This window comes from Roseateles sp., assembly GCF_046300915.1.
GTDB lineage: Bacteria > Pseudomonadota > Gammaproteobacteria > Burkholderiales > Burkholderiaceae_C > Kinneretia.
The window spans coordinates 1-55,991 of sequence record NZ_JBKCLH010000140.1 but is presented as its reverse complement, the minus strand read 5'-3'; the positions used below and the strand labels follow the sequence as shown (position 1 = coordinate 55,991).

Genomic DNA, 55,991 nt, shown 5'->3' with positions numbered 1-55,991 from the left:
TTCGCCATGGTGGTGCTGGGCGGCACCGTGATGCTGGCCCTGATGACCAAATACCGGGTCTGGGGCCCGCTGTGGCGTGACTGGCTGACCAGCATCGACCACAAGAAGATCGGCATCATGTACATCGTGCTGGGCCTGGTGATGCTGCTGCGCGGCTTTGCCGACGCCATCATGATGCGTGCCCAGCAGGCCATCGCCTTCGGCGACCAGGCCGGCTTCCTGCCGCCGCACCACTACGACCAGATCTTCACCGCCCACGGCGTGATCATGATCTTCTTCGTGGCCATGCCCCTGGTGACCGGCTTCATGAACTACGTCGTGCCGCTGCAGATCGGCGCGCGCGACGTGGCCTTCCCCTTCCTGAACAACTTCAGCTTCTGGATGACGGCTGGCGGCGCGGTGCTGATCATGGCCTCGCTGTTCGTGGGTGAATTCGCCCGCACCGGCTGGCTGGCCTTCCCGCCGCTGTCGGGCATCCTGGCGAGTCCGGGGGTGGGGGTGGACTACTACATCTGGGCGCTACAGGTGGCCGGTGTAGGGACAACGCTATCGGGCATCAACTTGATCGTGACCATCATCAAGATGCGCGCGCCCGGCATGACCCTGATGAAGATGCCCGTCTTCACCTGGACCTCGCTGTGCACCAACATCCTGATCGTGGTGAGCTTCCCCGTGCTGACCGCCACGCTGGTGCTGCTGTCCCTGGACCGCTATCTGGGCACCAACTTCTTCACGGCAGACCTGGGCGGCAACGCCATGCTCTACGTGAACCTGATCTGGATCTGGGGCCACCCTGAGGTCTACATCCTGATCCTGCCCGCCTTCGGCATCTTCTCCGAGGTGGTGGCCACCTTCTGCCGCAAGCGCCTGTTCGGCTATGCCTCGATGGTGTACGCGACGGTGGTGATCACCATCCTGTCCTACATCGTCTGGCTGCACCACTTCTTCACCATGGGCTCCGGAGCCAGCGTGAATGCCTTCTTCGGCATCACGACCATGATCATCTCCATCCCCACGGGGGCGAAGATCTTCAACTGGCTGTTCACCATGTACCGTGGCCGCATCCAGTTCGAGCTGCCCATGATGTGGACCATCGCCTTCATGGTCACCTTCGTGATCGGCGGCATGACCGGCGTGCTGCTGGCCGTGCCCCCGGCAGACTTCGTGCTGCACAACTCCCTGTTCCTGATCGCGCACTTCCACAACGTGATCATCGGCGGCGTGCTGTTCGGTCTGTTCGCCGGCATCTACTTCTGGTTCCCCAAGGCCTTCGGCTTCCGCCTCGACCCCTTCTGGGGCAAGGTCTCCTTCTGGTTCTGGGTGATCGGCTTCTACTTCGCCTTTATGCCCCTGTATGTGCTGGGCCTGATGGGCGTGACCCGTCGCATGAGCCACTTCGAAGACCCCTCGCTGCAGATCTGGTTCCAGGTCGCCGCCTTTGGCGCCGTGCTGATCGCGGTGGGTGTGGCGGCCATGCTGATCCAGTTCGTCGTCAGCTTCATGCGTCGCGAGCAGCTGCGCGACGTGAGCGGCGACCCCTGGGATGGCCGCACCCTGGAATGGTCGACCTCCTCGCCCCCGCCGGCTTACAACTTCGCCTTCACCCCGGTGGTGCATGACCTGGACGCCTGGACCGACATGAAGAAGCGTGGCGCGGTGCGTCCGACCCGCGGCTTCGTGGACATCCACATGCCCAAGAACACCGCCGCCGGCATCGTGCTGTCCGCCCTGGCCACGCTCTTCGGCTTTGCCATGATCTGGCATATGTGGCTGGTCGGTGGCATCACCTTCCTGGTGCTGGTGGTGGCGTCCATCGTGCACACCTTCAACTACAACCGCGACTACTACATCAAGGCCGATGAAGTGACGCGCACCGAAGACGAACGCACCCGACAGCTGGCGGCCCTGCCGAGCCAGGCCTGAGGAGGCGAGCAAACCATGCAAGCAACGCAAACCCTGAACGCGGACGGCACGATCCGCTTCTACGACGACGGTAGCCACCACCCTCAGCAGGGCACCCTGCTGGGTTTCTGGATCTACCTGATGAGCGACCTGCTCATCTTCGCAGCCCTGTTCGCCACCTTCGCGGTGCTGGGCAAGAGCTATGCGGCCGGCCCCTCGGGCGCCGACCTGTTCGACCTGAAGCTGATCGCGATCAACACCGCGCTGCTGCTGTTCTCGTCGATCACCTACGGCTTCGCCCTGATCGGGGCGCAGCAGGGCAGCAAGAAGCTGGTGCTGGGCTGGCTGGCCGTCACCGGTGTGCTGGGTGCGGCCTTCGTGGGCGTCGAGCTCTATGAGTTCTCGCACCTGATCCATCAGGGCGCGGACTGGCAGCGCAGCGCCTTCCTCTCGTCCTTCTTTGCCCTGGTCTCCACCCACGGCCTGCACGTGACTTTCGGCATCATCTGGCTGGTGGTGCTGATGGTGCAGGTCAACAAGCTGGGCCTGACCGTGGCCAACAAGCGCCGCCTGATGTGCCTGTCCATGTTCTGGCACTTCCTGGACCTGGTCTGGATCGGCGTGTTCACCTTTGTTTACCTGATGGGGGTGCTGTGATGGGCGCTCAACACCACGACAAGCACGATCACCACGGCCACGACGATCATGGCCACCACGAGGACCCGCTGGCCGAGTACCACGTCTCGTACAAGGGCTACTTCATCGGCTTCCTGCTGTCCGTCATCCTGACCGTCATCCCCTTCTGGCTGGTGATGGCCAAGGTCCTGCCGGCTGACATGACCAAGCTGATCATCCTGGCCTTCGCCGCGGTGCAGATCGTGGTCCACATGGTCTACTTCCTGCACATGAACGCCAAGGTGGAGAGCGGCTGGTCCATGCTTTCGCTCATCTTCACCGTGGTCTTCGTGGGCATCATCCTGGCCGGTACGGTCTGGGTCATGTATCACATGAACACCAATATGATGCCGATGCACGATATGAGCAATATGGTGTCGTGAAGCAGGATCAAACCCCTGATGGGCCGCGCTCTCGCGGTCCCGCCCGCTGGGTGGGGCTGCTGGGCGCGGCCCTTTTGCTTGTGGCGGCCCTGGGCTTCACGGCCCTGGGTCTTTGGCAACTGCAGCGCCTGGAGTGGAAGCAGGCCCTGATCGCCCGCGTGCAGCAGGGCTTGGCCCAGGCACCGGTGCTGCTTGATCCGCGCGATGGCGCTGCGCAGGAGTACCAGCGCGTCTGGCTGGAGGGCGAGTTCGACCACGCCCGCGAGACGCTGGTGGGCGCCAGCACGGTGCTGGGCAGCGGCTACTGGCTGATGACGCCCCTGCGCCGTGCTGGCGGTGATTGGATATGGGTCAATCGCGGCTTCGTGCCGCGCCGCGATACCGAACGCCAACGCCCTGCAGGGCCGCAACGCATCGAGGGCCTGCTGCGTCTGAGCGAACCCGGCGGCAGGCTGCTGCAGCGCAACGAGGCGCAGTCCGGGCGCTGGTACTCGCGTGATGTACAGGCCCTGTCGCAGGCGGCCGGGCTGCCGGCAAGCGCTGTGGCCTCCTCCTTCATTGATGTCTGGCCGGAGCCGCCGGGCTCGGCCTATGCCCAGCTGGCGAGCTCAGGCGATGCCGTGCTGAAGCCACCCTCGGTCTGGCCGCACCCCGGCCTCACGGTACTGCGCTTCAGCAACAATCACCGCAGCTACGCCCTGACATGGTTTGCGCTGGCGGCCATGTCCTTGGGTGCCGCCTTCTTCCTGCTGCGCCAGAGCCGGCAGCTCCGCCATCCCGAATGAGCCTCGCCCCCGCCGCCATGCCCCGCAGTGCCGACAACGCGCAGACGCCGGACCGGCAGGCCGGGCGCAGCAATCTGCAGCAGCTGGTGCAGCTGCGCTGGCTGGCCGCGGCCGGTCAGCTCGCCACCATCACCACGGTGCAATGGGTGCTGGACATCCAGCTGCCGCTGCGCGAAATGCTGGGCCTGCTGGCGGCCCTGGTGCTCTACAACCTCATGTGCTGGCTGCGCAGCCGCAATCTGCGGGGCGAGCTGGTCGGCCAGGCCGAGCTCTTTGCCGGCTTGCTGGTGGATGTGGGCCTGCTGGCCGGCCAACTCTATTACGCGGGCGGCATCAGCAACCCCTTCATCTTCCTCTTCCTGCTGCAGGTGGCCGTGGGCGCCGTGCTGCTGGAGCCGCGCTATATCTGGGCCATGGTGGCGGCCACCACCTCGGCCTTCATCGCCCTGACCCAGTGGCACCGCCCCCTGCTCTTCCCGGACAGTGTGAGCACCGAGCTCTCCAGCCACTACATCGGCGGCCTGCTGATCTGCTTTGTGCTCAATGCCGCGCTGCTGGTCTTCTTCATTCAGCGCATCGTGCTCAATCTGCGCCAGCGGGATGCCCGCCTGGCCAGCCTGCGCCAGCGTGCTGCCGAGGAAGAGCACATCGTGCGCATGGGTCTGCTGGCCTCGGGTGCGGCGCATGAGCTGGGCACGCCCCTGGCCACGCTGTCGGTCATCCTGGGCGATTGGGCCCATATGGCCCCCTTTGCCGGCGACCCCGAGCTGCGCGAGGAGATCGAGGAGATGCAACTGCAGCTGCGCCGCTGCAAGAACATCGTCAGCGGCATCCTGATGTCGGCCGGCGAGACCCGTGCCGAAGCGCCGGAGCTGACCCGGCTGCACGCCTTCCTGGACGGGTTGGTGGCCAACTGGCGCCGCACCCGGCCGGTTGGGGACTTCCACTACGAACGCCAGAGCCTGGCCGACCGCACCATCTTCTCGGACACCGCGCTCAAGCAGATGATCGACAACGTGCTGGACAATGCCCTGGAGGCAGCCCCCGGCGCTCCCCTGACCCTGATCGCCAGCTGCGACGAGGCGCGTGGCCTGCTGGAAATCTCGGTGCGCGACGAGGGGCCGGGCTTCAGCGAAGAAATGCTGGAACGCTTTGGCAAGCCCTACCAGTCGAGCAAGGGCAAGCCCGGCGGCGGCCTCGGACTGTTTCTCTCGGTCAATGTGGCCCGCACCCTGGGCGGACGCATAGTGCCTCGCAACCGACCCGAGGGCGGGGCCGAGGTGCTGATGCAGCTGCCCCTGGCCGCCCTGAGCCCCGCAAGCAATTTGGAAGTACAAGATGGAGATTGACCCTGACGCCGAGCGAGTGCTGCTGGTCGTGGAGGACGACGAGGCCTTCGCCCGCACCCTCACCCGCTCCTTCGAGCGCCGCGGTTACCAGGTGCTGCGCGCCAGCCAGCTGTCCGAAGTGCAGCTGCTGCTCGAGACGCACAGTCCCAGCCATGCCGTGGTGGATCTCAAACTGGCCGGCGGCGCCTCGGGCCTGAGTTGCGTGCAGGCCCTGCACACCTTCGACGACGAGATGCAGATCGTGGTGCTGACCGGCTCTGCCAGCATCGCCACCGCGGTGGAGGCCATCAAGCTGGGCGCGCGCCACTACCTGGCCAAACCGGCCAACACCGACGATATCGAAGCCGCCTTCGAGCGCGGGCAAGGTGACGCCGAGGTGGAGGTCACGGGGCGGGTCACCACCTCGATCAAGACCCTGGAGTGGGAGCACATCCACGAGACCCTGGCGGCCGTGGACTTCAATATCTCCGAGGCCGCGCGCCGCCTGGGCATGCACCGCCGCACCCTGGCGCGCAAGCTGGAGAAGCAGCGGGTCAAGTAGCGCGCGCGGCGCCCTGCAAAGAGCGCTCCATCCAGCGCGCCTCGACCCCGAAGCTTCCGAGCTTCTTCGCCAGCCCGGCGGCCAGCATCACCGGCTCGGCAAAGCCTTGCGCCTGCCAATAGGGCACAGATCCCTGCACCGCCACCAGCCCCAGCCGTATCAGTCCCAGGGCCTGAGCACTCTCCAGCACCTGGGCCACCAGGCGCCGCCCAAGCCCCAGCGAACGCCCGGCCGGGGCCACCGCCAGATCATGCAGATAGAGCAGCTGCGGCACAGCCGGCAGACTCACGCTCGGCGCGTCCAGAGCCGGCAGGCTCTGCTCGCACACCGGCAGGCTCACCAGATAGGCCAGGGGCTCGCTGCCGCGCCAGGCCATCCAGCTGCAGCGGTGCGGGGCCGAGGCCTCCAGCTTGGCACGAAAAGCCTGGGCCCCCTCCAGGAACTCGGGGCCATAGCACTGGGCCTGCAAGGCCAGCACGGCGGGCACATCGGCGGCGGTCAGGAGCCGCAGCTCGGGGGCATTCATCTCAGAGCACATAGGCGTGGAGCAGCTTGCTGCCCAGCGGGGTGAAGATCAGCACAAAGCCCAGCACATTGAGCATCACGCTGAGCCAGAACAGGCGGCGAAACGAGGCCTTGGCGCTCTTGTGGCGCAGCAGCTGCTGGGCCAGCAGGGCGCCGGGCCAGCCACAGGCAAGAGCCAGGGCGTGCAAGGTAGCCTCGGACACCCGCCACTGCTGCAAGCGCGCGGCGCGCTTGTCGCCGGCATAGACGATGAAGGTGGCCAGGCTCATGGCCAGATAGCCGCCCCACAGCCAGTGCGGCAGGCCGAAACCCAGATGCACCACCAGCACCAGCAGGGCGAAGCCCGGGATCAGCCAGAGGCTGCTGCCGCGCAGTGCCTCCTGGCGCCGGGCCCGGCGCTGCACCGCGGGCGGCGGCTCGGCCGGGCGGCGCGGCTCCAGGCTGCGCACGGCCTGGGCACGCGGCTTGCCCTGGGCGTCCTGCCCGGCCTCATAGCTCAGGCGCTCGCCCACAAAGGGGCGGTGCGGCCTCAGGCCGAAAGCCTTGGCATGCACGAAGAGCTTGGGGCCGCCCGCTTCGGGCGCGATAAAGCCATAGCCTTTGGCGGCGTCCCACTGGATCAGAGTACCTTGCTGTCGCCTTGTCATCGCGGGCCGCACTGTGCCACAGGAAAAAGAAAAGGCCCGCTTGCGCGGGCCTTGCGAGGCTCAGACCCGGTGCAGCGGGTTCAGGGCCGATCAGCGGCCGAAGCCGCCGCGGCGCGGGCCGCCGGCCGGCGGGCCATTGCGCTTGGCACCAGGGCCGCCGGGGCCGCGGCGCTCGCCACCGCCAAAGCCGCGACCTTCGCCGCCGCCGACATTGCCGCCTTCACGGTTGCCGTGGAAGGACGGCTTGCCACCGAAGGAAGGCTTGCCACCAAAGCTGGGCTTGCCTTCGCCGAAACCGGGGCGGTCGCCACGCGGGGCGAAACCACGGTTCTCGAAGCCGCGGTTCTCAAAACCACGCTCACCACCGGCGCTGCGGTCAAAGGGCTTGCGGTCGTTGAAGCCTTGCTGGCGCGGCTCGAAACCACGGCCCTCGCCACGCGGGGCGAAGTCACGCGGGGCGCCTTCACCGGCGGGGCGGCCGAAAGGCTTGCCACCGCCGTGAAAGGGCTTGCCGCCACCTTCACGCTGGAAGGGCTTGCTGCCGAAGCGCTTGTCGCCCTTGAAGGCGAAACCGGGCTGGCGCTCACCGAAACGGTCGCCGAAACGGCCGCCGCGCTCGCCCTCGGGGCGGGGCGGGAAGATGCGCGGCTCTTGCGTCTTGGGCTCCAGGCCCTCGATGCGCGAGACCGGGATCTGCTGGGTGGTGAACTGCTGGATGCGGCGGATCATGGACACATCGTCACGCACGGCAATCGTCACGGCCAGGCCGGAGCGACCGGCGCGGCCGGTACGGCCGATGCGGTGCACATAGTCCTCGGCCTTCATGGGCAGGCCGTAGTTGATCACATGGCTGATCGTGGGCACGTCAATGCCACGGGCCGCCACATCGGTGGCCACCAGCACGCGCAGCTCGCGACGGCGCAGGGCCATCAGGGTGCGGTTGCGGCGGCCTTGGGGCATGCCGCCGTGCAGCGGGGCCACGGCATGGCCGATCTCCGAGAGGCGCTCGGCCAGCCAGTCAGCATCGCGCTGGGTGGAGGTGAAGACCACGGCCTGGTCCAGATCACGCTCGGCCAGGATGTGCTCCAGCAGCTGGTCGCGGTGGTTGTTGTTGTCGGCCCAGTGCAGGCGCTGCTCGATGTTCTCGTGGGTCTCGGTGTGCGAGGCCACGTCCACACGCTCGGGCTCGTTGAGCAGGTCATGCGCCAGACGGCCCACATGACCGGCGAAGGTGGCGCTGAACATCACGGTCTGGCGCTTGGCCGGCGTGGCCTCGGCCACCAGCTTGATGTCATCGATGAAGCCCATGTCCAGCATGCGGTCGGCCTCGTCCAGCACCAGCATCTCGACGTTCTCCAGCACGCACTTGCCCGAAGACAGATGGTCCAGCAGACGGCCGGGGGTGGCGATCAGGATGTCCAGCGGGCCGGTCAGCTGACGGATCTGCAGGGCGTAGGGCATGCCGCCCAGCACGGTGGCGACCTTCAGGCCCTGGATGTGGCGGCCATAGGTCTGAGCGGCCTTGGAGACCTGCATGGCCAGCTCGCGGGTGGGCGCCAGCACCAGCACGCGCGGGCCATAGATCTTGCCCTTCTCGCGCTTGGGGAAACCCTGGCCGTTGTTGCCGCGGGCTTCCAGCACCTTTTGCAGGGCGGGCAGGATGAAGGAGGCGGTCTTGCCCGAGCCGGTGCGCGAGCTGACCATCAGGTCCTTGCCCGCCAGGGCGCGCGGAATGGCCTCGGCCTGGACTTCCGTGGCGTTCTCATAGCCGGAGTCCTTGACGGCGCGCAGCAGGGATTCGTGCAGGCCCAGATTCTCGAAACTCATATCACTTCTTTCGTCAACAAAGCCCTGCCCCGCCGGACACAGCCGGACATAGGAGGGCGCTGGTCAGGCCACAAATCAAAGGCCGACCAGTAGGGTCAAGTCGCTGGGAGAAAGCTCGCGTCGCACACCAGATCTCAGCTGCGTGAGTGCGCTTGGTGCGGCGCCGGGGAACAGTCAAAGCGACGGCATCGCCGCCGACCGTACCCGGGGGTCTTCAGTGCTGAGCGCTTCGGCCCGCGTGCAGCAGCGCTGCGGCGGGTGCGTCGGCCTGAAAGTGGTCAGAGGAGACGTACGAATTGCTCCGATCTCTGTCGAAGCAAGCCGCGCAGTGTAGCACGCTAGGGTTTTCACCAGCAAGCCCCTTCGCAAGCATTCTTTGCGTCGCCAAGGACTCACCCCGGGGCCGTGAAGCCCCAGGGCAGGGTTGGCGCGCGGGGCGCACGCCGGTTTTAGAGCGCGCTCAGCAGGGCCTGCAGCGGCGGCATCAGCGCGGCCAGCTGCGGCTCGTCCAGCCAGGTCGGCATCTGCTGATCCAGCCAGTCCGGGAAGGCCATGCCGCTGCGCTGCTGGACCAGCAGGGCGCGGTCCACCGGACCCTCCACCAGCAGCTGGGCCACCGGCACGCCGCGCGGCTCGGGGCCGCAGGCCAGGGCCAGGCGCTGCTGCAGCAGACCCATCCCCCAGGGCAGATCGGCATGGACCAGTCCCAGACGGGCCTCACCCAGGACTTCGCCCGAGGCCTGGGCGACCAGGGCCGCATCGCTGGCCAGCAGCACGGCGGCCGGCTCGGCGCGCCAGGCCTGCAGGCTGGCGGCCTGTTCCTCGGGACTCTGGCCCTGGCGCAGACGCTGCACCAGCAGCTTGCGTACCTTCAGGGCCTGGGCCAGGCTGTCCAGCAGGGTCTCGGACTGGGCGCAGACCAGCAGCCGGGCCGCCGCGGCGCCCTGCCCTTCCAGCCATTCCTGCTTGAGGGCCAGCAAGGCCTCGACCTTGGCGCTGAGCACATGGCGCGAGCCGGCCGGCAGCAGGCTCAGGGCCTGCAGCAGCTGGCGCTGCTCCTCGGCGCCGAGGTAGTTCAGCTGCTGCCAGCGCGCCACCAGGGCGCGCAGCTGGGGCAGCGGGCCGCCGGCCTGCGGCGCGCCACCGGGCTGCAGCCAGCGCTGCTGCACCAGGGCGGCCGGCAGCTGATGGGCCTGCAGCTCGCGCTTGCGGCGCGAGAGCAGCACGCTTTCCAGCGCCTCGCGCTGGGCGCGCTTGCCGGCTTCGGGTGCCAGGGCGCGCAGGACCGCCAGCGGGCCGCGGCGGGCATCGTCCAGCCAGTCCACCCAGGCCGTCAGGCGCTCGTCGCCCAGGGGCTCGCGCGCCGCGATCAGCAGCAGATGGGGCAGGCTCAACTCACGCAGCGTAGCCAGCTGTTCGGCGTCCAGCTGGTCCACACCATCCACGATCAACAGCTCGGGGCGCTGGCGGCCGTTCAGGGCCTGGGCCGGCACGCTCTCGGCCAGCACCAGGCCGGCCGGGGCCTCGCCCAGCAGGCGCTCCAGATCACGGCGCCAGGCCGCATGGCTGGCGGCCGGGGCGATCAGCAGGGCACGCTCCAGGCCGAAGCGCTGCTGCCACCGGCGCAGGGCCGCCAGCGCGGCCTCGCGCTGGCCCAGGCCCAGGTCATCGGCCAGCATGGCGCGACCGGCGCAGACGGCAAACAGGGCCGCCTCCCACTGATAGGCGGGAATGGCTTCCTTGAGCAGGCCGCTCAGGCCCGTGGGCTCAGCCAGCAAGGGCTCCAGGCGGGCCACGCGGCCCTGGGCGTCGCGCGCCCAGGCCAGCTGGGGCCAGACCGCCGGCTCCACCCGCAGCGGCAAGCCCTGGGCGCGAGCTGCGTCCAGCACTGCCTGCAGCCAGGCATGCGCGCGCTCGGCGGGCAGGCGCAGCAGTTCGTTGAGACCCTGGCGGGCCAGCTCGCTCACGGCCGCGGGCACGCCCTGGCCGGCCACCCATTGCAGCCAGCGCTGGCCGTCCTGCTCCACCAGCCAGACCTCGGCCTCGCGGGCCGGCCAGCCGGCGTCCAGCTGGGCCACGCGCTCCAGGGGCAGCAGGCTCAGCAAAGCCTCGCCATGCTCGCAGTCGGCCTGCAAGCGGTGGGCGGCGCAGTCGCAGCGCCAGGCCAGGGAGCCCATCAGGCTCAGGCGCATCATGGCGCCGGTCTCGCGGTCCAGCAGCTCGTAGTCACCGAATACGCTGCTGTCGTCCTCGCGCGGGGCCAGGCTGTAGCGCGGCGGCTCGGCCGGCAGCTCGGGCTGGACCTCGGCGGCCTTGGGCTTGCCGGGCTTTTTGCGGGCGGGCTTCTTGGGCGCCTCGACAGACATGTCGACCGGCGCTTCAGCTTGCTCGATAGCCGGCGCCTCAGCGGCCGGCTCGGCCGCCTTCTTGCGGCGGGCGCTGCTGGCACGCTTGGCGGGAGTGGGTTCGGGTTCGGGTTCGGGCGCGACTTCCGATGCGGGCTCGATCACGAGCTCGGCCACAGGCTCAGCCACCGCTTCAGCCGGCTTGCTGGCACGCTTGCGGGCCGGGGCTTTCTTCTTGCTCTCGGTGGCCGGCACCGCAGCCGGCTCGGCCACAGGCTGGACCGGAGTCTCGATCTGGACTTCCGCCACGATCTCGACAACGGGCTCGGCCGGCTTGCGGCTGCGCTTGGCGGCCGGGCTCGGGGCCGCAGCCTTCTTGGCGGGCGCTTTCGACGCGGTCTTTGCCGGCGCTTTCGACACGGCCTTTGTCGGCGCTTTCGTCGCCGCTTTCGTCGGTGTCTTGGGGGCAGTCTTCTTGCTGGTGGTGCTCATGATGTGTCGGGGTGGGCGGCGTCGGCCGGGGCCGGCGCCGCTGGAAATGGGGTGTCTGGTGCGCGGCCTCAGCGGGGCAGGAGTTCGGCGTCCAGCAAGCCGCGCAGGCTGTTGAAGAAGGCGAGCCGGCTGGCGCGGGCCAGGTCCTCGCGGCTCAGGTGGGCTTCGCGGATGCGGCCCTCGGCCAGCAGCTGCTCACGCATCACGCCCGGCAGCAGGCCCGCCTGGGCGCGCGGCGTGAGCCACTGGCCCTCGATTTCAAGGGCGATATTGCCGAAGCTGCCCTCGGTCAGCTCGCCGGCCTCGTTCCAGAGGATGAGGTCGAAGGCTTGCGCCGGCTTGTCCGCGGCCAGGGCCTCGTAGAGCTCACGCCGGGTGGTCTTGTGCTGGATGAATTCGGCCGCCGCGCCCTGGCTGGCGATGGGACGCGGCGCCAGGGCCAGGTGCACCGGCTCGGGCGTGGGGGCCAGGGGCAGAACCTGGCTGTCCAGCCTGCCGGCGCGCGAGAGGGTCAGGCGCACGCGCCACAGCCCCTCGCCATGTTCGCGAGCCAGCTTGTCCAGATAGGCCCGCACGCAGTCGCCGCACCAGCGCAGGCCGAAATGGCGGGCGCAGCGCTGCAGGCGCGCCAGGTGCAGTTCCAGGCGCGCATAGGTACCCTGCTCCAGGCGCAGGGTTTCGAGCGCCGCCACCGGGGCCGCGGCGCGGCTCAGGAAACGGCGCTTGGCCTGCCACTCGGCCAGCTCGGGCGCGGGTTCGGCATCGAGCGTGATGCCCGAGCCGATGCCGCAGCGCAGCGCGCCGTCCGGCCCCTGCTCCACGGTGCGTATGGGCACATTGAAGGTGGCCGTGCCGCCGGGCTGCAGCAGACCCAGGGCGCCGCAGTACCAGCCGCGCGGCGCGGCGGCTTCCAGCTCGCGGATGATCTGCATGGCGCGGCGCTTGGGCGCGCCGGTGACCGAGCCGCAGGGAAAGAGCGCCGCGAAGAGCTGGGCCAGGCTCAAGCCCGGCCGGCTCACCGCGGTGACGGTGGAGGTCATCTGCCAGACGGTGGACAGGGCGTGCAGCTCGAAGAGCCTCGGCACCCGCACCGAGCCGGTCAGCGCCACGCGCGAGAGGTCGTTGCGCAGCAGGTCCACGATCATCAGGTTCTCGGCCCGCTCCTTCTCGCTGGTGCGCAGATGGGCCTGGGCGGCCTCGTCGCCCGCCCGGTCGGCGCCGCGCGGGGCCGTGCCCTTCATGGGCTGGGCGGCCAGCAGCCAGGTGCCGGGCTCGCCGCGGCCGGTGTGCTCGTTCTGCGGCAGCGGGCGCCAGTCGAAGAAAAGCTCGGGCGAGACGCTGGCCACGCCGCCCTGCCCGCCCTCGCCGCGCATGAAGAGCGCAAAGCCGCCGGGCTGGGCCTCGTGCAGGGCCAGGAAGTAGGCGGCCAGCTCGAAGCCGAGCCCGGCCTCGGCCTGCAGCCGGGTGGTGAGATTGACCTGGTAGCAGTCGCCCGCGCGTATCCACTCGCGCACCCGCTCGATGGCGGCCGTCTGGGCGCTGGGCTCGCCCAGATCGCGCCAGTCCGACAAAGGCTGCGGAGCCGGCTCGGCCTCGGGCCAGGCCTGGGGCTCGACCTGCCAGACCTGGAACTCGGCCAGCGGTCCGTCAGGCGCCTCGGTCTCCAGACTCGGGTCCAGGGCCGCGGCGGCCTCGTAGCGCAGGCCACCCAGCACCCAGGCGCCGGCCCGCGCGGCCCCCAGGGGGGGCCCAAAAACCCCCCGCAGCGCGGCCGCGGGGTGCGCCCCCAGGCGCTGCGCGGGTGGCGCGCAGAAAACGCCGCGCAGGCCCGCGCCCTCCGCGCGAGACAGCGGGTGCCGGGGAAAGTCGAAAGCCGCCCAGAGCGCTGCGGGGCGGCGGGTACTGCTCATCGCCAGGACAGCGGGCCGTGAGGGATCAGAGGCTCAGGAAGTGCTCGCGGTAGTAGGCGAGCTCATCGATGGACTCGTGGATATCGGCCAGGGCGGTGTGCTTCTGGGCCTTCTTGAAGCCGTCGATGATGCCGGGCTTCCAGCGCCGCGCCAGTTCCTTGAGCGTGGAGACGTCGAGGTTGCGGTAGTGGAAGAAGTCTTCCAGCTGGGGCATGTAGTTGGCCAGGAAGCGGCGGTCCTGGCAGATGCTGTTGCCGCACATGGGCGACTTGCCCTTGGGCACATAAGCCTTGAGGAACTCGATGACCTGGGCGCTGGCCTGCTCCTCCGTGATGGTGGAAGCCTTGACGCGGTCGATCAGGCCGCTCTTGCCGTGCGTGCCCTTGTTCCAGTTGTCCATGGCGTCCAGCGTGGCATCGCTCTGGTGGATGGCGAACACCGGACCCTCGACGCGCACGGTCAGATGCGGGTCGGTCACCACCACGGCCACCTCGATGATGCGGTCGCGGTCGGGGAACAGGCCGGTCATCTCCAGGTCGATCCAGATCAGGTTCTGGTCGCTGCTGGCCAGCAGGGGGTTCTCGCTCATGGCTTGACTCTCTTTTGAATCCTTGTCTTCAGACGGCGCATTGTCGCAGCCCTACACTCCCGTCCATGCCGTCCGCGAATTTTCTTGTGCTGAATCCCACCGTCCTGAGCTATGTCTTCGCCGCGGCCCTGCTGCTGAGCCTTTTGACCAAGTTCTGGCTCAACGCCCGCCAGGTGCGCCATGTGATGCGCCACCGTGGCGCAGTGCCCGCGGCCTTTGCCGCCACCGTGCCGCTGGCCGCCCACCAGAAGGCGGCCGACTACACCGTGGCCCGCGCCCGCTTCGGCCTGCTGAGCCTGGCCTTCAATGCCGCCGTGCTGCTGGGCTGGACCCTGCTGGGCGGCCTGGACCTGCTCAACAGCGCCCTGCACGGCCTGGGCTGGTCGCCCATGGCTTATCAGCTGAGCCTGCTGGCGGCCTTCGCCCTGATCGGTGGCCTGCTGGACCTGCCCTTCGAGCTCTACAGCACCTTCCGCATCGAGCAGCGCTTCGGCTTCAACCGCATGACGTGGAAGCTCTACCTGGCCGACGCGCTCAAGGGTCTGGCCGTGGGCGCCCTGATCGGCCTACCCATTGCCGCCCTGATCCTGTGGCTGATGGGCGCGGCCGGCCCCTACTGGTGGGCCTGGGCCTGGGGCGCCTGGATGGGCTTCAATCTGCTGATCCTGGTGCTCTATCCCACGGTGATCGCGCCCCTGTTCAACAAGTTCGAACCCCTGGCCGACGAGAACTTGCGGCAGCGGGTGCAAGGCCTGATGGCGCGCTGCGGCTTTGCGGCCAAGGGCCTGTTCGTGATGGACGGCAGCCGCCGTTCGGCCCATGGCAATGCCTATTTCACCGGCATCGGCGCGGCCAAGCGCGTGGTCTTCTTTGACACCCTGCTTTCGCGCCTGAACGGCGCCGAGGTGGAGGCGGTGCTGGCCCATGAGCTGGGCCACTTCAAGCACAAGCATGTGCTCAAGCGCATGCTCAACATGTTCGCCCTGAGCCTGGCGGCCTTTGCCCTGCTGGGCTGGCTCTCGGCCCAGCCGGGCTTCTATCTGGGTTTTGGCGTGCAGCCCAATCTGGACGGCCGCCTGCCCAACGACGCGCTGGCCCTGCTGCTCTTCCTGCTGGTGCTGCCGGTGTTCGGCTTCTTCTTCACGCCCCTGGGCAGCCTGCTCTCGCGCCGCGACGAGTTCCAGGCCGATGCCTATGCCTGCGCCCAGGCCAGCGGCGCCGACCTGGCCTCGGCCCTGCTCAAGCTGCACGAGGACAATGCCGGCACCCTGACGCCGGACCCGGTGTATGCGCGCTTTTACTACTCGCATCCGCCGGCCAGCGAACGCCTGGCCGCCATCGCCGCCCACTGAACACGCCGAACGAGCCCCGCCATGAATCTCCTGCTTGCCCAATGCACGCCCCAGCGTGAACCCATCGCCGCCGAACAGCTGCCCACCTGGCTGGGCCAGGTGCCCGGCTGGCAGCCGGACGCCGAGAACAAGCTAATCGCCCGTGCCTTCCGCTTCGAGAACTACTACCAGACCATGGCCTTTGTGAACGCCGTGGCCGAGCTGGCCCATGCCCAGGACCATCACCCCGATCTGATGGTGAGCTACGGCGCCTGCACCGTGAGCTTCAGCACCCACAGCGCCAAGGGGCTGACGAGCAATGACTTCATCTGCGCGGCCCAGGTCTCGGCCCTGCCGGAAGCCGAATCCGCTCAATGAGCAGCAAGCACGCCCATCTGGATCTGGGCCTGGTGGTGCGCGGCCATGGCCGCCACTACATCGTGGAGGACGCGCAGGGGCAGCGCCATGTCTGCCACCCGCGCGGCAAGAAGAGTGACTGCGTGGTGGGCGACCAGGTGCGCTGGGCCCCCAGCGGCGACGAGGGCGTGATCGAGGCCGTGGAGCCGCGCCGCAATCTGCTGTTCCGCCAGGACGAGTGGAAGACCAAGAGCTTTGCCGCCAATCTGGACCAGCTGCTGGTGCTGGTGGCGGTGGAGCCGGTGTTCAGCGAAAGCCAGCTGGCACGCGCCCTGATCGCCGCGGAGAGCGCCGGTATCAGCGCCCGCATCGCCCTGAACAAGACCGACCTGCCCGGCGCGGCCGCGGCGCGCGAGCGCCTGCAGCCCTACCGCGATATGGGCATGGAGGTGATGGAGGTGGCGCTCAAGGCCGATCCCGAGGGCTCGCGCGCCTTGCTCACGCCCTGGCTGCAGGGCAAGCGGACCTTTGTGCTGGGCCCCAGCGGCACGGGCAAGAGCACCCTGATCAATCTGCTGGTGCCCGATGCCCAGGCTCAGGTGGGCGATATTTCCCAGGCCCTGAACTCGGGCCGCCACACCACCACCACCACCCAGTGGTACTGGATGGACGAGGCCCAGCCGCGCACGGCCCTGATCGATTCACCAGGTTTTCAGGAGTTCGGCCTCAAGCAGATCGAGCCGGCCCAGCTGCCCCTGCTGATGCCGGATCTGCGCGCCCATGCGGGCGACTGCCGTTTCTACAACTGCACGCACCAGCACGAGCCGGGCTGCGGCGTGATCGCCGCGCTGCAGGCCGGGCAGATCAGCGCCTCGCGCTACCGCATCTACGGCGAGATCCTGGAAGAGCTGAGCCGCCAGCGCTGGTAAGGCCCGGCTCCGTCCTGGCCCGGGTTCAGGGCTCCAGCCGCGCCGGCTCGGGCTTGACCTCGCGCACTTCCACATCCACGACCTCACCGGCGGGCGCGCGGCGGCCGAAAGCACCGCCACCGCCCATGCCCGTGCCCGCCCGGAACTGACGCGCCCGGGCAAAGCCCGAGAGGTCCAGCACCGGCTTGCGGCCGCGGATCAGGCTCCAGATCGTGAGGCCCAGCAAGGTCAGCAGGGCCACGCCCATCAGCGCCAGCACCAGCAGCACGGTGGCGACCGCCAGCAGCAGGCGCAGGGCAAACGAAGCGAGAGCAGAGAGCATCGGTGGTTTCTTCCTTGGCCGCTCAGCCGCGACCGACAAAAGGCATAGATGTGGCCATCACCGTCATATTCAAGACATTGGCCGAAAGCGGCAGGGACGCCATGTGCAGCAGGGCCTCGGCCACATGCCGCACGTCCATGGTGGGTTCCACGGCAATCTGGCCATTGGCCTGGCGCACGCCCTGGGTCATGGGGCGGGCCATCTCGGTCAGGGCATTGCCGATATCGAGCTGGCCCACGGCGATGTCGAAGGCCCGGCCGTCCAGGGCCAGGGCCTTGGTCAGGCCGCTGATGGCGTGCTTGGTGGCTGTGTAGGGGGCGGAGTTGGGGCGCGGCGCGTAGGCCGAGATCGAGCCGTTGTTGATGATGCGGCCGCCGCGCGGGCTCTGGCGCTTCATCAGGGCGAAGGCGGCTTGCGCGCAGAGAAAGCTGCCGGTGAGGTTCACATCCACCACGGCCTGCCACCGCTCGAAGCTGAGCTCGTCCACCGGCACGGCCGGGGCCGAGAGCCCGGCGTTGTTGAAGAGCAGATCCAGGCGGCCGAAGCGCTGCTCCACAACCGCGAAGATCTCGCGCACCGCTTCGGGCCGGCTCACATCGCCGGCCAGCACCAGGGCACGCTCGGGCGCCGCCGCAGCGGTCTCGGTCAGCGCCGCTTCGCGCCGCCCCACCAGGGCCACGGTCCAGCCCGCGTGCATCAGGGCCTGGGCGCAGGCCCGGCCGATGCCGCTACCGGCACCGGTGATCAGGGCGTAGCGAGGCGAGGAGGAAGCAGGGGAACTCGGGGCGGCAGCGCTCATGGTGTGCTGGGGCAATGAGAGGGGGTCAGCGGCACCGCGGGAGCACCGGAGCCCGCATCATGCACCAACTCACTCGGCGAGCGGGGCGGTGGCCTGGCGGCGACCCTCGATCAGCACGCGCGGCAGCTGCTGCACGGTCTGACTCTTTCCCACGATGAGCACCGCGGGCAGCTGCTGCACGCCCTGGGGCTGCGGACGGGGCTGGGCCGAGGCCTGCAGGGCAGCACCCAGGCTGGCCACCACCACGGCCGCCAGGCCCAGGGAGGCCAGGCCACGCAGGCCGGCGCGGCGGTCGTAGCCGGCCAGGGCGCGCTCGGCGCTGGAGGGGGTGGCGATCAGCGAGTTCTTGCGGTTCATGACGGGCTCCTTTGGGGCTGGGTGACCGCGTCTTGGCGGCCTGCGATGGACGCAGTGTCGCGAGCCCCCTGCCCCGCCTCAACAGGCCTGCGACGAAGTGCAGGCCGGCCCGATGAAACGTCGCCCGCGGCGACGAATGCGCGGGTTAACCCCGAGCGAGAATCGCCCCCAGGCCCTGGGCAGTGCGCAGCAGCTCATGGCCGGGCGGCACCAGGCGGGGCTGGCCCACCACATCGGCCAGGGGCCGGAACTCACAGCCCTGGCCCTGCCAGCTCAGCAGCTGGCCAAAGCGCCGCGCCACCACGGCCTCGGCCCCCATTACGCCCAGGCGGCTGCCCAGCACCCGGTCAAAGGGCGTAGGCTCGCCGCCGCGCTGCAGATGCCCCAGTACCAGGGTGCGCAGCTCCACGCCCTCGCCCAGGCCAGCCTGCAGGCGCGGGCGCAAGGCCTCCACCGAGGCCGCGCCTTCGGCCACGCAGACCACCGCATGGCCCTGGCGGGCCAGCAAGGCCTGGCAGCGCTGCAGCAGCTCGGCTTCCTCAAAGCCCAGCTCGGGCAGCACGATCAAATCGGCCCCACCGGCCAGGCCGCCCTCCAGGGCCAGCCAGCCGGCGGTACGGCCCATGGCTTCCAGCAGCAGCACCCGGCCATGGCTGGCGGCCGTGGTCTTGAGCCGGCGCAGGGCCTGGGACACCACCTCCACCGCGCTGTCAAAGCCCAGGCTGCGCTCGTTGTGCATCAGGTCGTTGTCGATGGTCTTGGGCAGGCCCAGCACCGGCAGACCCAGGCGGTGGATGCGCTCGGCAATGCCCATGGTGCCGTCGCCACCCACCACCACCAGGGCGTCCAGGCCGTGGCGCTCGGCGCAGGCCAGCACGCGCTCGGAACAGTCCGCCCCGCCGGCCCCGAAATAGGCAAAGGGATTGGCCTTGTTGTGACAGCCCAGCAGGCTGCCCCCCTCCAGCAGCTGTCCACGCACGCGCTCGGGACTCAGGGGCTCGACGCGGTCTTCCAGCAGGCCCAGAAAACCCTGGCGTACGCCGCTGACCCGCAGACCGTGGCGCTCCACCAGGCTCAGGACCAGGCCGCGCAGCAAGGCATTGAGACCCGAACAGTCCCCGCCGCCGGTCAAGACTCCGATATGCATGTGCGCCACTCCCAGACTTTGTCAATCGCAAGGCCCGGCATGCTGCCACGGGATGGAGGCAGGCTCAAGCCGAGCTACAGTCGAGGCCATGCGCAGTGCCCCGCCCCAGATCCTCTATATCGAAGACAACCCGGTCAATCAGCTGGTCGTGGAGGAACTGGTGGCCCAGCGCCCCCATCTGCAGCTCAGCTGCTCACCCGACGGTGCCAGCGGCCTGGAGGCTGCGCGGCGGCAGCACCCGCAGCTCATTCTGCTGGACATGCAGCTGCCCGATATGGACGGTTACGAGGTGATGCGTCTGCTGCAAGCCGATGCCCTCACGGCCGGCATCCCTTGCATCGCGCTATCAGCCAATGCCATGCCCGAGGACATACGCCGGGCCCTGGCCGCGGGCTTTGCCGCCTACTGGACCAAGCCCATTGACTTCAAGGCCTTTCTGACCGGCCTGGACCAGCGCTTTCCGGCCGGTGCCTGAGGCGCCGGCCTTCATGGCGCGGTAAACAAGACGCTCAGACCAGCAGGCCGCGCCCACGCAGCATGGGCTGCACCTGGGCATCGCGCCCGCGGAAGGCGCGGTAGGTGGCACGCGGCTCGCAGCTATTGCCCGCGGCGTAGATATGGGTCAGCAGACGCTGGGCCACCTGGGCGTCGAAGGGGCTGCCGGCCTCCTTGAAGGCCTCGTAGCCGTCCGCATCCAGCACCTCGGCCCACATATAGACGTAGTAGCCGGCGGCATAGCCGCTGCCGCTGAAGAGATGCTGGAAGTGCGCCAGGCGGTGGTTCATGCCAATGGCCGCGGGCAGGCCGTAGTCGGCCATGGTCTGGGCCTCGAAGGCGGTGATATCCGGCCCCTGGGCCTCGGTGCGCGCGTGCACGGCCAGGTCCACCAGAGCGCTGGCGGTGTAGCGCACGGTCTCATAGCCCTGGTTGAAGAGCTCGGCCGCCTTGATCTTGGCCAGCAGGGCGTCGGGGATGGGCTCGCCGGTCTTGTAGTGACGGGCGTGCTGCTTGAGCACCTCGGGCTCGTTGATCCAGTGCTCGAAGATCTGCGAGGGCAGCTCTACAAAGTCGCGCAGCACCTGGGTGCCCGAGAGGCGCTCGTACTCCACGTTCGAGAGCAGGCCGTGCAGGCCGTGGCCGAATTCGTGGAACAAGGTACGCGCGTCATCAAAGGACAGCAGGGTGGGCTCACCCGCTGCGCCCTTGGCGAAGTTGTTGTTGTTCAGGATGATGGGCAGGGCATCGATGCCGTTGCGGGCCTGCCAGCGCAGCGCATTCATCCAGGCGCCGCTGCGCTTGGTGGGGCGGGCGAAGTTGTCCTGCACAAAGACGCCGCGCAAGACGCCATCCGCGCCCTGCACCTCGTAGACCTTGACGTCGGGGTGGTAGCCCGCCACCTGGGGCTGAGCCAGGAACTTCAGGCCGAAGAGGCGGCCGGCGCAGTCGAACAGGGCCTGCACCATGGCGTCCAGCGAGAAGTAGGGCTTGACCTCGGCATCGTCCAGCTCATAGCGGGCCTTGCGCACCTTCTCGGCATAGAAGCGCCAGTCCCAGGCCTCCAGCGGGAAGCGGTGATCCAGCGAAGCCATCATGCCCTCGAGCTGCTCGCGCTCGGCGGCGGCGGCCTGCTTGGCCGGCTCCCAGACCTGGTTGAGAAGACCCAGCACCGCCTCGCGCGAACCGGCCATGGTGTCGGCCAGGGCGTAGTCGGCGTAGCAGGCATGGCCATGCAGACGGGCCTGCTCATTGCGCAGGGTGAGGATCTCCTGGGCCACGGCGCGGTTGTCGGTGGCGCCGTCCTTCTCGCCTCGGCCGATCCAGGCGCGCCAGGCCTGCTCGCGCAGGTCGCGACGCTCGCTGAAGCTCAGGAAGGGCACGATCTGGGAGCGCGAGAGCGTGATCACATGGGCGCCGGCATCCTCGCCCAGGCCGCGGTCCACGGCGGCCTGGCGGGCCGCGGCGCGAACAAAGTCGGGCAGGCCGGCCAGCTCGTCCTCGCCGCGCAGCAGCAGCTGGTAGCCGCTCTCATCGGCCAGCACGTTCTGGCCGAACAGGGTGTGCAGCTCGGCCAGGCGTTCCACCACCTGGGCGTAGCGGGCCTGGGCCTCGCCCTGCAGCTTGGCACCGGCGCGCACGAAGTCCAGATGGATACGCTCCAGCAGGCGCAGCTGCTCGGGGCTCAGGCCCAGGGCCTGGCGCTCGGCGTAGAGCGCGTCCACGCGCTTGAACAGCGCGGCATGCATGTAGACGGCATTGCCATGGGCGGCCAGCGGCGCAGCCAGGGCGCGCTGGGCGGCCTGCAGCTCGGGTGAGGTGGCCGAAGCGCCCAGGGTGTAGAAGAGATGTTCCAGGCGCGCCAACAGGCGGCCGCTGCGGTCGAAGGCCGCGATGGTGTTCTCGAAGCTGGGCGGCTGGTCCTGGGCCGCGATGCGGTCCAGCTCGGCACGGTGCTCGGCCAGGGCAGCCTCGAAGGCCGGGGCGAAATGCGCGGCCTCGATGCGGGCAAAAGGCGGCAGGCCGTAGGGCTGATCGTTCCAGTCTTGCAGCAGGGGATTGGAGGCGGCTTGGCTCATGCGTGTCTCGGGTGATGCCCGCCCTCGTGGGACGGCCTGTTTAGGAAAACGGCGCCGCTCCGGGTCGGGAGAGGCGCCGTGTGCAGGCCGCATTTTGCATGAGCTGGGTCGCCGCTGCAGGGCGGCCCCGGCGAAGGGCTTACTTCTTGTTCAGGCCCAGCTCCTTGCGCACCGCGATCTCGTCGGCCTCGTCATAGGGCTTGTTGCTGCACTCGGCCTTCCAGTCGTCCACCTCGTCCAGATGGGCTTCGGTGCGGGCCTGCAGTGCCTTGCTGGAGGCGTTGTAGGCCTCGATGCGGGTCTCGAAACCCTTGGCGTCGGCGTCGTACTTGGTCTTGCTCTTGTTGAAGGCCTCGATGCGGGCGTCATGCGCGGCGGCGCGGGCCTTGTAGTCGTTGAGCACCTTCTCGGCGTCGGCACGCTCCATCTTGGCGATCTGCGCCTTGAGGCCTTCCTGGTCCTTGATCAGGGTTTCGCGCTCGGCCTTGATCTCGGTGGCATTGCTGCTCAGGCCCTGGCCGGCCTGGGTCAGCTCGTCCTTGAGCTTGAGCACGGCGGCGCGCTCCTCGGCATCGGCGGCCTGGGCGGCCTTGATGTCCTTGGCATCGGTTTCGTTCTTGTCGAAACGCACCAGGCAGGCGCGCAGCTCATCGCGCGTCATCAGCTTCTGCTTGGGCTTCTCCACCACCGGACGGCTGACCTTGTTGTTCTTGGGGTCGACCTTGGCATTGGGATTGGCGCTGACTTGGGCCAGGGCCGGCAGGGCGGCGACGATGAGGGTGCAGAGCAGGATGCGTTTCATGGACGGGGTCTCGCGGAAATTCGGGGCGTCCGGCCTGTCGCCGGTCGCGCAAACAGGCCGGCATCATGCCACGAGCCCGATAATGCGCGGTTTCGCCCCCGCAAGCAGACCCACCGCCATGGCGCTCAAAGCCACCATCCACAAAGCCCAGCTGCAGATCGCCGACATGGACCGCCATGTCTACGGCGAGCACAACCTCACCATCGCCCGCCACCCCTCGGAGACCGACGAGCGCATGATGGTGCGCATCCTGGCCTACGCCCTGCACATCCCGGCCGACGAGCTGCGTGGCCGCCTGGAGTTCACCAAGGGCCTGTCCGAGGTGGATGACCCCGATCTCTGGCAGCTGGACCTCACGGGCGAGGTGGTGCACTGGATCGACCTGGGCCAGCCCGACGAGCGCCGCATCATGAAGGCCCATGGCCGCGCCGAGCAGGTCACCGTGATCAGCTACGCCAGCAGCACCCCGGTGTGGTGGAGCCAGATCGAGAACAAGCTCACCCGCGCGCCCAAGCTGGCGGTCTGGCAGATTCCGGCCGAGCAGTCCCAGGCCCTGATCGCCATGGCCGAGCGCAGCATGCAGCTGCAGGTGATGGTGCAGGACGGCATCATCCAGATGTCCACCCCCAATGCGTCGGTGGAGATCACGCCGCAAGCGCTTAAGCTGCGGGCTGACTGAAGACCGGTGGGCGGATGGCGTCCTCCGGTCGCGCTGAACCGGAGCCCCGATGCCGCAAGACCTGCCCCCCGACACCCTGAAGGCCGAGATCGGCCAGGACGATCCCTACCTCTGGCTGGAGGAGGTGGACAGCGAGCGCGCCCTGAGCTGGGTGCGCGAGCGCAATGCCCAGAGCCTGGCGCGACTGCAGGACGGCCAGCGCTACCCTGCCCTGCGCCGCGAGCTGCTGGAGGTGCTGAACGCGCACGACCGCATTCCGCAGATCACGCGCCGCGGTGCCTTCTTCTACAACCTCTGGCAGGACGAAGCGCACAAGCGCGGCCTGTGGCGGCGCTGCACGCTGGACGAGTACCGCCGCCCCGAGCCCGCCTGGGAAACCGTGCTGGACCTGGACGCCCTGGGCGCGGCCGAGGGCGAGAGCTGGGTCTTTGCCGGGGCCGATGCCCTGGGCCCCGACTACCGGCGCTGCCTGGTCTCGCTCTCGCGCGGCGGGGCCGACGCCCATGTGGTGCGCGAGTTCGATCTGGTGGACAAGCGCTTCATCCCGGCCGCCGAGGGCGGCTTCGAGCTGCCCGAGGCCAAGAGCCAGCTGGCGTGGATAGACGCCGACACCGTTTACGTGGGCACGGATTTCGGCCCCGGCTCGCTCACGGACTCGGGCTATGTGCGCGTGCTCAAGCGCTGGCGCCGCGGCACGCCGCTGGAGCAGGCCCAGACCGTGTTCGAGGGCGAGGCCCAGGATGTTGTGGTCTCGGTCCAGGTGGACCGCCGCCCGGGCTATGAGCGAACGCTCTTCGTGCGCGCTCTCGACTTCTACCGCCAGGCCAGCTTTCTGCTGCAACCCGATGGCTCACTGACCCGGCTGGACCTGCCGGACGATGCCCAGCCCCATTTCTGGGGCCCGCACCTGCTGATCTCCCTGCGCAGCGACTGGGTGTTGGAAGGCCAGACGACCCATGCCAGCGGCAGCCTGCTGCTGGCCGATGCCGCTGCCTATCTGGCCGGCGAGCGCCGCTTCCAGGCCCTGTTCAGGCCCAGCCCCACCCGATCCCTGGCGGACTACACGCTCACCCGCGAGCATCTGCTGCTCAATGTCTCGGAGAACGTGGCCAGCCGCCTGGAGGAATGGGACTTCCGCTGCACGCCACCGCGCCATCGCAGCGTACCCGCCCCCTTCCCCGGCACCCTGGGCCTGGCCGGCCTGCACGACGACGAGCTGGCCGAGGACCCGCTGGCCGACCACTACCTGCTGAGCTACACCGACTTCCTCACCCCCGACACCCTGGCCCTGGCCCGTGCGGGCGAGGACGCCCGCGAGCCGCTCAAGGCCCGCCAGCCCCAGTTCGAGGCCGCCGGCATGCGCGCCGAGCAGTTCTTTGCCCGCAGCGCCGACGGCACGGCCGTGCCCTATTTCGTGATCTGGCCGGCCGGAGCCAAAGCCGATGGCCGCAACCCCACCCTGCTCTAGGGCTATGGCGGCTTCGAGGTCAGCCTGCAACCCTGGTACTCGGGCGGCTTTGGCCGCGCCTGGTACCAGCGCGGTGGTGTGCTGGTGCTGGCCAATATCCGCGGCGGCGGCGAGTTCGGCCCCGCCTGGCACCAGGCCGCCATCCTCGAGCACAAGCACAAGAGCTACGAGGACTTCATCGCCGTGGCCGAGGACCTGATCGCCCGCGGCATCAGCCGCCCGGCCCAGCTGGGCATCATGGGTGGCAGCAATGGCGGCCTGCTAGTGGGCGCGGTCAGCATGCAGCGGCCCGAGCTCTTCAATGCCGTGGTCTGCCAGGTGCCTCTGCTGGACATGCGCCGCTATCACCAGCTGCTGGCCGGCGCCTCCTGGATGGCCGAGTACGGCAACCCCGACGAGGCCAAGGACTGGGCCGTGATCTCGCGCTACAGCCCCTACCAGAATGTGCGGGCCGAGCGGCAGTACCCACGCATCTTCTTCACCACCTCCACGCGCGACGATCGCGTCCACCCCGGCCATGCCCGCAAGATGGCGGCGCGCATGCTGGAACAGGGCCACGAGATCCTCTACTACGAAAACATCGAGGGCGGCCACGGCGGCGCGGCCGACAACGAGCAGCGCGCCACCTTGCAGGCCCTGGAGTACAGCTACCTCTGGCAGCAGCTGGACGGGGAGAGAACATGAACAGCAACGCCGCACAGAGCACCCCGAGCGCCCTGCCAGACGGCACCCTGCCGGAAGGCGCCCGCGCCGTGCTGGACTTCTGGTTCGGCGCGCCGGGCAGTGCCGAGGCCGGCCAGTACCGCAAGGCCTGGTTCATCAAGGACGCCGCGTTCGACGCCCAGATCCAGGGCCGCTTCGCGCCTCTGCTGGAGACCGCCCTGGCCGGCGGTCTGGCGGACTGGAGCGCGGCCGGGCCCGAGGGGGCGCTGGCGCGCATCCTGCTGCTGGACCAATTCACCCGCAACAGCTATCGCGGCACGGCCCGGGCCTTTGCCGGCGACCCGCAGGCCCTGGCGCAAGCCCTGAGCCTGGTGGACAGCGGCGCGGACCGGCAGCTCGCGCCGCTGCAGCGCCTTTTCGTCTACCTGCCTCTGGAGCATGCCGAGGACTTGGGCCTGCAGCAGCGCTGTGTGCGCCTCTTCGAGGCCCTGGCCGCCGAGGAAGCCCGCCTGGACGGCGCCCTGGACTATGCCCGGCGCCATCATGCGGTCATTGCCCAGTTCGGCCGCTTCCCGCATCGCAACGTGGCCCTGGGCCGCGACAGCACCGAAGCCGAGCTGGTCTATCTGGCGCAGCCCGGCTCAGGCTTTTAGAAGCGCGGTCTTGAGTCGCCTCAAGCACAAGCGACTGCCCCGGGTCGCGGCATCCCCTCCCCCGGGATAGGTACCAGGAATCCTCTCATGGGCGTGGCACGACTGCCTGCCTAGAATCCGCAGCCGCTTCAGCTCTGAAGCGATTCAAGCTTGCTCGCGCTGATGCTCCCACACCCCATGCATGGCCTCTTGTCCCGCCGGTCCCTGTTGAACAGCCTGCTGAGCCTGTGTCCCGGCCTGGCCTGGGCCTTGCCAAACCCCAGCGGCGGCGTGGTGCTGACACTCAGCGGACGGCTGGGACAGAGCAATAGCGAGGGCCGCGCCCTGTTCGACATGGCCATGCTGGCGGCCCTGCCCCAGCACAACCTGGTGCAGAAGACGCCCTGGTACAGCGGGCCACGCAAATTCACCGGCCCCCTGTTGCGGGACGTGCTGGCGGCAGCCCAGGCCCAGGGCCAGCAGATCGACGCCGTGGCCATCAATGACTACAAGGTCAGTATTCCCATGGAGGATGTGCAGACCTTGCCGGTGATCCTGGCAAGACTGCTCGACGATCAGCCCATGCTGCTGCGCGACAAGGGCCCGCTGTTCGTGGTCTACCCCTTCGAGAGCCATCCGCGGCTGCGCAACACGCTGTACTACAGCCGTTGCATCTGGCAGCTCAAGAGTCTGGACGTCCGGTGAGCATCACCAACTCGCTCTCACCGCGCCGCCTGCGCCAGCTCGTGGCGGGCCTGGGCTTGTTGCTGCTGCTGGTCTTTGCGAGCTCGGGCTTGCTGCAGTCCCGTCAGCTGGAGCTGTTGAACGCCAGCCGCCAGTACCAGGACGACTACCTTGTCTGGAGCGTGTTCCAGTACGAGGTCGAGTATCTGAAGCTGCGCAGCCTGCTGGCCGAGAGCGTGCAGCGGGGGGACGCGTCTTCCGCCCAGGCCGCCGCGGAGCGCTTCGAGATCTTTGTGAGTCGGCTGGGGCTGATCGAGGGTGAGCACGCTGCCAAGGTGCTGGGGGCTCATGCGGACTACCGGCGCATGATTGCCGACAGCCGCGCCCTGGTGAGCTGGGCCGATGCCCTGCCGCTGGACGCCACCCTGATCAAGGAGCAGCCCGAGCAGGTGCGAACGATGCAGGAGAAGCTGGCCGGGCTGGCCCCGCTGATCACCGAGCTCTCCGTGACGGCGTCTCATCATGTGGCGGAGCAGGTCAATGCCCGCACCGATCTGGTTCGCAAGCAGAGCAGCCTGAGCCTGGGCCTGACCCTGCTGCAGTGCGCCCTGGCCCTGGGTCTGGCAGTGGTGGTCATGCTCCAGCTGCGCAGCCTTGCGCGCCATGGGCGCCGGCAACGTGCCCTGAGCCGACGGCTGCGCAAGGCGCGCCGCGCGGCAGAGGCCGGCAGCCGGGCCAAGAGCACCTTCCTGGCCAATATGAGCCATGAACTGCGCACCCCGCTGCATGGGCTGCTGGGTATGCTGGAATTGCTCAGGGACTCGCGACTCGATGATGTGCAGCGCCTGCGCCTGCGGGCCGCACAGGACTCGGCCCAGCATCTGCTGGCCATACTCAATGACATCCTGGACCTCTCCAAGACGGAGGCTGGCGCACTCAGCATCCATGACGCGCCCTTGCAGCCCGCGCGGCTGCTGCGCGAACTGGACGAGGCCTGCCATGCCCTGGCGCGCGCCAAGCAGCTGGGATTGAGCTTCGAGCTGGATGCCCGCCTGCCGCCCTGGATCCTGGCCGACGCCACAAGACTGCGGCAGATCCTGCTCAATCTGCTGAGCAATGCCATCAAGTTCACCGATCAGGGGCAGGTCACGCTGCGCCTGGACCTGGGCACGGACGCACAAGGCCAGCCCAGACTGCACTGCCAGGTCCGGGACAGCGGCATCGGCATGGACGAGGCCCTGCTCGGCCGACTGTTCCAGCGCTTCAGCCAGGGCGACGACAGCAGTTCGCGCCGCCACGGCGGCACGGGTCTGGGCCTGGAAATCTCTCGCAATCTGACCCGCGCCATGGGCGGCGACATTCGGGTCAGCAGCCAGGCCGGCCAGGGTTCCTGCTTCCTGCTGGATCTGCCTTTGCACGCTTGTGAGGCGCCGGTGCCGGAGCTGGAGGCCCCCGCCCGGGCGAAGACGGCGCCCGAACGCCCCCTGCGCATCCTGGTCGCCGAGGACCATGCCACCAATCGCCTCTATCTGGAGGCGGTGCTGGAGCAACTCGGTCACAAGGCCTGTGTCTGCAGCCACGGTTTCGAGGCCTTGCAGCAGTTCTCCCGGCAGGACTTCGACCTGGTGCTGATGGATCTGCATATGCCGGTCATGGATGGCTACGCCGCCAGCGCCGCCATGCGCGCCCTGCCCGGACGCAAGGGGCAGACAACCATCGTGGCGCTGTCGGCCGATGCATTTGCGGACTCGCGGCGCCGGGCCCTGCAGGCCGGCATGAGCGAGTTTCTGGCCAAGCCCCTGGATCTGCGGGCCCTGTCGGCCTTGCTCGACCGGCTCGCGCGACAGGAGGCGTCGACCCAGGCTGAGGCGCCGCAGGCCGGCGAGCTCCCCCCTTCAAGCAAAAGCGTGCCCGCTGGAGTGCAGGCACCGGAGTTCGACGAGGGCGTCCTGCAGAATCTGGTGCGCCATCTGCCACCCAAGAAGGTGCCTGGGCTTTATCAGTGCTTTGTGCGCGAGTTGCCCGAGAGCCTGGAGCGTCTCGAGGTCGCCCTGCGGGAGCCCGATACCGAAACCCTTCGCGCCACCGCCCACGCACTCAAGGGCGCCAGCGCCAATCTCGGCCTCAAGGGGGTCTGCCGTGCAGCACGCGAGCTGGAGCGGGCCGTGCACGAAGGCGCCGATGCCTCGATCCTGCTGCAAACCACGCTGCGCCTGAGAGCGGCCTTGGAGCGCAGCACAAGCCTGTGCGCCGAGCGCGGGCTGCTTTGAGCAGCCTCAGGCCAGGCCAGCTCGCAAGGCGTGGCGCTTACAGCAGCACCGGCTCGGGCTCCAGGCGGATGCCGAAGCGGCCGTAGACGCTCTCCTGGATGGCGCGTGCCAGGGTCACGACCTCGGCGCCGCGCGCCTCGCCCCGGTTGACCAGGACCAGGGCCTGGCGCTCGTAGACCGCCGCCCCCCCCACGGTCTTGCCCTTCCAGCCGCAGGCATCGATCAGCCAGCCCGCAGCCAGCTTCACCGTGCCATCCGGCATGGGGTAGTGCACGATGCCGGGGTCGCGGCCGATGATGTCGCGGCACTGCTCCTCGCTCACCACCGGGTTCTTGAAGAAGCTGCCGGCATTGCCGATCCGGGCCGGGTCGGGCAGCTTGGCGCGGCGGATCTCGCAGACCCAGTCATAGATCTGGCGGGCATCCGGCGCCGTGATGCCGGTCTCGGCCATCTTGCGCTGCAGGTCCAGATAGTCGAGCTGGGGCTGCCAGGGCCGGGGCAGGCGAAAGCGCACGCGGGTGATCACGCTCTTGCCCGCCAGGCCACCGAAGACGGACTCGCCGTCCTGCTTGAACACGCTGTCGCGATAGCCGAAGCGGCAGACGGCCGCCGGCAGCAGGGCCGTGCGGCCGGTGACCAGGTCCACCGCGTCCAGGCTCTCGAAACGGTCCTTGAGCTCGATGCCATAGGCGCCGATGTTCTGCACCGGCGCCGCGCCCACGGTGCCCGGGATCAGGGCCAGATTCTCCAGTCCGGGATAGCCCTGCTCGATCGTCCAGCTCACCAGATCGTGCCAGCGCACACCCGCGCCGGCCTCGACGATCCAGGCATCCTCGCGTGTTTCCAGCAGGCGGATGCCCGGAATCTCCATCTTCAGCACCACGGCCTGTACATCGCGGGTGAGCACGATATTGCTGCCGCCGCCCAGCACGAACTTGGGCGCACGGCCCAGTTCGGGGTGATCCACCACGCGACGTACATCGGCCTCCTCGCGGATGCGCACCAGGCGCTCGGCCAGGGCCGGCAGGCCGAAACTGTTGTAGGACTTGAGGTTGACATCCCGCTCCAGCAGCAGGGCCGGCGAGTTCGGGGGATTTACAGCGTGGTCGGGCATGGCAGAATTTTCGCCGATCAAGGGCAGTCCGCCCGCACAGAAAACCGATATGCCTAGTTTTGATACCGTTCTCGAGCCCGATATGGTCAAGGTCCGCAATAGCGTGGACGCCAGCGCCAAGGAAATTTCCACCCGCTTCGACTTCAAGGGCACCAGCGCCAGCATCGAGTTCAAGGACAAGGAAAAAGAGATCCACGCCACCGGCGATGCCGAGTTCCAGCTCGAGCAGATCGAGGGTGTGCTCTATGCCAAGCTAACCAAGCAGGGCGTGGTGCTGGGCTTTGTGGACAAGCAGGAAAAGATCGAGAAGCTCGGCGGTGACCGCGTCAAGCAGGTCTACAAGATCAAGTCCGGTCTGGAAGCCGCCGAGGCCAAGAAGGTCGTGGCCGCCATCAAGAACAGCAAGCTCAAGGTGCAGGCCGCCATCGAAGGCGATATCGTGCGCATTACCGGCAAGAGCCTGGATGATCTGCAGGCCGCCCAGGGCGTGCTGCGCAAGGAGCTGGCGGACCTGCCCGTAAGCTTCGAGAACTACCGAAAGTAATCCTCATGATGCGTGCCCCCGCCTTGCTGCTCACCGGTCTGGCAATGGCCGGCGCATCGGGGGCCCAGAACGTCAGCTTCAATGGCAGCCTGGGTCAGAAGGCCGCCCTGCTGGTGATTGACGGGCAGCCGACGACCGTGAGCGTCGGCCAACGGGTGCGAGGCGTCAAGCTGCTGAGCCTCGAGGGCGAGCAGATCGTGGTCGAACTTGAGGGCGGTCGTCGCCAGAGCCTGAACCTGGGCAGTACGCCTGCCCGGGTCGGCGCTGCTGCGCAGAGCACGCCCCAGGCACGGTCCATTGTGCTGAGCTCGGGCCCGGGCGGGCATTTCATCACCCAAGGCACCATCAACAACCGGGTTACGCAGTTCTTGGTCGATACCGGCGCCACCACGGTCTCTCTGGCTCAGGCCGAGGCGGAACGCCTGGGCCTGAAGTTCAGCGAGGGCCGCCGGGTAATGACCCAGACCGCCAATGGCGTGGTGCCCGCCCATGTGCTGCAGCTGGCCAGCGTGCGCGTGGGCGATGTGGAGATCCACAACGTGGATGCCATCGTCGTGCCCGGCCAGATGAGTCATGTGCTGCTGGGCAACAGCTTCCTCAACCGCTTCCAGATGCGCCGCGAAAACGACACGCTGACCCTGCAGCTGCGCTACTGACCCCCTCCTGGGCCCTATGCCGGGCCAGCCTACAGGCGCTCCAACCCTGGCGCGCGAAAGCCATGACACGAATTTCCAAGCAGAAAACCCGTATTCAGCTCGCCCTGGCTCCCCTGGCACTGGCATCGACACTGGCATGGGCCAACACGGGCAGCCGCCACTATGACGATGCCTTGACCCGCTACGCCAAGGAAGATCTGAGCGGCGCCATCGTGCAGCTCAAGAACGCCATCCAGGCCGACCCGAAGATGCTGGCCGCGCACCTGCTGCTGGGCAAGGCCCTGCTGCGCACCGGCGACATCAAGGCCGCGGAAGCGGCGCTGGAGCAGGCCCAGGCTCTGGGCGTGGCGCGCAGCGAGGTCGTACTCCCCCTGGGTCAGGTCTACCTGATCCTGGGCGAGAACCGCAAGATCATTGAGAGCCTGAATACCGATGGCCTGAGCGGCAGCACCCTGGCCGAGGCCCTGGTGCTGCGTGGCAGTGCCTATGCCATGCAAGGCAACCGGACGCTGGCAGCGCAAAGCTTCGAGCAAGCGCGCCGCGCCGCTCCGGACATGGCGGCCCCGCTGATCGGTGAGGCCAAGCTCAAGCTGCGCAGCGGTGATGTGGCGGGCGCCAAGGCCAGCGCCACGCGCGCCACCGAGCTGGAGCCCAAATCGGCCAGCGCCTGGACCACGCTGGCAGCGGTGCTGCAGATCACTGGCGAGAGCACGCCAGCGCTCGTCGCCCTGGACCGCGCACTGGCCTTGGAGAAAGGCCAGGTGGACGCTGTGGTGGCTAAGGCCGGTCTGCTGGCCCTGCTGGGCCGCAACGCCGATGCCGGCAAAACCCTGGACGTCCTGAAGCAGGGGGCCATCGTCGACCCCAGGGCCAGCTATCTGCGCGCAGCCCTTGCCACCCGCAGCGGCGACAGCAAGAGCGCCCAGAAGTTCTTCACGGAAGTGGTGGAACAGACCGACATCCTGCCACCAGGCGTGGTCAATGGGGACGAGGCGATCCTGATGGCCGCCGCCCTGTCCCATCAGGCGCTCGGCAATGCCGAAAAAGCCCGCGAGAGGCTCAAGAACCTGCTGATACTCGCACCCAAGCACTTTGCCGGTCAGCTGCTGCTGTCCTCCCTGCTGATCGATGCACGCGAGTACAGCCAGGCGCAGCCCATCCTGGAAGGGCTGCTGCGCGAGTCGCCCAACGAGCCCGCCATCCTGAACGCCCTGGGGCGACTGCATCTCGGTCGCAAGCACTACCGGCAAGCCAGCGAGTATTTCGAGCAGGCTCTTGGCAAGGCGCCCAGCGCCATGGTCATGCGGGATCTGGGCATCACTCAGCTGGGCCTGGGCAATGACAAGCGGGGTATCGAACTGCTCGAAGCCGCCCTGGCACAGAACCCCAAGGACGTGGATGTGCTGACGCGCCTGTCCATGCTCTATGCCCAGCAAGGGCTGGCCGACAAGGCACGCAAGACGGCCGAGGCCGCCGTCCAGGTGGATCCCGGCAACTTCACCATGCACAGCTTCCTGGGCAATATCCGCGGCCGCACGGGTGACAAGAAGGGGGCCCGCGACGCCTTCGAAGGTGTGCTCAAGCTAGACCCCAAGTTCCTCCCGGCCGCCGTCAATCTGAGTTGGCTGGACATCGAGGAGCGCCGCTTCGAGCCGGCTCGCCAGCGGCTCACCCAGCTGCTCAAGGAAAACAACCGTGACGCCGGGCTCATGTTCCAGCTCGGCGTGCTGGAATTCCGCGCCGGCCGTCTGAATGAGGCCCTGCCCCTGTGGGAGCAGGCCATGAGCCTTCAGCCCAACGACACCAGGGCCGGCATGGCCATGATCGATGCGCTGAGCAAGCAGGGCGATATCACACGCGCTCTGAGCGTGGCCAAGACCCTGGCAGCCAAGAACCCCAGCGATGTACCGGTGCTGATTGCCCTGGGCCAGACAAACATGAGCGCCGGCGATCTGCAGCGCGCGCGCGGCACCCTCCGCGATGCCTCCCGCCTGGTGGACCAGGATGCGGAGAGGCTGGTCATGCTGGGCCGCATGCTGCTGGCCGCTGACGGCGTGGACGACGCGATCTACAACGTACAGAAGGCCCTGCAGGCTCGCCCCAACGATCTGGGCGCCATGAGCCTTCAAGTGGAAATCGAGTTCAAGCGCGGCGACCGGGCCAAGGCCGACGCCGCGCTGAAGGCGCTGAATGCCAAACATCCCAATGAAACCCTGACGCACACCGTGAACGGCCACGCGGCCATGGGTCGGGGCCAGTTTGCCGCGGCGGCAGACAGCTACCGCAGCGCCTTCAATCGCTCGCCCGGCACGCCCAATGCCATTCTGCTGGCCAATGCCCTGCTCGCTTCCGGCCAGGCGCAGGCTGCCGTCAGCCTGCTCAGCGATTGGCAAAAGAAGCAGCCTCAGGACCGGAACGCGCTGTTCGCCCTGGCGGAAGTTCAGTCACAGGCCGGCTTGGCGTCGGACAGCAAGCAGAGCTATTCCCGCCTGCTTCAGGCCGATGGCGGCAACCCCATCCTGTGGCTCAAGTACGCCGGCAGCCTCATGAAGGCTCGCGACCCGGCGGCCAAGTCCGCCGCGGAAAAGGCTGTGCAACTTGCACCTGGCAATGCCGAGGCGCTGGCCCTGCTTGGCACCATCATGGTGCAGCAGGGTGAGGTGGAGTCTGGCGTGCATCGGCTTCGGGAGGCCAGGCTGCGTGCACCGTCCTCCCCGGAGCTGCGCCTGAGCCTGGCCGCCGGCCTGAGCCGGCTGGACCGCAAGGCCGAAGCCCGGGAGGAGCTGAAGGCAGCCCTCAATCTCGCCCCCGGGCTGTCAAATCGCCCGGATGTGCAAGCCTTGCGCAAATCGATTGGCTTGTGAGGCCTGCTGAGGCCGAGTGCAATCCTTATCTGCCTGTGAGGTACACCTCCCGGATGCCGGAACTGACGGCACAGGCCATCGAACCGGCTCTTGCGGACGCATATCACGCCCCTTCAAACGGGGGGTACGGCCCCAGCTCAAAACCCTGCTTGCACTGCTACCATGCCACCACACTGCGTAAAAGCTCGGCACCAAGCCACTCAGGGATATCGAAAATGACCCACGCGACTACTGCGTTCAAGCGATTCTTTGCTCCCCTGCTGCTCACGGCGGCGGCTTGTGTCACGCTGCCCGCGGCTGCACAGAGCCTGTACTGGGGCACCGGTGGCGGCATGACGGAATCGGAGCGGCTAAAGTTCGGCAACACAACGAGCCGCGATGTGTCCTTGGGTGCCATGAGCGTCTCCACCAGCTCGACCAAGGCCAATTCCTTCTGGGTTTATTGCCTGGACCCCCTGAATGGCGCCAACCTGCCCAGCGCCTACACCACGACCTCGCTCAGCAACTTCATCACCGGCTCGGGCACGCCGACCTACACGGCCTTGTTCTCGGCCACGCCCTATACGAGCTCCGCCTACAACACGGGCTCGTCCAGCACCCAGTACGGCCTGCAAGCCAACAAGACCACGGTTCTCAACAACCTGGTTGAGCTGTATTCGCACGCCTACGAAGACTCGCTGAAGAGCGCCCAGAAGTCGGCAGCCTTCCAGTACGCCATCTGGTCGATTCTGGGTGAATCCGAATCCAACTACGGCATCGGTGCTGGTGGTCTGCGTGACACGGACACCGACACCGGATTCCAGACGCAGGCGGCCGCCTACCTGAGCGCGGTGACCAGCACGGCCGCCAACGCCTGGGGCAATGTCAATAATGTCAACCTGTCGGCGAGCACCAGCTACACCTACCAAGTCTTCGCCTCCAGCCCGCTGGGCGGCTCACAGACCTTCCTGTCCGTCTCCAAGGCCACGGGCGGCAAGGTATCCGAACCCGCTTCCTTGGCCCTGGTGGGCATCGCGGCCCTGGGCGTGATCGCCGGGCGCCGTCGCAAGAGCAAGTCGGCGGCCTGATGGTCCGCATATAAAGCCGGCAAAGCGCCACAAGGTGGCGCTCTGGTTCAAAAAAGCGACCCACGGGTCGCTTTTTTCATGCCCAGATCCTGAAAGCGCGTCTATCAGTTCCACCCACTGAAGCGCCTGGCTTGCGGCGTCGCCGAGAGGACAGGCGGGAATAGCACGACCGTGCTACAAACGGCGCCGCAACAAGGAGAGCGCATGGACCTCAAGTTCACACCGCAGGAGCTGGCCTTTCGAGCGGAGGTGCGTCAATGGGTGGCGGAAAACCTGCCGCAAGACATCAGTGACAAGGTGCACAAGGCCCTGCGCCTGAGCAAGGACGATCTGCAGCGCTGGGCCCGCATCCTGGGCAAGCAGGGCTGGCATGGCTGGGCCTGGCCCAAGCAGTTTGGCGGCCCGGGCTGGAATGCGGTGCAGCGCCACCTGTTTGAGGAAGAATGCGCCCTGGCCGGCGCGCCACGCGTCGTGCCCTTCGGGCCCGTGATGGTGGCCCCCGTCATCATGGCCTTTGGCACACCCGAGCAGCAGCAGCGCCATCTGCCCGGCATCATGAGCGGCGAGGTCTGGTGGAGCCAGGGCTACAGCGAGCCCGGCTCAGGCTCCGACCTGGCCTCGGTAAAGACCCGCGCCGAGCGCCGTGGCGACAAATACATCGTCAACGGCCAGAAGACCTGGACCACCCTGGGCCAGTACGGCGACTGGATCTTCTGCCTGGTGCGCACCGACCCCACGGTCAAGCCCCAGGCCGGCATCAGCTTCCTGCTGATCGACATGAAGTCGCCCGGCGTCACGGTGCGACCCATCATCATGCTGGACGGCGAGCACGAGGTGAACGAGGTCTTCTTCGACAATGTCGAGGTGCCGGTGGAGAACCTGGTGGGCGAGGAAAACAAGGGCTGGACCTATGCCAAGTACCTGCTCGCCCATGAGCGCAGCAATATCGCCGATGTGAATCGCGCCAAGCGTGAACTGGAACGGCTCAAGCGCATCGCCAAGGCCGAAGGCGTCTATGAAGACGTCCGCTTCCGCGACCAGATCGCCCTGCTGGAGGTGGACATCGTGGCCCTGGAAATGATGGTGTTGCGCGTGCTCTCGGCCGAAAAAAGCGGCAAGCAATCGCTGGACGTGGCGGGCCTGCTCAAGATCCGCGGCAGCGAGATCCAGCAGCGCTACACCGAGCTGATGATGCTGGCCGGTGGCCCCTTCTCCACGCCCTATATCCACGAGGCCATGGAGGCCGGCTGGCAGGGCGACCAGGCCCTGGGTGGGCTCTGGCCGGGCGGGGCTGCGCATTGTGCGCCCCTGGCCGGCACCTATTTCAACTACCGCAAGACCACCATCTACGGTGGCTCCAACGAGGTCCAGCGCAATATCGTGGCGCAGACCGTGCTCGGCTGACCCAGGGGTGCAAACCATGGATTTCGACTTCAGCGAAGACCAGGACTCCCTGCGCGACGCCGTGCGCCGCTGGGTGGACAAGGACTATGACTTCGAGCGCCGCCGCGCCATCGTGCGGGCCGGCGGCTTTGACCGCACAGCCTGGGAGGGCCTGGCCGGCCTGGGCCTGAGCGCCCTGCTGGTGCCCGAGGACCAGGGCGGCCTGGGTCAGGGCCCCGTGGACGCCATGGTGGTGATGGAGGAACTGGGTCGCGGCATCGTGCTGGAGCCCTATGCTCAGGCCGCGCTCATCGCCCCCACCGTGCTGGCCTGGGCGCCGGCCGAGGTCCAGGCCCGATGGCTGCCGCGCATCGCCGGCGGCGAGGCCCTCGTGGTGCTGGCCCATCAGGAGCGCGGCGCGCGCTACCGGCTCGACCGGGTCAACACCCAGGCCGATGCCCAGGGGCGACTCAGCGGCAGCAAGAGCCTGGTGCCGGCCGGCGATGTGGTCGAGGCCTTCATCGTGCCCGCGCAAACACCCCAGGGCCTGGCGCTCTACCTGGTGGAGCGAGAGGCCCCCGGTCTCAGCACGCGCGGCTACAGCCTGCAGGACGGCTCGCGTGCCGCCGAGCTGCAGCTAAACCAATGCCCCGCCACCCTGCTGGCGGGGCCGGATCAGGGGCAGTCCGTGCTGGAACTGGCGGTGGACGTGGGCATTGCCGCCCTGTGCGCCGAGGCCGTGGGCGCCATGGACAAGTTCGTGATCCTCACCGCCGACTACCTGAACACCCGCAAGCAGTTCGGCGTGCCCATCGCCAGCTTCCAGGCTCTGCGCCACCGCATGGCCGATGTGAAGATGCAGCTGGAGCTGGCGCGCTCCATGAGCTACTACGCCACCCTCAAGCTGGGCGAGCCGCCCGAGGCCCGTCGCCGCGCCCTCTCCCAGGCCAAGCTGCAGCTGGGCCAGTCCATGCGCTTCGTGGGGCAGCAATGCACCCAGTTGCACGGCGGCATCGGTGTGACGGACGAATATGTGGGCAGCCATTACTTCAAGCGCCTCACGGTGATGGAGATGCAGTTCGGCGACAGCCTGCACCATCTGGCCGAGGTTAGCGCCCGCATGCAGGAGCAGGCCGGTGTCTTTGCCTGAGGCCGCCGGCGTCAGCGGCGGCGGCATCTGCGATGTTCCCGGCCTGAGGGTCGGGCACTGGACCAGCCCGCTGCGCCCCACCGGCTGCACCGTGCTCCTGTGCGAGCAGGGCGCGGTGGCCGGGGTCGATGTGCGTGGCGCCGCACCGGGCACGCGCGAGACCGATCTGCTAGCCCCCGAGAACACGGTGGAGCGCATCCACGCCCTGCTGCTCTCGGGCGGCAGCGCCTTTGGCCTGGATGCTGCCAGCGGCGTGATGCGCTGGCTGGTGGAGCGCGGCCATGGCCTGGCCGTCGGGCCCGCCCGGGTGCCCATCGTGCCGGCTGCAGTGATCTTCGACCTGTGGGTGGGCGAGAACCCGCGCATCACCCCCGATGCCGCCGCCGGCTACGCCGCCTGTGAGGCCGCCAGCCGCATCGCGCCGGCCGAGGGCAGCGTGGGCGCCGGCGCCGGGGCCACGGTGGGCAAGCTGCTGGGCTTTGAGCGCGCCATGAAAGGCGGCATCGGCAGCGCCTCGCTGCGTGTGGGCGATCTGGTGGTGGGAGCCTTGGTGGTGGTCAATGCCGTGGGCGATATCCTGAACCCGGCCGATGGACGACTGCTGGCCGGAGCCCGCGGCGATGACGGTCGGCCGATGGGCATGGTGCAGGCCCTGCTGCAGGGCCAGGCCCTGCCCGGCGGCCCGCTCTCTGGCAGCGCCACCACCTTGGGGATAGTCGCCACCAACGCGCCGGCCTTGCTCAGCGGCGCCACCAAGCTGGCCCAGATCGCGCACGACGGACTGGCCCGCAGCATCAATCCGGTGCACAGCGTGAGCGACGGGGACACGATCTTCGCCCTGTCCACCGCCGCCGCAGGCAGCACACAGCCCGGCGCCGATCTGCGCCTGCTCGGCCTGCTGGCGGCCGAGGCCACAGCCCTGGCGGTGCTGCGCGGGGTGCGTGCGGCGCGCGGTCTGCCGGGCCTGCCTGGCCTGGCAGACCTCGACGGGACGGCAGCGGGATAATCGCGCCATGCGTTTGTCACAGATCCTGTTTTCCCAAGGCTTCGGCACCCGGCGCCTGTGCGCCGGCCTGATCCAGCACGGCGAGGTGCGCGTCAACGGCGAGCTCGTCGAAGACCCCGAGGCCGAGTTCGAGCCCGAAGGCCTGCAGTTCGAGGTCAGCGGCAAGACCTGGCCCTATTACGAAAAGGCCCTGATCCTGCTGAACAAGCCCGCCGGCTACGAGTGCTCGCAAAAGCCCAAGCACCACCCCAGCGTGATGAGCCTGCTGCCCGCCCCGCTGCGCGAGCGCGGCGTGCAGCCAGTTGGCCGTCTGGACGAGGACACCACGGGCCTGCTGCTGCTCACCGACGATGGCACCCTGATCCACAAGCTCACCAGCCCCAAGCACCATGTGCCCAAGGTCTATGAGGCCCGCTGCAAGCATCCGCTGAGCCCCGAGCAGGTGGCCCAGCTGCTGGCTGGCGTGGAACTGCGTGAGCCCGAACCGGTGGCACGCCCTGGCCGCCCCGCAAGGCCCGCGCCGCCGCCCGAGTTCACCCGCGCCGAGGAGGCAGAGGCCTATGACAGCCACGGCCTGCGCCTGACGCTCACCGAGGGCAAGTACCACCAGGTCAAGCGCATGGTGGCAGCCGTGGGCAACCGGGTGGAAGCGCTGCACCGGCCGCGCTTTGGCGCGCTGAGCCTGCCCGAGGATCTGCCGCCTGGGGGCTGGACCTGGGTGAGCAGCCCGGCACTCATCTGGCCCTGAGCCGGGATCGGTGCCTGCGGGTATGTCCTAGGGCGTGCTGCGGCGACCACGCCACGCACAAGGGTTGCCCCTAGGCGTCTTGTCATCTGAAGCCGGTAGAAAGCGGACCTGTGGAAACCTTCGAGACAGAAGGTTCCGTCGTTGGCTGGATGACATCAATGAGCGCCGAATCCATAGAGGATGGAGGAACCACGGCGCACGCGGATCGCATCGCACACATGGTGCGTGCAGAACGCTTGGCCGTCCTTTACGACCAGACCCTGGCGCCTACCGCCGTGGGACTGCTTTTCTGCGGCCCGCTGGTCGGGTGGCTGTGGCCGCACTTCTCGGCGACGCTATTGCTGGGTTGGTTGGGCGTCCGTCTGCTGATCAGCCTGCTGAGATGCGCGGACGTGCTGCGTTTCAGGCGCGCCAGGCCAGATCCCATGGAGGGCAAGCCCTGGTTGCAGCGCTACCTGGCCTTATTAACGCTGGATGCGCTGAGCTGGGGCAGCATGGGATTGCTGTTCCGAAGTCCCGCGGTTCCAGAGCTCGATGGCATCTTGCTGGCGTCTGTGGTCGGCCTGGGCGCCATCAGCCTGTTCTCACTCAGCTGCCTGTGGCCGGCACACCTCCTGTTCTCGACCCTGGTTTTTCTGCCACTGATGGTGATGGAGTTGCTGAGCCAGGACAGCTCCGGTCTGATCGTGGCCGCGGGCCTTGGGCTGTTTCTGGGCGTCTCGGTGTTCGAGGCCCGTCGCATGCAGTCGCGGCATATGGAGCTGCTACGCCTGCGCTTCGAAAACGCCTTGATCGCAGAGCAACGCGAGCAGGCCCTGCGGTCCGCCGAGCGCAACAGCCACAGCAAGAGCCGGTTTGTGGCCATGATGAGCCATGAAATCCGCACCCCGCTGAACGGCATTCTGGGTATCACCCAGCTGCTGGAGCGCGGCGAGCTGCAAACACAGCAGCGCGAACAAGTACAGATCCTGCGCCGCTCGGGCCGGCATCTGCTCACCCTGATCAATGACATCCTGGACCTGGCACGCATCGAGTCCGGCAAGCTGGAGATCGTCCCGCGCCCCCTGCCCTTGCGGGAAGCCGTGGACGATGTGTGCCAGCTGCTGGCCACGGGTGCGGCGGACAAAGGCCTGAACTTCCAGCTCGTGTACGGCGCCTCGCTGCCGGGCTGCGTGGTCGGCGACGCGGCACGCATCAAGCAGGTGCTGCACAACCTGGTGGGCAATGCCATCAAATTCACAAGCCGCGGCAGCGTCAGCGTCGAGGTGGCTGCCGTCCTGGACATGCGCGCCGGCACCCTGCTGCGATTTGCGGTGCGTGATACCGGCGAGGGCATACCGGCCGACCAGATGGAGCGCATCTTTGCGCCCTTCGAGCAGGCCGAGCGCAGCTATCGGCTTGAATCCCCCCGCCCGGAGGGCACGGGCCTGGGCCTGACCATCTCACGCGAGCTGGCCCGCGCCATGGGCGGTGATTTGCGCTGCTCCTCCCAGCCGGGCCAAGGCTCGGTCTTCGAATTCACCCTGCCCATGCAGGCCTGTGAACCGGCGCCTTTGCCCGGCCAGGAAGACCGGGCCGTTCGGGAACTTCCACGACTGACGGGACGTGTGCTGCTGGTGGATGACAGCCCTGTCAACCTGCTGGTTGCGGGGGCCATGCTGGAGAGCTTCGGCCTGAGCGTGGACCAGGCGGAGGATGGGCTGCAGGCCCTGGAATGCATGAAGCGGCAAACCTATGAACTGGTGCTCATGGACTGCCAGATGCCGGAGCTCGACGGCTTCGAAACCACGCAAAGCTGGCGAGCTCATGAGCGCCATCAGGGTCTCCCCCCCCTGCCCATCGTGGCGCTGACCGCCAGCGCCGTGAACAGCGACCGGGACCGTTGTTTGCGGGCAGGCATGGACGACTACCTGGTCAAGCCATTCGAGATGCAAGATCTGCTTGATGTGGTGCAGCGCCATCTGCGCCAGCCCGCGCCTGCCTGAGCGACAGTTCGGGCCGTAGATAATCCTCGCCCATGCAGGTTTTCCGCGGCTTCCACCATCCCGGCATCGCGCCCGCGTGCGCGCTGACCATCGGCAATTTCGACGGCGTGCACCGCGGGCATCAGGCCATGCTGGCGCTCTTGCGCTCCGAGGCCCAGCACCGCGGTCTGCCCAGCTGCCTGCTGAGCTTCGAGCCCCACCCGCGCGACTTTTTTGCCCAGCGCCTGGGCAAGCCCGAGCTGGCCCCCGCCCGCATCGCCCCGCTGCGAGACAAGCTCAGCGAGCTGCAACGCTGCGGCATCGACCAGGTGGTGGTGCTGCGCTTTGATGAGACCCTGGCCGCCCTGAGCGCGCAGGACTTCATCCGCGAGGTGTTGGTGGAGGGGCTGGGCGCGCGCTATGTGCTGGTGGGAGATGACTTCCGCTTCGGCGCCAAGCGCCAGGGCGACTACGCCACCCTGGACGCCGCCGGTGCCCGCGAAGGCTTCGATGTGGCCCGCATGATGAGCTACGAGGTGCATGGTCTGCGCGTCTCCAGCTCGGCGGTGCGCGAGGCCCTGGGCGCGGGCGATATGGAAGCTGCCGCGCGCCTGCTGGGCCGGCCCTACTCGATCTCGGGCCATGTGGTGCATGGCCAGAAGCTGGGCCGCCAGCTCAATGAGTCCAGCACGGGCGCGGGCGACGGCTTTCGCACCCTCAACCTGCGCTTTCCGCACCGCAAGTCGGCCGCCCATGGCATCTACGCGGTGCGCGTGCACGGCCTGAGCGACAAGCCGCTGGGCGGTGTGGCCTCCCTGGGCGTGCGGCCCACGGTGGAAGAGGCCGGACGCATCCTGCTGGAGGTGCACTGCCTGGACTGGCCGGCCGCGCTGGGCCGGGATGGGGCCTACGGTAAAATTGTGCGCGTGGAACTCCTGCACAAACTGCGAGACGAAGCCCGTTACGACGGGTTGCCAGCCCTGAGCGCGGCCATTGCCCGCGACGTGGATCAGGCGCGCGCCTACCTGGCCGCGCACAGCGCCTCGTATGTGAAGGTCAGCCGCCAGACCACGCGCGACCGAATTTGAAGCGCTGCGCGCGCCCCCGCCCCCCCCCCACCCGACAACGCAGACCCCCCGGGGCTGCCCTTCACTGCTGCCGCCATGACCGACGCCGCCAAAGACTACCGCTCCACCCTGAACCTGCCCGATACCCCCTTCCCGATGCGGGGCGACCTGCCCAAGCGTGAGCCCGCCTGGGTCAAGGCCTGGGAAGAGCAAGGCATCTACAAGAAGCTGCGTGACGCACGCTGCGGCGCGCCGAAGTTCGTGCTGCACGACGGCCCGCCCTATGCCAACGGCCAGATCCATATCGGCCATGCCGCCAACAAGATCCTCAAGGACATGATCGTCAAGGCCCGCCAGCTGGCCGGCTTTGATGCGGCCTACATCCCGGGTTGGGACTGCCACGGCCTGCCCATCGAGAACCAAATCGAGAAGACCCATGGCCGCGGCCTGCCGCGGGACGAGGTCCAGGCCAAGAGCCGTGCCTATGCTGGCGAGCAGATCGACGGTCAGCGCGCCGACTTCAAGCGCCTGGGCATCCTCGGCGAATGGGACAAGCCCTACCGCACCATGGACTACGCCAACGAGGCCGGCGAGATCCGGGTGCTCAAGCGCCTGTTCGAGCGCGGCTTCGTCTATCGCGGCCTCAAGCCTGTCTACTGGTGCTTTGACTGCGGCTCGTCGCTGGCCGAGTTCGAGATCGAGTACGCCGACAAGCAGAGCCCGGCGGTGGACGTGGCCTTCCTCTGCGCCGAGCCGGCCAAGCTGGCCGCGGCCTTCGGACTGGCTGCGCTGGATGCCGAGGCCTTCACGGTGATCTGGACCACCACACCCTGGACCATCCCGGCCAACCAGGCGCTCAATCTCAACCCGGAGCTGCCCTACGCCCTGATCAAGACCGCGCGTGGCTACTTCGTCGTGGCCGAGGCCCTGGTCGAGAAATGCCTGGCGCGCTGGCAGCTGGAGGGCGAGCAGGTCGCCGTCACCCAGGGCCGCCAGCTGGAGCTGCTGAAGTTCAAGCACCCGCTGGCCCATGTGGATGCGGGCTATGACCGCGAAAGCCCGGTGTATCTCGCCGACTACGCCACGGCCGACGACGGCACCGGTGTGGTCCACTCCGCACCCGCCTACGGTCTGGACGACTTCCAGAGCTGCGTCTCGCACGGCCTGGCCTTCAAGGACATCCTGAATCCGGTGCAGGGCAATGGCACTTACGAGGCCAGCCTGCCCCTGTTTGGTGGCCTGCACATCTGGAAGGCCAACCCGGTCATCACCGAGGCCCTGCAGAACGCCGGCCGCCTGATGGCCCACAGCAAGATCACCCACAGCTACCCGCATTGCTGGCGCCACAAGACGCCGGTGATCTACCGCGCGGCCGCCCAGTGGTTTGTGCGCATGGACGAGGGAGCCGGCCTCTTCGCCACCGAGGCCCCTGCCCAGACCCTGCGCCAAACCGCACTGGCAGCCATCGACGCCACCAGCTTCTACCCCGAGAACGGTCGGGCCCGCCTGCGCGACATGATCGCCAACCGGCCCGACTGGTGCATCTCCCGCCAGCGCAGCTGGGGCGTGCCCCTGCCCATCTTCCTGCACAAGGACAGCGGCGAGGCCCACCCGCGGACCCTGGAGTTCATCGAGCGTGCCGCGCAGCTGGTCGAGCAGGGCGGCATCGAGGCCTGGGCCAAGCTGGACCCGGCCGAGTGGCTGGGTGCCGAGGCTGAAGCCTATAGCAAGGGCCAGGACATCCTGGATGTCTGGTTCGACTCCGGCTCCACCTTCCAGCATGTGCTCAAGGGCAGCCATGCGGGCGCGGCCCATGCCGAAGGCCCCGAGGCCGACCTCTACCTCGAAGGCCATGACCAGCATCGCGGCTGGTTCCACAGCTCGCTGCTGATCGCCTCAGCGCTGTACGGCCGCGCGCCCTACAAGGGCCTGCTGACCCACGGCTTCGTGGTGGACGGCCAGGGCCGCAAGATGAGCAAGTCGGTCGGCAATGTGGTCGCACCGCAGACCGTGTCCGACAAGATGGGCGCCGAGATCCTGCGTCTGTGGACGGCTGCCACCGACTACTCGGGAGACCTGGGTCTGGACGAGAAGATCCTGGCCCGCGTGGTGGACAGCTACCGCCGCATCCGCAACACCCTGCGCTTTTTGCTGGCCAATGTCTCGGACTTCGATGCCGCGACCGAGGCCCTGCCGCTGGACCAGCTGCTGGAAGTGGATCGCTACGCCCTGGCCCGCGCCGCCGAGTTCCAGGCCGAGGTGCTGGCGCACTTCGAGCGCTACGAGTTCCACCCGGTGGTGGCCAAGCTGCAGGTCTACTGCTCGGAGGACCTGGGTGGCTTCTATCTGGACGTGCTCAAGGACCGCCTCTACACCACGGCCCCCAAGAGCGTCGCCCGTCGCTCGGCCCAGACCGCGCTGTGGCACATCACGAACGGCATGCTGCGCTGGATGGCTCCCTTCCTGAGCTTCACGGCCGAGGAAGCCTGGAAGGTGTTCAACGGTGGTGAGACCATCTTCACCGAGACCTTCTGGCAGTTCCCGCCCGCCGACGCAGCGCTGCTGGCGAAGTGGGGGCGTGTTCGCGAGATCCGTGAATTGGCCAACAAGGCCATTGAAGACCTGCGCAGCCAGGGCCAGGTGGGTGCCTCCCTGCAGGCCGAGCTGCTGATCGGCGCGCCCGAGCAAGACCTGGCCCTGCTGCAAAGCTTGGGCGATGACCTGAAGTTCGTGCTGATCACCTCGGCGGCGCGCGTCGAGGCGGCGGCCGAGCTGAGCATCAAGGTCACACCGTCCAGCCATCAGAAGTGCGAGCGCTGCTGGCACTACCGCGAGGATGTGGGCATCAATCCCGAGCATCCCGCGCTGTGCGGCCGCTGCGACAGCAATCTGCATGGCGACGGCGAAGCCCGCCGCGTGGCCTGAGGACAGCAGGCCATGCGTTCCGCTTCTACCAAATCCCCGTCCTCCCGCATGGGTTTGTGGCTGGGCATTGCCCTGCTCGTTATCCTGCTGGACCAGTTCACCAAGACCCTGATCCTGGGGCACTTCCAGCTGGGCGACAGCCGCTACGTGACCAGCTTCTTCAATGTCGTGCGGGTCCACAACACGGGCGCCGCCTTCAGCTTCCTGGCCGGGGCCTCGGGCTGGCAGCGCTGGTTCTTCGTGGGTCTGGGAACGGTCGCCACCATCTTCATCATCTGGATGTTGCGCCGGCATGGTCAGCAGACCCTGTTTGCCACTGCCCTCACCCTGATCATGGGCGGCGCCATCGGCAATGTGGTGGACCGGCTGCTGCACGGCTATGTGGTGGACTTCATCCAGCTGCACTGGGCCGGCTGGTACTACCCCTCCTTCAATGTGGCCGACAGCGCCATCACCGTGGGCGCGGTGCTGTTGATCTGGGACGAGATCCGGCGCGTGCGCCGCGGCGGCTGAGTACCCCGAGGCATCCCGCAGTCCCGGGCTAACCCGCTGGTACGGAGCCGGTCGGGCCGCTTACGCTGGGGCATGGCCCCGACCGACCCCCTCGACGACAAAGCGGCCGAACCCGGCACCTCGGCCTTCGACATCGCGCTCAATACCCTGAGCTGGCGCGATCCGCTGCGCTGGCTGGCGGCCGGCTGGCGCGATCTGCGCCGCGCGCCGGGCATCGCGCTGTTCTATGGTCTGTGCTTCGTGGCCATGGGCTGGGCCCTGCTGGTGGTCTTCCGTCATGCGCCGGCCTACACGCTGGCGCTCTCGGCCGGCTTCCTGCTGATGGGCCCCTTTCTCTGCCTGGGTCTGTACCAGGTCAGCCAGCGGCTGGAGCGCGGCGAGCAGCCCGATCTGGGCGACTCCCTGCTGGCCTTCGAGGCCCGCATCGGGCAGCTGGCCCTCTTTGGCGCGGTGCTGCTGGTGCTGGAGATGATCTGGGGGCGAGCCGCCCTGGTGGTCTTTGCGGTGAGCTTCGATGGCATGCCGGACTTTGCCGGCTCCGTCTGGAAGCTGCTGGACCCCGAGAACCTGGGCTTCATCGTGGCCTATCTCGGCGTGGGCGCGGTCTTTGCCGGTTTGATCTACGGCATCAGCGTGATCGCGATTCCCATGCTGCTGGACCGGCCCACCGACGCGGTGACCGCCGGCCTGACCAGCCTGCGCCTGCTGCTGACCCAGACCGGGGTCATGCTCTTCTGGGGCGCCTTGATCACGGTGCTGGTCGTGCTGGCCATGTTGCCGGGCTTTGCCGGCCTCTTGGTGGTCGGGCCCTGGCTGGGACACGCCAGCTGGCATGCCTACCGCAGCGCCGTCAAGGCGTAATGCTGCACGGTGAAAATCCTCAGCGGCGGATCTGCCGCCGCAGCGACAATTCACGGCGTTGACCACGCCGCCGCCCATGCTCGATTTCTCCAGCTTGACGCATTACGACTGGCTCGATGTGCCCATGTGGGTCTTCGACCAGGAGCGCCAGCGCAACCTCTGGGCCAATGCGGCCGCCCTCTCCTTCTGGCGCGCCGAAAGCGCCGAAGAGTTTCTCTCGCGCGACTTTTCCGACACCAGCCCCATGGTCAAGGAGCGCCTGGCCGTCACCGCCGCCGACCATGCCCAGGGCAAGATCGTGCGCGAGCAATGGACGCTCTACCCGCGTGGTCAGGCCACCACGGTGCTGCTGGTCTCGCGCGGCATCCGCACGCCCGACCGCCGCCAGGTCATGCTCTTTGCCGCCGACGCCCTGCCCGCCGGCGTTGACAAGAGCATGCTGCGCGGCGTGGAGGCCCTGCAGCACACCTCGGTGCGCATCGCCATGTTCAGCCTGCGCGACGGCTCGGTGCTGATGCGCAACCCCGCCGCCGCCACCGCCTTCGGCCTGGCCGAGGCGCGCGGCAACAAGGCCTTTCTGGCCATGTTCCCCGACCCCGATCTGGCCCGCCGCGTCTTCGGTCAGGTGCAGCGCGGCCAGAGCTTTGCCGCCGATCTGGAACGGGTCACCACGGCCGGCCGGCGCTGGCACGGCGTGGACGCGCGCCCCATGCGCGATCCGGTGACCGGCGAACTGGTCATGCAGTTCAATGCCCGCGACATTGCCGACGTCAAGGCCAGCCAGGCCGCGCTGGAGGCCGCCCGACTGGCCGCCGAGGCCGCCAGCCAGGCCAAGAGCAGCTTCCTGGCCAATATGAGCCATGAGATCCGCACGCCCATGAACGGCGTGCTGGGCCTGACCGAGCTGGTGCTGCAGACCGAGCTCAGCGAGCGCCAGCGCAAGTTCATCGAGCTGGCCCACAACTCGGCCAAGGGCCTGATGGTCATCATCAACGACCTGCTGGACGTGGCCAAGATCGAGGCCGGCCGCGTGCAGATCGAGCAGCAGCCCTTCTCCCTGCACGACTGCCTGCGCGAGGCCCTGCAGCCCCTGCTGCTGCATGCGCACGAGAAAGGCATCGCCCTGCATGCCCGGGTGCAGCCCGGCGTGCCCCTGCATGTGCAGGGCGACGCGCTGCGCCTGCGCCAGGTGCTGGTCAATCTGGTGGGCAATGCGCTCAAGTTCACCGAGAAGGGCGAGGTGCGCCTGGAGGTGCTGCGCCTGGACGAGGCGGGCAGCGAGCCCGAGGCCGGCGCCCACCTGCGTTTTTCGGTGCACGACACCGGCATCGGCATGACGCGCGAGCAGATCGCCCAGATCTTCGACCCCTTCACCCAGGCCGATGGCAGCATCACACGCCGCTACGGCGGCACCGGCCTGGGCCTGACCATCGTGCAGCGCCTGGTGGGCCTGATGGGCGGCCAGGTCATGGTGGAAAGCCAGCCCGGCACCGGCTCCTGCTTCAGCTTTGAGCTGTTGCTGCAACGCGCACCGGCGGCAGCGCCCCCCGAGACGGCGCGCGCCGAGGCCCGCTCAGACCAGCAACACGCCTGAGCCCACGGTGCGGCGCGCCTCCAGATCCCGGTGTGCCTGCTGAACCTGGTCCAGGGTGTAGCGCTGTTCCACACGGATCTTGATATCGCCGGCCAGCACACGCGCGAACAGATCGTCGGCCATGGCCTGGGTGGATTCGCGCGTGGCCAGATGGGTGAAAAGCGTGGGCCGGGTCACATAGAGCGAGCCCTTGGCCGCCAGCTGGCCCAGCTGCACCGGGGGCGCAAAACCCGAGGCATTGCCAAAGCTCACCAGCAGGCCGAAGGGCGCCAGGCTGTTGAGCGAGCCCTCGAAGGTGTCCAGACCCACCGAGTCGTACACCACCTTCACGCCCTGGCCGCCGGTGATCTCGCGCACGCGGGCCGCGAAGTCCTCGCGTCGGTAGTTGATGGCGTGCACCGCCCCGGCCTCCAGGGCCAGGGCGCATTTCTCGTCCGAGCCCGCGGTGGCGATCAGGCGCAGGCCCAGGGCGCGCGCCCACTGGCAGGCGATCAGACCCACGCCGCCGGCCGCGGCATGAAAGAGCACGAAGTCGCCCGCCGCCAGACCGCCCTGGGGCAGGGTCTTGCGCAGCAGGTACTGGGCCGTCAGGCCCTTGAGCATCATGGCCGCGCCGGTCTCGAAGTCGATGCCCTCCGGCAATCGCACCACACAACGCGCCGGCATCACGCGGGCCGTGGCATAGGCGCCAGGCGGTTGGCTGGCATAGGCCACGCGGTCACCCACGGCCAGATGCGTCACGCCCTCGCCCACCGCCTCCACCACGCCGGCCGCCTCCATGCCCAGGCGGGCCGGCAGCGGCAGCGGGTAGGCGCCGCTGCGGTGGTAGATGTCGATGTAGTTCAGACCGATGGCATGGTGGCGCAGCCGCAGCTCGCCGGGGCCGGGTTCGCCCACCTGCACCGGCGTCCACTGCAGCACCTCGGGCCCGCCCGGGGACTGGATCACAAGCTCTCGCTCGCCTCGGCTCATCGACATGCTCCTCATCGACTGTTGAACTTCCGCTATCGTGCCAGCCTTTGCCGCCATGTGCCCGCCCCGATGCTCACGCCCCGACTTGCACTTCTGCTCACCCTGCCGCCCCTGCTCTGGGCCGGCAATGCCGTGGTCGGGCGCCTGGTGGCCACCAGCGTGCCGCCGCTGCTGCTGAACAGCCTGCGCTGGGGCCTGGTCTTCCTGCTGCTGCTGCCCCTGAGCTGGCGGCTGCTGCGCCATCCGGGCCCGCTGCTACGGCGCTGGCCCTATCTGGCCCTGGTCGGCGTGCTGGGCATGGGCTGCTACAACGCCCTGCAATACCAGGCCCTGCGCAGCTCCACCGCACTGAACGTGACCCTGATCACCGCCAGCATGCCGGTGTGGATGATGGCCGTCGGCGCCTTGGTCTATGGCGTGAAGCCCACGCGGCCCCAGTTGCTGGGCGCCCTGCTCTCCCTGGTGGGCGTAGCCTTCGTGATCACGCATGGCGAGCTTGCACGCCTGGCTGAGCTGCACTTCCTGCCCGGCGATTTGCTGATGCTGCTGGCCGTCTTCTCCTGGGCGCTCTACAGCTGGCTGCTGGCGCGCCCGCCGGCACATATGCAGGGCGAGGAGAAGCCGGCCTGGAACTGGGCCGAGACCATGATGAGCCAGCTGGCCTTCGGCCTGATCTTCGCGGTCGGCAGCGCCGGCGCCGAGCAGCTCTGGACCGGGCAACCCATCCACTGGAGCCCGGCCCTGCTCCTGGCCCTGGTCTATGTGGCCATCGGCCCTTCGCTGATCGCCTACCGTTGCTGGGGCCAGGGCGTGGCCGAGGCCGGTCCGGCCCTGGCCGCCTTCTTCGTGAACCTGACCCCGGTCTTTGCCGCCCTGATGTCGGCCGCCCTGCTGGGCGAGTGGCCGGCCTGGTACCACGGGGCGGCCTTTGCCCTGATCGTGGGCGGCATCGTGGTCTCGACGCGACGCCCGGCCGCCAGTTCGTGAGCGAGTCCGCAAGAAGCTGATTCTTGGGGTGTGAGCCGCCGGGGGTGACTGCCAGAATTCGCGTTTTCGCTTGTCATCCAAGAAACGGGAGTTCACACATGGCATCCAAAGCCCGCGCCTGGCGCATCCCTGCTGTCTGCGGCCTGCTGGCCCTGATCCCCCTCGTCTCCGCGGCCCAGGAGCTGGGCAAGGGCGGCTCGGTGGCCACCGGCAGCGCGGGCCCGGACGGCGCCCAGAATGCCAACAGCCAGCTGGAGCGCTGCGACGCGCCCAAGGGCACGATCGCCGTGCATGAGCCGCAGGACGATCTGCTGGTGCGCCTGCGCGGCTACGGCCTGGCCTCGCCCAACGGCCTGATCCGCATGATCATCCAGCAGTCCAACTGCTTCCAGGTCATCGAGCGCGGTGTGGCCATGCAGAACATGATGCAGGAGCGCCAGCTGGCCCAGTCCGGCATGCTGCAGCAGGGCTCCAACATGGGCCAGGGCCAGATGGTCACGGCCGACTTCCTGGTCACGCCCAATGTGGTGTTCTCCGAGAACAATGCCGGCGGCGTGGGCGCGGGCGTGCTGGGTCTGTTCGGCGGTGCCGGCCGGGCCCTGGGCGCCATCGCCGGCGGCCTGAAGTTCAAGCAGGCCCAGACCAGCATGCTGCTGGTGGACGCCCGCTCGGGCATCCAGGTGGCGGCGGCCGAGGGCAGCGCCGAGAAGGCCGATTTCTCCCTGGGCGGTGCCCTCTTCGGGGGCGGCGTGGGCGTGGGCGCCGGCGGCTACTCCAACACCAACGAGGGCAAGGTGATCACCGCCTCCTTCGTGGACAACTGGAACAACATCGTTCGCGCGGTCAAGAACAACCCTTCCCTGATCCAGCCCAAGGCGGGCGCGGCGGCCCAGGCCAATGCGGCCAAGAGCGTGCAGGCCAATGCCGCGGCCGAGGGCGATGTGATGGTGCCCAAGATCGGCGGCGCCAAGGTGCTGCGCTTGCCGCGCGAGGGCGCGCCCGAGCTGCAGACCCTGGCCCGCAGCGACGAGGTGCTGTACCTGGGCGAGGAGAAGGACGGCTTCCTGAAAGTGCAGTCGCCCAAGGGCGAGGGCTGGGTCAAGAAGGTGCTGCTGCGTAAGCAGTAATCAGCCCTCGCCTCGGCTGAACAAAAGCCCGGAGCGGCCGCCAGCGGCCCGCCGGGCTTTTTCTTGGCCGACTTAGAAGGTACCGGGGTAGGCGCCGCCGTCCAGCAGGATGTTCTGGCCGGTGAGGTAGCCCATCTGCTGGCTGCAGAGCATGGCGCAGACGGCGCCGAACTCGGCCGCCGTGCCAAAGCGCTGGGCCGGGATGCCGGCGCGGCGCTTGGCCGCCACCTCATCTGCCGCCTGCCCGCTCTTGGCCGCGCCCGCCGCCAGGGTCTTCTGCAAGCGCTCGGTATCGAAGGCGCCGGGCAGCAGATTGTTGATCGTCACATTGCGGCCCGCCAGGCGGGCCTGGCGCGAGAGCCCGGCCACAAAGCCGGTCAGGCCGGAGCGGGCGCCGTTGGAGAGGCCCAGGACATCGATGGGCGCCTTGACCGCGCCCGAGGTGATGTTCACCACCCGGCCGAAACCGCGCTCGGCCATGCCATCCACCGTGGCCTTGATCAGCTCGATGGGCGTGAGCATGTTCGCCTCCAGCGCCGCCAGCCACTCTTCGCGGCCCCAGTCGCGGAAGTCACCGGGCGGCGGGCCGCCGGCATTGTTCACCAGGATGTCCACCTGCGGGCAGGCGGCCAGGGCTGCGGCCCGGCCCTGGGCCGTGGCGATATCGCCGGCCACGGTGCGCACCTCCACACCCGGATGTGCCGCGCGAATGGCGGCGGCCGTGGCTTCCAGGGCCTCGGCGCCACGCGCCGTGATCACCACATTCACGCCTTCGGCCGCCAGCGCCTCGGCGCAGCCGCGCCCCAGGCCCTTGCTGGCCGCACACACCAGGGCCCAGCGGCCCTTCAGTCCCAAGTCCATCGTTTCATCTCCATCTCGTCAACAACCAGACGCCACCCATCACCAGCACCGTCCCCACGGCCACCAGGGGCGTGAAGGGCTCGCCCAGGATCCACACGCCCATCAGGATGGTGGACATGGGGCCGATCATGCCGGTCTGGGCGGCCAGGGTGGCCCCGATGCGCTCAATGGCCATCATCACCGCCAGCACCGGCAAGAAGGTGCAGGCCGTGGCGTTCAGCAGGGACAGCCACCAGACCTGGGGCGCCAGCTCGGCCAGGCCCGCCACAGGCCGCAGCAGCAGGAACTGCGCGATGCAGAGGATGCAAGCCACCGTGGTGGCCAGGCCGGTCAGGCGCATGGCGCCCAGGCGCTTGACCTCCTCGCCGCTGTAGACCAGGTAGAGCGCGTAGCTCACGGCGCTGCCAAAGACCAGGGCCGCGCCCAGCAGCACATCGCTGCCCTGCAGATGCAGCTCCTGCCCGAAGACCAGGAGCACGCCGGCATAGCTCACCGAGAGCGCCAGCAGCTGCCGCCCCGTCACCCGGCGCTTGAAGAGGATCCAGCCCAGGAAGAGCACCAGGGTGGGATTGAGGTAGAGGATCAGGCGCTCGAAGCTGGCCGAGATATAGGCCAGGCCGGCGAAGTCCAGAAAGCTGGCCAGGTAATAGCCCGAGAAGCCCAGGCCCAGCACCGCGATCCAGTCGCGTCGGGTCAATGCCGGCTTCCCCCGCCCCGCCCACCAGGCCAGCAGCAGGAACAGGGGCAGCGCAAACAGCATGCGCAGCATGATGAGGGTGACGGCATCCACCCCATGGCGGTAGGCCAGCTTCACGATGATGGCCTTGCCCGAGAACGCCACGGCACCCAGGGAGGCCAGGGCCAGACCGGGCCAGGGCGTCTTGCTGTCTGAGGACATTGGCCGGATTGTAGAAAGCCGGCATCAATCGCGCCTTCGTCAGCCCAGAAGCCCGCCTTCAGACCCGGGGCTCCGGCGTGGGCCGCCCGAGCCCTTAGTCAGGCCTGAGCCGCTCTGCTCAGCGCCAGAACTTGCCGTCCGGCCCGATGATGGACACATCGGCATAGTCCAGGCCCGTGTGGTCGCTGGGGCTGAAGTTCAGCTCCAGGCCGCCCAGATCGAACTTGCTCATGCTGTCCAGGGCGCGCAGCAGGCCGGCGCGGCTGAGATCCTTGTCCTTGGCGGCGCGCTTGAGGCCTTCCACCAGCACCTTGGCGGCGGTAAAGCCTTCCAGGCCCGCCGGCGTCAGCTCCATCTGACGGGCCTTGGCCAGGCCCTGCGCCTCGCGCACCAGGGCCAGGTTCATGGAGCGCTCGGAGGGGAAGACCTGGCTCACGATCACGCCACGGGCCTGGCCCTTGAGCAGCTTGATGAAGCCGGACGAGGCATTGTTGGACAGGGTGACCAGCTGCGCATTGGAGCCCGCGGCACGCAGGAACTCCACGCTCTCAGCCACGGTGTCGGCCGAACCGACAAAGACCAGGGCCTGCACATCGGCCTGGGCCATCTGCTTCATCAGCGGCGCGGTATTGGGCGTGGCGCGCGGGTACTTCAGATGCGCCGCGGGCTTGAGCTTGGCCAGCTCCAGACCACGCAGGGCGCCGGCTGCGCCGTCGTCGCCAAAGCTGTCATCCACCTGCACCAAGCCGATGCGCGTGACACCCATGCCCGCCAGATGCAGCACGGCCCGCTCGGCCTCGCGCTGGTAGGTGGCGCGCACATTGAACACATGGGGATTGACCGGCCGGTGCAGCAGCATGGCCCCCGTGGACGGCGCCACCAAGGCCAGCTTGTGCTCGGCCAACAGGGGCAGCAGGGCCTGGCTGTGCGGCGTGCCACGGCTGAGGAACAGGGCCAGCACACCCTGATCAATGAGCTGCTTGGCATTGGGCACGCTGAGCTTGGGATCGAACTTGTCGTCCAGCGAAATCAGCTCGATCTTCTGCCCGGCCACACCGCCCTGGGCATTGACCGCATCCAGGTACAGACGCGCGCCCTCGGTGATCTCCTTGACACCGACGGCTGCCTGTCCGGTGATGCCGGCCGTCTGGCCGATCTTGATCTGGGCCCAGGCGGGCAGGCTCAGGGCCAGCGCGGCCGCCAGCAGGGTCTGCTTGATGATGGTTTGCATCGTGGTATCACCTCCGGCGCGGATTGTGGCCGCGCGCCAGCATGGCAGCCTTGACGCAGCCCGGCAAGTTGTGAGCAATTGTCCGTTCTACGCCCGGCTCAGGCAGCGGGGCTCAGCGCCAGAACTTGCCGTCGGGTCCGATGATGGCCATGTCGGCGTAGTCCAGGCCCGTGTGGTCGGCCGGACTGTAGCCCAGCTCCAGGCCACCCAAGTCCAGCTTGCCCAGGCTGTCCAGCGCACGGACCAAGCCGGCGCGGTCCAGGGCCTTGTCCTTGGCCGCCTTCTTCAGCCCCTCCACCAGCACCTTGGCGGCGGTGAAGCCTTCGAGCATACCGGGCGAGAGCTCCTGCTTGCGCGCCTTGGCCAGGGCTTGAGCCTCGCGCACCAGGGCCAGGTTGATGGAGCGCTCAGCCGGGAAGGCCTGGCTCACGATCACGCCGCGAGCCTGAGCGCCCATCAGACGAACGAAGCCAGCCGTCGCATTGTTGGACAAGGTCAGCAGCTGGGCCGTGGAGCCCGCGGCGCGCAAGGCCTTGGCGCCTTCGGCCACCTGCTCGGCCGCGCCGATGAAGATCAGGGCCTGGGCATCGGCCTGGGCCACCTGCTTCATCAACGGAGCCAGCTGGGGCTGGGTGCGGGGGTACTTCAGGTGCACGCTGGGCTTGAGCTTGGCGACCTGCAGGCCGTGCAGCACACCGGCGGCACCATCGTCGCCAAAGCTGTCATCCACCTGCACCAGAGCCACGCGCTGCACGCCGCGGCCCACCAGGTGCTGCACCGCCTGCTCCGCCTCGCGCTGGTAGGTGGCACGCACATTGAATACATAAGGGTTCACCGGCTTGTGCAGCAGCATGGCGCCGCTGGAGGGCGCCACCAGGGCCAGCTTGTGCTGGGCCAGCAGGGGAAACAGGGCCTCGGTCTGGGGCGTACCGCGGCTCAGAAAAAGCGCCAGCACGCCGCGCTGCTCGATCAGCTGCTTGGCGTTGGCCGCGCTGAGCTTGGGATCGAACTTGTCGTCCAGGGTGATCAGCTCGATCTTCTGGCCGCCCACGCCGCCCTGGGCGTTGACGGCGTCCAGGTAGAGGCGCGCGCCCTCGGTCGTTTCCTTGACCCCGGCAGCCACCGGGCCGCTGAAGCCGGCCGTCTGGCCGATCTTGATCTGGGCCTGGGCCGGCAGGGTCCAGGCGCTCAGCGCCAGCACGGCGCCCAGCAGCTTGATGGGCAAAGAGGGCATGGGTCTTGGGCTCATGAAAGGTCTGTCCTGGCCAGGGATTGTGGCAAAGCCCGGCCCGCGGGCACTGTACGCCCCGGGCCCGGCCGTGAGCAAATGCCAGGTGCCGGCCCGGGCTCGGGCAGGCGGAGCACACCAGGCCGGCCGTGGCGGCCGAGCAACGCCACGGGTGTGGTACGCCGAGCTTAGCCCCTGCGCCCAAGGCTCTGCAAGACGGCCGCCGCCGCGGCCAGGCCGGCCGCGGC

50 protein-coding genes and 1 pseudogene (1 of these 51 running past the window's edge) are annotated in these 55,991 nt (G+C 68.2%); 33 read left to right on the top strand and 18 right to left on the bottom strand.

Annotation, left to right across the window (positions count from 1 at the left end; all coding sequences use genetic code 11):
- The 7 genes and pseudogenes from cyoB to ACK5F2_RS10700 all read left to right on the top strand — a co-directional run.
- Positions 1-1,923 carry the 3' portion of a cytochrome o ubiquinol oxidase subunit I gene (gene cyoB, locus ACK5F2_RS10730; protein ID WP_409864575.1) on the top strand. The gene continues 78 nt to the left of window position 1, outside the view, so only the last 1,923 of its 2,001 coding nucleotides appear in the window; its start codon lies beyond the left edge, outside the window; its stop codon occupies positions 1,921-1,923.
- Positions 1,924-1,938: 15 nt separating this feature from the next.
- Positions 1,939-2,559: a cytochrome o ubiquinol oxidase subunit III gene (gene cyoC / locus ACK5F2_RS10725; RefSeq protein WP_409864574.1), complete on the top strand. Its 621-nt coding sequence runs from the start codon at positions 1,939-1,941 to the stop codon at positions 2,557-2,559.
- A complete protein-coding gene (gene cyoD, locus ACK5F2_RS10720; protein ID WP_133602792.1) occupies positions 2,559-2,960 on the top strand; it encodes a cytochrome o ubiquinol oxidase subunit IV in 402 nt (133 codons plus the stop codon). Before cyoC ends, cyoD begins: the two co-directional genes overlap by 1 nt.
- Positions 2,957-3,745 (top strand): SURF1 family protein, encoded by a 789-nt coding sequence (locus tag ACK5F2_RS10715; RefSeq protein WP_409864573.1) that lies wholly within the window; start codon positions 2,957-2,959, stop codon positions 3,743-3,745. Before cyoD ends, ACK5F2_RS10715 begins: the two co-directional genes overlap by 4 nt.
- 17 nt (positions 3,746-3,762) lie before the next feature.
- Complete coding sequence (locus tag ACK5F2_RS10710; protein ID WP_409864572.1) at positions 3,763-5,094, top strand: ATP-binding protein; 1,332 nt, start codon at positions 3,763-3,765, stop codon at positions 5,092-5,094.
- Positions 5,084-5,386 (top strand): annotated as a pseudogene (locus ACK5F2_RS10705) (response regulator); the annotation flags it as partial. The gene ACK5F2_RS10710 and the pseudogene ACK5F2_RS10705, both read left to right, overlap by 11 nt.
- A gap of 84 nt (positions 5,387-5,470) precedes the next feature.
- On the top strand, positions 5,471-5,635 hold the full coding sequence (locus ACK5F2_RS10700) for a helix-turn-helix domain-containing protein (protein ID WP_409864592.1): 165 nt from the start codon (positions 5,471-5,473) through the stop codon (positions 5,633-5,635).
- Here the strand turns inward: ACK5F2_RS10700 and ACK5F2_RS10695 are convergent.
- From ACK5F2_RS10695 to orn, 6 genes are all read right to left on the bottom strand, one after another.
- Complete coding sequence (locus tag ACK5F2_RS10695; RefSeq protein ID WP_409864571.1) at positions 5,628-6,161, bottom strand: GNAT family N-acetyltransferase; 534 nt, start codon at positions 6,159-6,161, stop codon at positions 5,628-5,630. The two genes, ACK5F2_RS10700 and ACK5F2_RS10695, sit on opposite strands and share 8 nt — an antisense overlap.
- Position 6,162: 1 nt before the next feature.
- Positions 6,163-6,807 carry a DUF1294 domain-containing protein gene (locus tag ACK5F2_RS10690; protein ID WP_409864570.1) on the bottom strand — a complete coding sequence of 215 codons (645 nt, stop codon included), beginning with the start codon at positions 6,805-6,807 and terminating at the stop codon, positions 6,163-6,165.
- Positions 6,808-6,897: 90 nt separating this feature from the next.
- Positions 6,898-8,634, bottom strand: coding sequence for a DEAD/DEAH box helicase (locus tag ACK5F2_RS10685; protein ID WP_409864569.1), 1,737 nt, complete (start codon positions 8,632-8,634; stop codon positions 6,898-6,900).
- A 449-nt stretch (positions 8,635-9,083) separates the two neighbouring features.
- On the bottom strand, positions 9,084-11,471 hold the full coding sequence (locus tag ACK5F2_RS10680; protein WP_409864568.1) for a hypothetical protein: 2,388 nt from the start codon (positions 11,469-11,471) through the stop codon (positions 9,084-9,086).
- Positions 11,472-11,539: 68 nt separating this feature from the next.
- A complete protein-coding gene (locus ACK5F2_RS10675; RefSeq protein WP_409864567.1) occupies positions 11,540-13,381 on the bottom strand; it encodes a chorismate-binding protein in 1,842 nt (613 codons plus the stop codon).
- 25 nt (positions 13,382-13,406) lie between these two features.
- Positions 13,407-13,970, bottom strand: a complete 564-nt coding sequence (orn, locus tag ACK5F2_RS10670; protein ID WP_133602784.1) for an oligoribonuclease — start codon at positions 13,968-13,970, stop codon at positions 13,407-13,409.
- 65 nt (positions 13,971-14,035) lie between these two features.
- On the opposite strand from orn, the gene ACK5F2_RS10665 reads away from it, so the two are divergent.
- Genes ACK5F2_RS10665 through rsgA form a run of 3 tightly spaced genes read left to right on the top strand, consistent with a single transcriptional unit; the run spans position 14,036 to position 16,587 of the window.
- Positions 14,036-15,322 (top strand): M48 family metallopeptidase, encoded by a 1,287-nt coding sequence (locus ACK5F2_RS10665; RefSeq protein WP_409864566.1) that lies wholly within the window; start codon positions 14,036-14,038, stop codon positions 15,320-15,322.
- Positions 15,323-15,343: 21 nt separating this feature from the next.
- Positions 15,344-15,679, top strand: coding sequence for a 4a-hydroxytetrahydrobiopterin dehydratase (locus tag ACK5F2_RS10660; RefSeq protein WP_409864565.1), 336 nt, complete (start codon positions 15,344-15,346; stop codon positions 15,677-15,679).
- Positions 15,631-16,587: a ribosome small subunit-dependent GTPase A gene (gene rsgA / locus ACK5F2_RS10655; protein ID WP_409864590.1), complete on the top strand. Its 957-nt coding sequence runs from the start codon at positions 15,631-15,633 to the stop codon at positions 16,585-16,587. Before ACK5F2_RS10660 ends, rsgA begins: the two co-directional genes overlap by 49 nt.
- 25 nt (positions 16,588-16,612) lie before the next feature.
- On the opposite strand, the gene ACK5F2_RS10650 is transcribed toward rsgA, so the two are convergent.
- The 4 genes from ACK5F2_RS10650 to ACK5F2_RS10635 form a co-directional block, all read right to left on the bottom strand.
- Positions 16,613-16,909, bottom strand: coding sequence for a hypothetical protein (locus tag ACK5F2_RS10650; RefSeq protein ID WP_409864564.1), 297 nt, complete (start codon positions 16,907-16,909; stop codon positions 16,613-16,615).
- A 22-nt stretch (positions 16,910-16,931) separates the two neighbouring features.
- Positions 16,932-17,708 (bottom strand): SDR family oxidoreductase, encoded by a 777-nt coding sequence (locus ACK5F2_RS10645; RefSeq protein WP_409864563.1) that lies wholly within the window; start codon positions 17,706-17,708, stop codon positions 16,932-16,934.
- A gap of 69 nt (positions 17,709-17,777) precedes the next feature.
- Entirely contained in the window at positions 17,778-18,065 is a 288-nt protein-coding gene (locus tag ACK5F2_RS10640; RefSeq protein WP_409864561.1) for a hypothetical protein, read from the bottom strand.
- 145 nt (positions 18,066-18,210) lie between these two features.
- A complete protein-coding gene (locus ACK5F2_RS10635; protein ID WP_409864559.1) occupies positions 18,211-19,212 on the bottom strand; it encodes a 6-phosphofructokinase in 1,002 nt (333 codons plus the stop codon).
- Between the two features lie 88 nt (positions 19,213-19,300).
- Here ACK5F2_RS10635 and ACK5F2_RS10630 point away from each other — a divergent pair, with 88 nt between their 5' ends.
- Positions 19,301-19,687: a response regulator gene (locus ACK5F2_RS10630; RefSeq protein WP_409864558.1), complete on the top strand. Its 387-nt coding sequence runs from the start codon at positions 19,301-19,303 to the stop codon at positions 19,685-19,687.
- A 34-nt stretch (positions 19,688-19,721) separates the two neighbouring features.
- Here the strand turns inward: ACK5F2_RS10630 and ACK5F2_RS10625 are convergent, their stop codons facing one another.
- Both ACK5F2_RS10625 and ACK5F2_RS10620 read right to left on the bottom strand, forming a co-directional pair.
- The gene (locus tag ACK5F2_RS10625; protein WP_409864557.1) at positions 19,722-21,785 is read right to left on the bottom strand and encodes a M3 family metallopeptidase; all 2,064 of its coding nucleotides are present in this window, start codon (positions 21,783-21,785) and stop codon (positions 19,722-19,724) included.
- A gap of 139 nt (positions 21,786-21,924) precedes the next feature.
- The gene (locus tag ACK5F2_RS10620; protein ID WP_409864555.1) at positions 21,925-22,587 is read right to left on the bottom strand and encodes a hypothetical protein; all 663 of its coding nucleotides are present in this window, start codon (positions 22,585-22,587) and stop codon (positions 21,925-21,927) included.
- 118 nt (positions 22,588-22,705) lie between these two features.
- On the opposite strand from ACK5F2_RS10620, the gene ACK5F2_RS10615 reads away from it, so the two are divergent.
- The 6 genes from ACK5F2_RS10615 (at position 22,706) to ACK5F2_RS10590 (ending at position 28,983) form a co-directional block, all read left to right on the top strand.
- Positions 22,706-23,266, top strand: coding sequence for a YaeQ family protein (locus ACK5F2_RS10615; RefSeq protein WP_409864554.1), 561 nt, complete (start codon positions 22,706-22,708; stop codon positions 23,264-23,266).
- Between the two features lie 49 nt (positions 23,267-23,315).
- Positions 23,316-24,734, top strand: a complete 1,419-nt coding sequence (locus ACK5F2_RS10610; protein ID WP_409864553.1) for a hypothetical protein — start codon at positions 23,316-23,318, stop codon at positions 24,732-24,734.
- Positions 24,735-24,758: 24 nt separating this feature from the next.
- On the top strand, positions 24,759-25,418 hold the full coding sequence (locus ACK5F2_RS10605) for a prolyl oligopeptidase family serine peptidase (protein WP_409864589.1): 660 nt from the start codon (positions 24,759-24,761) through the stop codon (positions 25,416-25,418).
- Positions 25,415-26,050 (top strand): DUF924 family protein, encoded by a 636-nt coding sequence (locus ACK5F2_RS10600; RefSeq protein WP_409864552.1) that lies wholly within the window; start codon positions 25,415-25,417, stop codon positions 26,048-26,050. The genes ACK5F2_RS10605 and ACK5F2_RS10600 overlap by 4 nt, the downstream gene beginning before the upstream one ends.
- Before the next feature lie 189 nt (positions 26,051-26,239).
- Positions 26,240-26,734: a hypothetical protein gene (locus tag ACK5F2_RS10595; RefSeq protein WP_409864551.1), complete on the top strand. Its 495-nt coding sequence runs from the start codon at positions 26,240-26,242 to the stop codon at positions 26,732-26,734.
- Entirely contained in the window at positions 26,731-28,983 is a 2,253-nt protein-coding gene (locus ACK5F2_RS10590; RefSeq protein ID WP_409864550.1) for an ATP-binding protein, read from the top strand. Before ACK5F2_RS10595 ends, ACK5F2_RS10590 begins: the two co-directional genes overlap by 4 nt.
- Positions 28,984-29,020: 37 nt before the next feature.
- Here ACK5F2_RS10590 and murB read toward each other — a convergent pair whose 3' ends face one another.
- Positions 29,021-30,058: a UDP-N-acetylmuramate dehydrogenase gene (gene murB, locus ACK5F2_RS10585; RefSeq protein WP_409864588.1), complete on the bottom strand. Its 1,038-nt coding sequence runs from the start codon at positions 30,056-30,058 to the stop codon at positions 29,021-29,023.
- 88 nt (positions 30,059-30,146) lie between these two features.
- Between murB and ACK5F2_RS10580 the strand changes: the two genes are divergently transcribed.
- From ACK5F2_RS10580 to ACK5F2_RS10515, 14 genes are all read left to right on the top strand, one after another.
- Positions 30,147-30,641 carry a YajQ family cyclic di-GMP-binding protein gene (locus ACK5F2_RS10580; protein ID WP_409864549.1) on the top strand — a complete coding sequence of 165 codons (495 nt, stop codon included), beginning with the start codon at positions 30,147-30,149 and terminating at the stop codon, positions 30,639-30,641.
- A gap of 5 nt (positions 30,642-30,646) precedes the next feature.
- Entirely contained in the window at positions 30,647-31,297 is a 651-nt protein-coding gene (locus ACK5F2_RS10575; protein ID WP_409864548.1) for a TIGR02281 family clan AA aspartic protease, read from the top strand.
- A 62-nt stretch (positions 31,298-31,359) separates the two neighbouring features.
- Positions 31,360-34,161, top strand: coding sequence for an XrtA/PEP-CTERM system TPR-repeat protein PrsT (gene prsT / locus ACK5F2_RS10570; protein ID WP_409864547.1), 2,802 nt, complete (start codon positions 31,360-31,362; stop codon positions 34,159-34,161).
- Positions 34,162-34,376: 215 nt separating this feature from the next.
- Complete coding sequence (locus tag ACK5F2_RS10565) at positions 34,377-35,228, top strand: PEP-CTERM sorting domain-containing protein (protein WP_409864546.1); 852 nt, start codon at positions 34,377-34,379, stop codon at positions 35,226-35,228.
- A gap of 204 nt (positions 35,229-35,432) precedes the next feature.
- On the top strand, positions 35,433-36,632 hold the full coding sequence (locus ACK5F2_RS10560; protein WP_409864545.1) for an acyl-CoA dehydrogenase family protein: 1,200 nt from the start codon (positions 35,433-35,435) through the stop codon (positions 36,630-36,632).
- A gap of 16 nt (positions 36,633-36,648) precedes the next feature.
- Positions 36,649-37,761, top strand: coding sequence for an acyl-CoA dehydrogenase family protein (locus ACK5F2_RS10555; protein WP_409864544.1), 1,113 nt, complete (start codon positions 36,649-36,651; stop codon positions 37,759-37,761).
- Positions 37,748-38,767: a P1 family peptidase gene (locus ACK5F2_RS10550; RefSeq protein WP_409864543.1), complete on the top strand. Its 1,020-nt coding sequence runs from the start codon at positions 37,748-37,750 to the stop codon at positions 38,765-38,767. The genes ACK5F2_RS10555 and ACK5F2_RS10550 overlap by 14 nt, the downstream gene beginning before the upstream one ends.
- 7 nt (positions 38,768-38,774) lie before the next feature.
- Positions 38,775-39,515, top strand: a complete 741-nt coding sequence (locus ACK5F2_RS10545; protein ID WP_409864542.1) for a pseudouridine synthase — start codon at positions 38,775-38,777, stop codon at positions 39,513-39,515.
- Between the two features lie 158 nt (positions 39,516-39,673).
- Positions 39,674-41,500 (top strand): ATP-binding protein, encoded by a 1,827-nt coding sequence (locus ACK5F2_RS10540; protein ID WP_409864541.1) that lies wholly within the window; start codon positions 39,674-39,676, stop codon positions 41,498-41,500.
- 32 nt (positions 41,501-41,532) lie between these two features.
- A complete protein-coding gene (locus tag ACK5F2_RS10535) occupies positions 41,533-42,567 on the top strand; it encodes a bifunctional riboflavin kinase/FAD synthetase (protein WP_409864540.1) in 1,035 nt (344 codons plus the stop codon).
- Positions 42,568-42,642: 75 nt separating this feature from the next.
- Entirely contained in the window at positions 42,643-45,471 is a 2,829-nt protein-coding gene (gene ileS, locus ACK5F2_RS10530; RefSeq protein ID WP_409864539.1) for an isoleucine--tRNA ligase, read from the top strand.
- 12 nt (positions 45,472-45,483) lie between these two features.
- Positions 45,484-45,984: a signal peptidase II gene (gene lspA / locus ACK5F2_RS10525; protein WP_409864538.1), complete on the top strand. Its 501-nt coding sequence runs from the start codon at positions 45,484-45,486 to the stop codon at positions 45,982-45,984.
- Positions 45,985-46,056: 72 nt separating this feature from the next.
- Positions 46,057-46,845 (top strand): DUF2189 domain-containing protein, encoded by a 789-nt coding sequence (locus tag ACK5F2_RS10520; RefSeq protein WP_409864537.1) that lies wholly within the window; start codon positions 46,057-46,059, stop codon positions 46,843-46,845.
- 76 nt (positions 46,846-46,921) lie between these two features.
- Positions 46,922-48,439, top strand: a complete 1,518-nt coding sequence (locus ACK5F2_RS10515) for an ATP-binding protein (protein ID WP_409864536.1) — start codon at positions 46,922-46,924, stop codon at positions 48,437-48,439.
- On the opposite strand, the gene ACK5F2_RS10510 is transcribed toward ACK5F2_RS10515, so the two are convergent.
- Positions 48,419-49,411 (bottom strand): quinone oxidoreductase family protein, encoded by a 993-nt coding sequence (locus ACK5F2_RS10510; protein WP_409864586.1) that lies wholly within the window; start codon positions 49,409-49,411, stop codon positions 48,419-48,421. The genes ACK5F2_RS10515 and ACK5F2_RS10510 overlap by 21 nt on opposite strands.
- A gap of 69 nt (positions 49,412-49,480) precedes the next feature.
- Between ACK5F2_RS10510 and ACK5F2_RS10505 the strand changes: the two genes are divergently transcribed.
- Positions 49,481-50,398 carry a DMT family transporter gene (locus tag ACK5F2_RS10505; RefSeq protein ID WP_409864535.1) on the top strand — a complete coding sequence of 306 codons (918 nt, stop codon included), beginning with the start codon at positions 49,481-49,483 and terminating at the stop codon, positions 50,396-50,398.
- A gap of 98 nt (positions 50,399-50,496) precedes the next feature.
- On the top strand, positions 50,497-51,525 hold the full coding sequence (locus ACK5F2_RS10500) for a CsgG/HfaB family protein (RefSeq protein ID WP_409864534.1): 1,029 nt from the start codon (positions 50,497-50,499) through the stop codon (positions 51,523-51,525).
- Between the two features lie 72 nt (positions 51,526-51,597).
- On the opposite strand, the gene ACK5F2_RS10495 is transcribed toward ACK5F2_RS10500, so the two are convergent.
- From ACK5F2_RS10495 to ACK5F2_RS10480, 4 genes are all read right to left on the bottom strand, one after another.
- Positions 51,598-52,386, bottom strand: coding sequence for an SDR family oxidoreductase (locus ACK5F2_RS10495; RefSeq protein WP_409864532.1), 789 nt, complete (start codon positions 52,384-52,386; stop codon positions 51,598-51,600).
- 4 nt (positions 52,387-52,390) lie between these two features.
- A complete protein-coding gene (locus ACK5F2_RS10490) occupies positions 52,391-53,284 on the bottom strand; it encodes a DMT family transporter (RefSeq protein ID WP_409864531.1) in 894 nt (297 codons plus the stop codon).
- Between the two features lie 118 nt (positions 53,285-53,402).
- A complete protein-coding gene (locus tag ACK5F2_RS10485; RefSeq protein ID WP_409864530.1) occupies positions 53,403-54,515 on the bottom strand; it encodes an ABC transporter substrate-binding protein in 1,113 nt (370 codons plus the stop codon).
- Positions 54,516-54,627: 112 nt separating this feature from the next.
- Positions 54,628-55,749 (bottom strand): ABC transporter substrate-binding protein, encoded by a 1,122-nt coding sequence (locus tag ACK5F2_RS10480; protein ID WP_409864529.1) that lies wholly within the window; start codon positions 55,747-55,749, stop codon positions 54,628-54,630.
- Between the last annotated feature and the right edge of the window lie 242 nt (positions 55,750-55,991).

What these genes read in the sequence shown, in the direction of transcription:
- cyoC (WP_409864574.1), top strand. Translation starts at nt 1,939, where the DNA reads ATGCAAGCAACGCAAACCCTGAACGCGGACGGCACGATCCGCTTCTAC.
- cyoD (WP_133602792.1), top strand. Translation starts at nt 2,559, where the DNA reads ATGGGCGCTCAACACCACGACAAGCACGATCACCACGGCCACGACGAT.
- ACK5F2_RS10710 (WP_409864572.1), top strand. Translation starts at nt 3,763, where the DNA reads ATGCCCCGCAGTGCCGACAACGCGCAGACGCCGGACCGGCAGGCCGGG.
- ACK5F2_RS10695 (WP_409864571.1), bottom strand. Translation starts at nt 6,161, where the DNA reads ATGAATGCCCCCGAGCTGCGGCTCCTGACCGCCGCCGATGTGCCCGCC.
- ACK5F2_RS10690 (WP_409864570.1), bottom strand. Translation starts at nt 6,807, where the DNA reads ATGACAAGGCGACAGCAAGGTACTCTGATCCAGTGGGACGCCGCCAAA.
- ACK5F2_RS10685 (WP_409864569.1), bottom strand. Translation starts at nt 8,634, where the DNA reads ATGAGTTTCGAGAATCTGGGCCTGCACGAATCCCTGCTGCGCGCCGTC.
- ACK5F2_RS10680 (WP_409864568.1), bottom strand. Translation starts at nt 11,471, where the DNA reads ATGAGCACCACCAGCAAGAAGACTGCCCCCAAGACACCGACGAAAGCG.
- ACK5F2_RS10675 (WP_409864567.1), bottom strand. Translation starts at nt 13,381, where the DNA reads ATGAGCAGTACCCGCCGCCCCGCAGCGCTCTGGGCGGCTTTCGACTTT.
- orn (WP_133602784.1), bottom strand. Translation starts at nt 13,970, where the DNA reads ATGAGCGAGAACCCCCTGCTGGCCAGCAGCGACCAGAACCTGATCTGG.
- ACK5F2_RS10665 (WP_409864566.1), top strand. Translation starts at nt 14,036, where the DNA reads ATGCCGTCCGCGAATTTTCTTGTGCTGAATCCCACCGTCCTGAGCTAT.
- ACK5F2_RS10660 (WP_409864565.1), top strand. Translation starts at nt 15,344, where the DNA reads ATGAATCTCCTGCTTGCCCAATGCACGCCCCAGCGTGAACCCATCGCC.
- ACK5F2_RS10650 (WP_409864564.1), bottom strand. Translation starts at nt 16,909, where the DNA reads ATGCTCTCTGCTCTCGCTTCGTTTGCCCTGCGCCTGCTGCTGGCGGTC.
- ACK5F2_RS10645 (WP_409864563.1), bottom strand. Translation starts at nt 17,708, where the DNA reads ATGAGCGCTGCCGCCCCGAGTTCCCCTGCTTCCTCCTCGCCTCGCTAC.
- ACK5F2_RS10640 (WP_409864561.1), bottom strand. Translation starts at nt 18,065, where the DNA reads ATGAACCGCAAGAACTCGCTGATCGCCACCCCCTCCAGCGCCGAGCGC.
- ACK5F2_RS10635 (WP_409864559.1), bottom strand. Translation starts at nt 19,212, where the DNA reads ATGCATATCGGAGTCTTGACCGGCGGCGGGGACTGTTCGGGTCTCAAT.
- ACK5F2_RS10630 (WP_409864558.1), top strand. Translation starts at nt 19,301, where the DNA reads ATGCGCAGTGCCCCGCCCCAGATCCTCTATATCGAAGACAACCCGGTC.
- ACK5F2_RS10625 (WP_409864557.1), bottom strand. Translation starts at nt 21,785, where the DNA reads ATGAGCCAAGCCGCCTCCAATCCCCTGCTGCAAGACTGGAACGATCAG.
- ACK5F2_RS10620 (WP_409864555.1), bottom strand. Translation starts at nt 22,587, where the DNA reads ATGAAACGCATCCTGCTCTGCACCCTCATCGTCGCCGCCCTGCCGGCC.
- ACK5F2_RS10615 (WP_409864554.1), top strand. Translation starts at nt 22,706, where the DNA reads ATGGCGCTCAAAGCCACCATCCACAAAGCCCAGCTGCAGATCGCCGAC.
- ACK5F2_RS10610 (WP_409864553.1), top strand. Translation starts at nt 23,316, where the DNA reads ATGCCGCAAGACCTGCCCCCCGACACCCTGAAGGCCGAGATCGGCCAG.
- ACK5F2_RS10600 (WP_409864552.1), top strand. Translation starts at nt 25,415, where the DNA reads ATGAACAGCAACGCCGCACAGAGCACCCCGAGCGCCCTGCCAGACGGC.
- ACK5F2_RS10580 (WP_409864549.1), top strand. Translation starts at nt 30,147, where the DNA reads ATGCCTAGTTTTGATACCGTTCTCGAGCCCGATATGGTCAAGGTCCGC.
- ACK5F2_RS10575 (WP_409864548.1), top strand. Translation starts at nt 30,647, where the DNA reads ATGATGCGTGCCCCCGCCTTGCTGCTCACCGGTCTGGCAATGGCCGGC.
- prsT (WP_409864547.1), top strand. Translation starts at nt 31,360, where the DNA reads ATGACACGAATTTCCAAGCAGAAAACCCGTATTCAGCTCGCCCTGGCT.
- ACK5F2_RS10565 (WP_409864546.1), top strand. Translation starts at nt 34,377, where the DNA reads ATGACCCACGCGACTACTGCGTTCAAGCGATTCTTTGCTCCCCTGCTG.
- ACK5F2_RS10560 (WP_409864545.1), top strand. Translation starts at nt 35,433, where the DNA reads ATGGACCTCAAGTTCACACCGCAGGAGCTGGCCTTTCGAGCGGAGGTG.
- ACK5F2_RS10555 (WP_409864544.1), top strand. Translation starts at nt 36,649, where the DNA reads ATGGATTTCGACTTCAGCGAAGACCAGGACTCCCTGCGCGACGCCGTG.
- ACK5F2_RS10545 (WP_409864542.1), top strand. Translation starts at nt 38,775, where the DNA reads ATGCGTTTGTCACAGATCCTGTTTTCCCAAGGCTTCGGCACCCGGCGC.
- ACK5F2_RS10540 (WP_409864541.1), top strand. Translation starts at nt 39,674, where the DNA reads ATGAGCGCCGAATCCATAGAGGATGGAGGAACCACGGCGCACGCGGAT.
- ACK5F2_RS10535 (WP_409864540.1), top strand. Translation starts at nt 41,533, where the DNA reads ATGCAGGTTTTCCGCGGCTTCCACCATCCCGGCATCGCGCCCGCGTGC.
- ileS (WP_409864539.1), top strand. Translation starts at nt 42,643, where the DNA reads ATGACCGACGCCGCCAAAGACTACCGCTCCACCCTGAACCTGCCCGAT.
- lspA (WP_409864538.1), top strand. Translation starts at nt 45,484, where the DNA reads ATGCGTTCCGCTTCTACCAAATCCCCGTCCTCCCGCATGGGTTTGTGG.
- ACK5F2_RS10520 (WP_409864537.1), top strand. Translation starts at nt 46,057, where the DNA reads ATGGCCCCGACCGACCCCCTCGACGACAAAGCGGCCGAACCCGGCACC.
- ACK5F2_RS10515 (WP_409864536.1), top strand. Translation starts at nt 46,922, where the DNA reads ATGCTCGATTTCTCCAGCTTGACGCATTACGACTGGCTCGATGTGCCC.
- ACK5F2_RS10510 (WP_409864586.1), bottom strand. Translation starts at nt 49,411, where the DNA reads ATGAGCCGAGGCGAGCGAGAGCTTGTGATCCAGTCCCCGGGCGGGCCC.
- ACK5F2_RS10505 (WP_409864535.1), top strand. Translation starts at nt 49,481, where the DNA reads ATGCTCACGCCCCGACTTGCACTTCTGCTCACCCTGCCGCCCCTGCTC.
- ACK5F2_RS10500 (WP_409864534.1), top strand. Translation starts at nt 50,497, where the DNA reads ATGGCATCCAAAGCCCGCGCCTGGCGCATCCCTGCTGTCTGCGGCCTG.
- ACK5F2_RS10495 (WP_409864532.1), bottom strand. Translation starts at nt 52,386, where the DNA reads ATGGACTTGGGACTGAAGGGCCGCTGGGCCCTGGTGTGTGCGGCCAGC.
- ACK5F2_RS10490 (WP_409864531.1), bottom strand. Translation starts at nt 53,284, where the DNA reads ATGTCCTCAGACAGCAAGACGCCCTGGCCCGGTCTGGCCCTGGCCTCC.
- ACK5F2_RS10485 (WP_409864530.1), bottom strand. Translation starts at nt 54,515, where the DNA reads ATGCAAACCATCATCAAGCAGACCCTGCTGGCGGCCGCGCTGGCCCTG.
- ACK5F2_RS10480 (WP_409864529.1), bottom strand. Translation starts at nt 55,749, where the DNA reads ATGCCCTCTTTGCCCATCAAGCTGCTGGGCGCCGTGCTGGCGCTGAGC.